The organism is Nostoc sp. 'Peltigera membranacea cyanobiont' 213, from assembly GCF_002245975.1.
Taxonomy (GTDB): Bacteria; Cyanobacteriota; Cyanobacteriia; order Cyanobacteriales; family Nostocaceae; genus Nostoc.
The window spans coordinates 1-57,671 of record NZ_NOLI01000021.1; the positions used below are offsets into that span (position 1 = coordinate 1).

The 57,671-nt window shown below is 41.2% G+C and carries 53 protein-coding genes and 2 pseudogenes (1 of these 55 running past the window's edge); 25 read left to right on the top strand and 30 right to left on the bottom strand.

Translation table 11 applies throughout. The features are described 5' to 3' along the window. The first annotated feature begins 92 nt into the window (after positions 1–92). Positions 93–986 carry a LysM peptidoglycan-binding domain-containing M23 family metallopeptidase gene (locus CDG77_RS08795; protein ID WP_094329019.1) on the top strand — a complete coding sequence of 298 codons (894 nt, stop codon included), beginning with the start codon at positions 93–95 and terminating at the stop codon, positions 984–986. Positions 987–1,062: 76 nt separating this feature from the next. On the opposite strand, the gene CDG77_RS08800 is transcribed toward CDG77_RS08795, so the two are convergent. Then, a complete protein-coding gene (locus CDG77_RS08800; protein WP_094329020.1) occupies positions 1,063–2,100 on the bottom strand; it encodes an isochorismatase in 1,038 nt (345 codons plus the stop codon). Positions 2,101–2,310: 210 nt separating this feature from the next. On the opposite strand from CDG77_RS08800, the gene CDG77_RS08805 reads away from it, so the two are divergent. After that, a complete protein-coding gene (locus CDG77_RS08805; protein WP_094329021.1) occupies positions 2,311–2,886 on the top strand; it encodes an SMI1/KNR4 family protein in 576 nt (191 codons plus the stop codon). A 163-nt stretch (positions 2,887–3,049) separates the two neighbouring features. Here the strand turns inward: CDG77_RS08805 and CDG77_RS08810 are convergent, their stop codons facing one another. Both CDG77_RS08810 and CDG77_RS08815 read right to left on the bottom strand, forming a co-directional pair. Next, complete coding sequence (locus tag CDG77_RS08810) at positions 3,050–3,310, bottom strand: type II toxin-antitoxin system RelE family toxin (RefSeq protein WP_094329022.1); 261 nt, start codon at positions 3,308–3,310, stop codon at positions 3,050–3,052. Further along, positions 3,307–3,504, bottom strand: coding sequence for a DUF2281 domain-containing protein (locus CDG77_RS08815; RefSeq protein WP_094329023.1), 198 nt, complete (start codon positions 3,502–3,504; stop codon positions 3,307–3,309). Before CDG77_RS08815 ends, CDG77_RS08810 begins: the two co-directional genes overlap by 4 nt. Positions 3,505–3,846: 342 nt before the next feature. On the opposite strand from CDG77_RS08815, the gene ispG reads away from it, so the two are divergent. Together ispG and ctpC are read left to right on the top strand one after the other, a co-directional pair. Then, on the top strand, positions 3,847–5,073 hold the full coding sequence (gene ispG / locus CDG77_RS08820) for a (E)-4-hydroxy-3-methylbut-2-enyl-diphosphate synthase (RefSeq protein WP_094329024.1): 1,227 nt from the start codon (positions 3,847–3,849) through the stop codon (positions 5,071–5,073). A 250-nt stretch (positions 5,074–5,323) separates the two neighbouring features. Continuing rightward, on the top strand, positions 5,324–6,607 hold the full coding sequence (ctpC, locus tag CDG77_RS08825; protein WP_094329025.1) for a carboxyl-terminal processing protease CtpC: 1,284 nt from the start codon (positions 5,324–5,326) through the stop codon (positions 6,605–6,607). 57 nt (positions 6,608–6,664) lie between these two features. On the opposite strand, the gene CDG77_RS08830 is transcribed toward ctpC, so the two are convergent. After that, positions 6,665–6,859: a DDE transposase family protein gene (locus CDG77_RS08830; RefSeq protein WP_094329026.1), complete on the bottom strand. Its 195-nt coding sequence runs from the start codon at positions 6,857–6,859 to the stop codon at positions 6,665–6,667. A gap of 323 nt (positions 6,860–7,182) precedes the next feature. Here CDG77_RS08830 and CDG77_RS08835 point away from each other — a divergent pair, with 323 nt between their 5' ends. Next, positions 7,183–8,022: a DNA/RNA non-specific endonuclease gene (locus CDG77_RS08835; protein WP_094329027.1), complete on the top strand. Its 840-nt coding sequence runs from the start codon at positions 7,183–7,185 to the stop codon at positions 8,020–8,022. 80 nt (positions 8,023–8,102) lie between these two features. Here CDG77_RS08835 and CDG77_RS08840 read toward each other — a convergent pair whose 3' ends face one another. Beyond that, positions 8,103–8,495, bottom strand: coding sequence for a nuclease A inhibitor family protein (locus CDG77_RS08840; protein WP_181154305.1), 393 nt, complete (start codon positions 8,493–8,495; stop codon positions 8,103–8,105). A 200-nt stretch (positions 8,496–8,695) separates the two neighbouring features. Between CDG77_RS08840 and CDG77_RS37410 the strand changes: the two are divergent. Continuing rightward, positions 8,696–8,800, top strand: a pseudogene (locus tag CDG77_RS37410) (DUF4058 family protein); the annotation flags it as partial. A gap of 82 nt (positions 8,801–8,882) precedes the next feature. Here CDG77_RS37410 and CDG77_RS37415 read toward each other — a convergent pair. Genes CDG77_RS37415 through CDG77_RS08850 form a run of 3 tightly spaced genes read right to left on the bottom strand, consistent with a single transcriptional unit; the run spans position 8,883 to position 10,502 of the window. Beyond that, the gene (locus tag CDG77_RS37415) at positions 8,883–9,026 is read right to left on the bottom strand and encodes a hypothetical protein (protein ID WP_223269747.1); all 144 of its coding nucleotides are present in this window, start codon (positions 9,024–9,026) and stop codon (positions 8,883–8,885) included. A gap of 19 nt (positions 9,027–9,045) precedes the next feature. Continuing rightward, positions 9,046–9,933, bottom strand: coding sequence for a DUF3153 domain-containing protein (locus CDG77_RS08845; RefSeq protein WP_094329029.1), 888 nt, complete (start codon positions 9,931–9,933; stop codon positions 9,046–9,048). Between the two features lie 26 nt (positions 9,934–9,959). Further along, complete coding sequence (locus CDG77_RS08850) at positions 9,960–10,502, bottom strand: tetratricopeptide repeat protein (protein ID WP_094329030.1); 543 nt, start codon at positions 10,500–10,502, stop codon at positions 9,960–9,962. Positions 10,503–10,672: 170 nt separating this feature from the next. Between CDG77_RS08850 and CDG77_RS08855 the strand changes: the two genes are divergently transcribed. Continuing rightward, the gene (locus CDG77_RS08855; RefSeq protein ID WP_094329031.1) at positions 10,673–11,095 is read left to right on the top strand and encodes a hypothetical protein; all 423 of its coding nucleotides are present in this window, start codon (positions 10,673–10,675) and stop codon (positions 11,093–11,095) included. A gap of 48 nt (positions 11,096–11,143) precedes the next feature. On the opposite strand, the gene argB is transcribed toward CDG77_RS08855, so the two are convergent. Beyond that, positions 11,144–12,040, bottom strand: coding sequence for an acetylglutamate kinase (gene argB / locus CDG77_RS08860; protein ID WP_094329032.1), 897 nt, complete (start codon positions 12,038–12,040; stop codon positions 11,144–11,146). An 84-nt stretch (positions 12,041–12,124) separates the two neighbouring features. Next, positions 12,125–12,688: a shikimate kinase gene (locus CDG77_RS08865; protein WP_094329033.1), complete on the bottom strand. Its 564-nt coding sequence runs from the start codon at positions 12,686–12,688 to the stop codon at positions 12,125–12,127. An 813-nt stretch (positions 12,689–13,501) separates the two neighbouring features. Here CDG77_RS08865 and CDG77_RS08870 point away from each other — a divergent pair. Next, complete coding sequence (locus CDG77_RS08870) at positions 13,502–13,696, top strand: hypothetical protein (RefSeq protein ID WP_094329034.1); 195 nt, start codon at positions 13,502–13,504, stop codon at positions 13,694–13,696. A gap of 20 nt (positions 13,697–13,716) precedes the next feature. Here the strand turns inward: CDG77_RS08870 and CDG77_RS08875 are convergent, their stop codons facing one another. The 3 genes from CDG77_RS08875 to CDG77_RS08885 form a co-directional block, all read right to left on the bottom strand. Next, positions 13,717–14,415 carry a hypothetical protein gene (locus CDG77_RS08875; RefSeq protein ID WP_094329035.1) on the bottom strand — a complete coding sequence of 233 codons (699 nt, stop codon included), beginning with the start codon at positions 14,413–14,415 and terminating at the stop codon, positions 13,717–13,719. Between the two features lie 173 nt (positions 14,416–14,588). Beyond that, on the bottom strand, positions 14,589–15,209 hold the full coding sequence (locus CDG77_RS08880; RefSeq protein ID WP_094329036.1) for a flavin prenyltransferase UbiX: 621 nt from the start codon (positions 15,207–15,209) through the stop codon (positions 14,589–14,591). Between the two features lie 17 nt (positions 15,210–15,226). After that, positions 15,227–17,581: a ribonuclease R family protein gene (locus CDG77_RS08885; protein WP_094329037.1), complete on the bottom strand. Its 2,355-nt coding sequence runs from the start codon at positions 17,579–17,581 to the stop codon at positions 15,227–15,229. A 1,029-nt stretch (positions 17,582–18,610) separates the two neighbouring features. On the opposite strand from CDG77_RS08885, the gene CDG77_RS08900 reads away from it, so the two are divergent. After that, positions 18,611–19,498 (top strand): hypothetical protein, encoded by an 888-nt coding sequence (locus CDG77_RS08900; RefSeq protein ID WP_094329040.1) that lies wholly within the window; start codon positions 18,611–18,613, stop codon positions 19,496–19,498. An 80-nt stretch (positions 19,499–19,578) separates the two neighbouring features. Next, positions 19,579–20,565, top strand: coding sequence for a hypothetical protein (locus CDG77_RS37420; protein WP_223269748.1), 987 nt, complete (start codon positions 19,579–19,581; stop codon positions 20,563–20,565). Positions 20,566–20,618: 53 nt separating this feature from the next. Here the strand turns inward: CDG77_RS37420 and clpP are convergent, their stop codons facing one another. Further along, on the bottom strand, positions 20,619–21,227 hold the full coding sequence (gene clpP, locus CDG77_RS08910; RefSeq protein WP_094329041.1) for an ATP-dependent Clp endopeptidase proteolytic subunit ClpP: 609 nt from the start codon (positions 21,225–21,227) through the stop codon (positions 20,619–20,621). 447 nt (positions 21,228–21,674) lie between these two features. On the opposite strand from clpP, the gene CDG77_RS36350 reads away from it, so the two are divergent. Together CDG77_RS36350 and CDG77_RS08915 are read left to right on the top strand one after the other, a co-directional pair. Then, positions 21,675–21,857 (top strand): hypothetical protein, encoded by a 183-nt coding sequence (locus CDG77_RS36350; RefSeq protein WP_143855385.1) that lies wholly within the window; start codon positions 21,675–21,677, stop codon positions 21,855–21,857. Positions 21,858–22,025: 168 nt separating this feature from the next. Next, complete coding sequence (locus CDG77_RS08915; RefSeq protein WP_094329042.1) at positions 22,026–24,083, top strand: thioredoxin domain-containing protein; 2,058 nt, start codon at positions 22,026–22,028, stop codon at positions 24,081–24,083. Positions 24,084–24,230: 147 nt separating this feature from the next. On the opposite strand, the gene CDG77_RS08920 is transcribed toward CDG77_RS08915, so the two are convergent. From CDG77_RS08920 to CDG77_RS39065, 3 genes and pseudogenes are all read right to left on the bottom strand, one after another. Continuing rightward, a complete protein-coding gene (locus CDG77_RS08920; RefSeq protein ID WP_094329043.1) occupies positions 24,231–24,482 on the bottom strand; it encodes a hypothetical protein in 252 nt (83 codons plus the stop codon). A gap of 86 nt (positions 24,483–24,568) precedes the next feature. Continuing rightward, on the bottom strand, positions 24,569–25,642 hold the full coding sequence (locus CDG77_RS08925) for a glycosyltransferase family 4 protein (RefSeq protein ID WP_094329044.1): 1,074 nt from the start codon (positions 25,640–25,642) through the stop codon (positions 24,569–24,571). 521 nt (positions 25,643–26,163) lie between these two features. Beyond that, a pseudogene (locus CDG77_RS39065) lies at positions 26,164–26,337 on the bottom strand (transposase family protein); the annotation flags it as partial. On the opposite strand from CDG77_RS39065, the gene CDG77_RS08935 reads away from it, so the two are divergent. Then, positions 26,309–26,905, top strand: a complete 597-nt coding sequence (locus CDG77_RS08935; protein ID WP_262985144.1) for a molybdenum cofactor guanylyltransferase — start codon at positions 26,309–26,311, stop codon at positions 26,903–26,905. The pseudogene CDG77_RS39065 and the gene CDG77_RS08935 overlap by 29 nt on opposite strands. A 94-nt stretch (positions 26,906–26,999) precedes the next feature. Here the strand turns inward: CDG77_RS08935 and CDG77_RS08940 are convergent, their stop codons facing one another. Further along, positions 27,000–28,499 carry a family 10 glycosylhydrolase gene (locus CDG77_RS08940; RefSeq protein ID WP_094329047.1) on the bottom strand — a complete coding sequence of 500 codons (1,500 nt, stop codon included), beginning with the start codon at positions 28,497–28,499 and terminating at the stop codon, positions 27,000–27,002. Between the two features lie 447 nt (positions 28,500–28,946). Here CDG77_RS08940 and CDG77_RS08945 point away from each other — a divergent pair, with 447 nt between their 5' ends. Continuing rightward, positions 28,947–29,882, top strand: a complete 936-nt coding sequence (locus CDG77_RS08945; RefSeq protein WP_094329048.1) for an ABC transporter substrate-binding protein — start codon at positions 28,947–28,949, stop codon at positions 29,880–29,882. Positions 29,883–29,999: 117 nt separating this feature from the next. Next, a complete protein-coding gene (locus CDG77_RS08950) occupies positions 30,000–30,578 on the top strand; it encodes a hypothetical protein (RefSeq protein ID WP_094329049.1) in 579 nt (192 codons plus the stop codon). Positions 30,579–30,961: 383 nt separating this feature from the next. Here CDG77_RS08950 and CDG77_RS08955 read toward each other — a convergent pair whose 3' ends face one another. From CDG77_RS08955 to CDG77_RS08970, 4 genes are all read right to left on the bottom strand, one after another. Beyond that, on the bottom strand, positions 30,962–31,930 hold the full coding sequence (locus CDG77_RS08955; protein WP_094329050.1) for an FTR1 family iron permease: 969 nt from the start codon (positions 31,928–31,930) through the stop codon (positions 30,962–30,964). Between the two features lie 140 nt (positions 31,931–32,070). Continuing rightward, complete coding sequence (locus tag CDG77_RS08960; protein WP_094329051.1) at positions 32,071–32,505, bottom strand: ferritin-like domain-containing protein; 435 nt, start codon at positions 32,503–32,505, stop codon at positions 32,071–32,073. Positions 32,506–32,660: 155 nt separating this feature from the next. Then, positions 32,661–33,692: a ComEA family DNA-binding protein gene (locus CDG77_RS08965; RefSeq protein ID WP_094329052.1), complete on the bottom strand. Its 1,032-nt coding sequence runs from the start codon at positions 33,690–33,692 to the stop codon at positions 32,661–32,663. Between the two features lie 166 nt (positions 33,693–33,858). Continuing rightward, positions 33,859–34,884 (bottom strand): multicopper oxidase domain-containing protein, encoded by a 1,026-nt coding sequence (locus CDG77_RS08970; RefSeq protein ID WP_094329053.1) that lies wholly within the window; start codon positions 34,882–34,884, stop codon positions 33,859–33,861. A gap of 318 nt (positions 34,885–35,202) precedes the next feature. Between CDG77_RS08970 and CDG77_RS08975 the strand changes: the two genes are divergently transcribed. The 4 genes from CDG77_RS08975 to CDG77_RS08990 all read left to right on the top strand — a co-directional run bounded on the left by CDG77_RS08975 (position 35,203) and on the right by CDG77_RS08990 (position 40,542). Further along, positions 35,203–37,140, top strand: coding sequence for an ArnT family glycosyltransferase (locus CDG77_RS08975; protein WP_094329054.1), 1,938 nt, complete (start codon positions 35,203–35,205; stop codon positions 37,138–37,140). A gap of 48 nt (positions 37,141–37,188) precedes the next feature. Beyond that, positions 37,189–38,331, top strand: coding sequence for a 7,8-didemethyl-8-hydroxy-5-deazariboflavin synthase subunit CofH (gene cofH, locus CDG77_RS08980; protein ID WP_094329055.1), 1,143 nt, complete (start codon positions 37,189–37,191; stop codon positions 38,329–38,331). Between the two features lie 222 nt (positions 38,332–38,553). Then, the gene (locus CDG77_RS08985) at positions 38,554–39,228 is read left to right on the top strand and encodes a response regulator transcription factor (RefSeq protein ID WP_094329056.1); all 675 of its coding nucleotides are present in this window, start codon (positions 38,554–38,556) and stop codon (positions 39,226–39,228) included. An 81-nt stretch (positions 39,229–39,309) separates the two neighbouring features. Next, on the top strand, positions 39,310–40,542 hold the full coding sequence (locus CDG77_RS08990; protein ID WP_094329057.1) for a sensor histidine kinase: 1,233 nt from the start codon (positions 39,310–39,312) through the stop codon (positions 40,540–40,542). A 14-nt stretch (positions 40,543–40,556) separates the two neighbouring features. Here the strand turns inward: CDG77_RS08990 and CDG77_RS08995 are convergent, their stop codons facing one another. Next, complete coding sequence (locus CDG77_RS08995; protein WP_094329058.1) at positions 40,557–41,027, bottom strand: PepSY domain-containing protein; 471 nt, start codon at positions 41,025–41,027, stop codon at positions 40,557–40,559. A gap of 474 nt (positions 41,028–41,501) precedes the next feature. On the opposite strand from CDG77_RS08995, the gene CDG77_RS09000 reads away from it, so the two are divergent. From CDG77_RS09000 to psb27, 3 genes are all read left to right on the top strand, one after another. Continuing rightward, positions 41,502–42,347 (top strand): COG4705 family protein, encoded by an 846-nt coding sequence (locus tag CDG77_RS09000; RefSeq protein ID WP_223269750.1) that lies wholly within the window; start codon positions 41,502–41,504, stop codon positions 42,345–42,347. A gap of 22 nt (positions 42,348–42,369) precedes the next feature. Next, complete coding sequence (locus CDG77_RS09005; RefSeq protein ID WP_094329059.1) at positions 42,370–43,068, top strand: phosphatase PAP2 family protein; 699 nt, start codon at positions 42,370–42,372, stop codon at positions 43,066–43,068. Positions 43,069–43,248: 180 nt separating this feature from the next. Continuing rightward, positions 43,249–43,653: a photosystem II protein Psb27 gene (gene psb27 / locus CDG77_RS09010; RefSeq protein ID WP_181154303.1), complete on the top strand. Its 405-nt coding sequence runs from the start codon at positions 43,249–43,251 to the stop codon at positions 43,651–43,653. Positions 43,654–43,798: 145 nt separating this feature from the next. Here psb27 and polA read toward each other — a convergent pair whose 3' ends face one another. After that, the gene (gene polA, locus CDG77_RS09015) at positions 43,799–46,735 is read right to left on the bottom strand and encodes a DNA polymerase I (RefSeq protein ID WP_094329061.1); all 2,937 of its coding nucleotides are present in this window, start codon (positions 46,733–46,735) and stop codon (positions 43,799–43,801) included. 553 nt (positions 46,736–47,288) lie between these two features. On the opposite strand from polA, the gene CDG77_RS09020 reads away from it, so the two are divergent. Both CDG77_RS09020 and CDG77_RS09025 read left to right on the top strand, forming a co-directional pair. Then, positions 47,289–47,987: a choice-of-anchor E domain-containing protein gene (locus tag CDG77_RS09020; protein ID WP_094329085.1), complete on the top strand. Its 699-nt coding sequence runs from the start codon at positions 47,289–47,291 to the stop codon at positions 47,985–47,987. Between the two features lie 277 nt (positions 47,988–48,264). Next, entirely contained in the window at positions 48,265–49,134 is an 870-nt protein-coding gene (locus CDG77_RS09025; RefSeq protein ID WP_094329062.1) for a Cof-type HAD-IIB family hydrolase, read from the top strand. 180 nt (positions 49,135–49,314) lie between these two features. Here CDG77_RS09025 and CDG77_RS09030 read toward each other — a convergent pair whose 3' ends face one another. Beyond that, positions 49,315–50,034: a DALR anticodon-binding domain-containing protein gene (locus CDG77_RS09030; RefSeq protein WP_308737829.1), complete on the bottom strand. Its 720-nt coding sequence runs from the start codon at positions 50,032–50,034 to the stop codon at positions 49,315–49,317. A gap of 520 nt (positions 50,035–50,554) precedes the next feature. Here CDG77_RS09030 and CDG77_RS09035 point away from each other — a divergent pair. Beyond that, entirely contained in the window at positions 50,555–51,274 is a 720-nt protein-coding gene (locus CDG77_RS09035) for a Crp/Fnr family transcriptional regulator (protein ID WP_012412419.1), read from the top strand. Between the two features lie 54 nt (positions 51,275–51,328). Here CDG77_RS09035 and CDG77_RS09040 read toward each other — a convergent pair whose 3' ends face one another. The 5 genes from CDG77_RS09040 to CDG77_RS09060 all read right to left on the bottom strand — a co-directional run. Continuing rightward, positions 51,329–52,381 carry a PstS family phosphate ABC transporter substrate-binding protein gene (locus tag CDG77_RS09040; protein ID WP_094329064.1) on the bottom strand — a complete coding sequence of 351 codons (1,053 nt, stop codon included), beginning with the start codon at positions 52,379–52,381 and terminating at the stop codon, positions 51,329–51,331. A gap of 284 nt (positions 52,382–52,665) precedes the next feature. Then, a complete protein-coding gene (locus CDG77_RS09045) occupies positions 52,666–54,063 on the bottom strand; it encodes an ABC transporter substrate-binding protein (RefSeq protein ID WP_094329065.1) in 1,398 nt (465 codons plus the stop codon). Positions 54,064–54,115: 52 nt separating this feature from the next. After that, positions 54,116–55,159: a substrate-binding domain-containing protein gene (locus tag CDG77_RS09050; protein ID WP_094329066.1), complete on the bottom strand. Its 1,044-nt coding sequence runs from the start codon at positions 55,157–55,159 to the stop codon at positions 54,116–54,118. Positions 55,160–55,185: 26 nt separating this feature from the next. Beyond that, positions 55,186–56,583, bottom strand: a complete 1,398-nt coding sequence (locus CDG77_RS09055) for a serine/threonine-protein kinase (RefSeq protein ID WP_094329067.1) — start codon at positions 56,581–56,583, stop codon at positions 55,186–55,188. 299 nt (positions 56,584–56,882) lie between these two features. Further along, positions 56,883–57,671 carry the 3' portion of a LysR family transcriptional regulator gene (locus CDG77_RS09060; RefSeq protein ID WP_094329068.1) on the bottom strand. It continues 225 nt past the right edge of the window, so only the last 789 of its 1,014 coding nucleotides appear in the window; its start codon lies beyond the right edge, outside the window; it ends in the stop codon at positions 56,883–56,885.

A 57,671-nucleotide genomic window follows, 5' to 3' on the forward strand; every position in this document is an offset into this window, starting at 1 on the left:
GTCCCCAGTCCCCAGTCCCCTGCTTTCTCATCTCCCCACTTCTCGCACTCTCCATCTAAAATCTAAAGTTAATGCGCTATTGACTTGTATACATGACTTTACCCTTTCGTCAACTTTTTCTCTGTAGCTTAGTTAGCGCCTTGGGCCTAGTAAGCATACTGCCAAACTTGAACAGTGCTAATGCTGCTGTAGGTGGTTGCCCGATTCCAGCCCTATCTCGCTTCCAACGCCATAAAGTTGTCCGTGGCGAAACTTTAGAGAGTATAGCGCAGCGCTACAATCTCATTCCTACAACTATTATTGGCATGAATCCAGCTTTGCAGAACGGTGCAATCGCAGCCGTTGGTAGTGTGCTTCAAATTCCTCCCTACAATGGGATTGTAGTTGAAGTACCTCGTGGTGAAACTTGGCGACAAGTGGCAGCACAATACAAAGTTCGTGCTGATAGCCTTTTTGAGGTGAATGGCTGCCAACAAAACCCCAGAATTGTGTTTGTTCCGGGGGTAAATTGGTCGCCCAATGGTGTTATAACTAAAGCCCCTTTACTCAATGATGCCAGTACGCCAAACCGTGCATCTCTGTCTGGATATCCTTTAGCACAAGTAGCAACTCTGGGATTAGCTTACGGGTGGCAAATTAATCCTGCGACAGGTGAAGTTTTCTTCCATAGCGGTGTTGACTTATTAGCACCAGTTGGTAGCAATGTGTTAGCGATCGCGCCTGGAACTGTAGCCTTTGCTAATGACCAAGGCTCTTATGGTAAGTTAGTCATCATTAACCACAGTGGCGGACTTCAAAGCCGCTACGCCCAGCTTGACAGCATCAAAGTTACTGTCGGTCAGCAAATAAAAAAAGGAGACTTACTAGGAACAGTAGGTACCAGTGGAAAACCAAGTTCCACTCAACCGCATCTCCATTTTGAAGTGCGTTCTAGCTCATCTCTAGGTTGGGTAGCAGAAGATCCAAAGGGTTATTTGAAGAAATGAGGTTTGTTTTTAAACGCAGAGGAACGCAAAGGAAATCTCTGCGAAACCTTTGCGAAACCTTTGCGAAACCTTTGCGTTAAAAAAAGAATGCTATATTTTCGCTAGATTTAACGATGTGCATTCCTGCCTCTGCAAACCTTTTAAATGCTGCTTCTGCCTGTTCTGTGTAGTCCACAACACCAGGGACAACAACGGGGGAAGTGGAATCTTCTAACAGATAGATTTTTTGAGCAAGGGTGGTATCTACCTGTTTAATTTCTGTTAATAAATCGTCAATTGTCCAAGCAACGCAATGACTTTTAGCTTGACCGCCAATAATTACTGCATCATATTCTAAAAGTTGTTTAATCAGGCGCGTGTTCTTTTGAGCAAGTGGACGTTGTTCAAAATCTTCTAACACCTCTGGACGTAAGATGGAGTAGTTTTCGGTTAAAGGATTTTCACCTTTGATTTCAAATTGCGTTTGACTCTGACGCGCAATGCCGTGGAAAAATATCGCTTCTTCTACCGATGGAACTAAAGCATGACCAATACCACCCAACATAGAATGATAAGGCCAAACAGTGAGGGGATATTTCCCATCTTGACTAAGTTTTTTAAGGTAATGGTAAGCGTGTTTTTCTAATAATTCATAATCCCCATTAGTAACACTGTTAGCAACTGCTGGGTTAACTTTCCAAATACCTTGTTCAATATCTGCTGGGGTAATGCTAGTCGCGGCTGGAGTGGGATGTTCTCCCGCAGCGTTCACCCAAAAGATCGGATGGAAAATTTGCGTTGCTGTGTGGGTATCTAGAGTAGGTACAATTTTTGTAATTACTCCCAAGTTACGATAAATAAACTCACATAACCTGACGTTATCATCCACCGCCGCATTACCGGATTTTCCACCTACAAATAATTCAAATCCGGGGATGCAGAATGTGTTCTGGACATCAATTAATAGTAAGCAAATGCTGGTTTTATCTAAAGATGCAGGTTTGATGTCGTGTTGTTTTGCCCAGATTTCAGCTTCGGCGGCACGTTCTTGGTAAGGTACGCGCCAGACTTTGCCCACTTCTTCAGGGTTAAAGTGTGGGGGAATTGGTAATTGGGGTGTTATTTGGGTGTTCATAATTACAACCGCTTTTATTCTGTAATAACATCTACAATTTCAATCCTCAAATTTTCTCAAGTCTAAACTTAATAGTATATTTGTATTGCAAAAACCTAAATTTAGCGATCGCTGTCATCCAAACTTCGCAACATCGCCAATCGTCGATCTAACCACTCATCTGTAAACCAACCATAAGGGAAAATATTTATATTCAAGGCAGCTACAAGTATGCAGGAAATTTGGACAAGAATAGAATTCTGGCTCAAAGCTAATACTCCACAAGTTCTTGATACATTGAACCCTGGAGCATCAGAAAGTCAGATAAAGGCAGTAGAAGACGCTCTGCTGATACAGTTTCCTAATGATGTCAAGAGTTCTTACCGTATCCATAATGGACAATCAGGCTACGATTATGGGCTGATTAATGGACGAGAATTTCTATCTCTTGAACGTATTCAAGATGAATGGCAAGTTTGGAAGGAACTTCTAGATGGAGGTAATTTCGATGGTTGTGAAAGTCAGCCAGAACCAGGAATAGGAATTGGTACAGATTGGTGGAGTCCGTTATGGATACCACTAACCTATGACGGTGCTGGCAATCACGATTGTCTAGACTTAGCTCCTGCTAAAGGTGGCAAAGTTGGACAAATTATTCAGATGTGGCACGATGACGGCAAGAGAAAACTCGTCGCTTCAAGTTTTCACAACTGGCTAGAGGAATATGCCACTGGTTTAGAATCTGGTCAATATGTTTTCCATGAATACGGAGGTATAGTCAAAGCGGATAGTATCTGGTGTCTGTAAATCTAGGAGCAACGCAGCTTAGTCTGGTTAAAGCGATCGCACTCTGGGTAGTTACAAAGGCGATACCTGTGGCGGGCTGCGCCAACGCAGTTGCATCGTGTATGAGAATGCGAAAGCGGTAAGGCGTTTTTGCACATTTGGGATGCTCCCGATTTTTAGCTGTTCACAATCTATAAACATCACTACGATGCTTTACTTTGACCACTGTGACTAATAAGAAACCATCTTGTATTTCGTAAATAATTCGATATTTTCCCAATCTGACTCTATATAAATTATCAGAACCTTCTAATTTTTTCACACCATCAGGACGAGGCTCAAAAGCAAGTTCTTCCAATTTAGCAACTATTTTTTGTTGAACATCATAGGGTAATTTTTTTATCTGTCTTTTTGCAGCCGGAGCAATTTCTACTTCGTAACTCACAAACCTAATTCCCTTTTGAGTTCACCTAAGGAAATCGTACCAACCTCTTGTGCTTCTCTTAATGCAGCTTTTGCATCTTCTAAATCTTCTTTATCTTCTTTGGCTTTCAAAAAAAGTAAAAAGTCCAGAACCTCATATATAATTTCTTCTGGTACATTTTCTATCTCTTCAATTATTTTCTGTTTGGCATTCATAAATTCCGCTTTATGCTGGTTGACTCTATTATAAAATGATGGTTATTGAAGTCTTGCTAACTCAAGTAAGAAATTGGGATCGCACTCTGCTTAGTCACAAAAGCAACAATAAAAAAGCGTAGACGCGTAGCGGCTTGTCGTTAGACATCGCACTCTGGGTAGTTACAAAGGCGATCGCTCCTTACCATTCACAAGAGAAAAGCGATCGCTCTTGATCTGTTGTGCTGTGTTATTGATTTTTTTCTACCTAATCACCAAAAGAGCCACCACCTGTGGCAATCTGGGAAACAGAGATTTATTAAATCTGATATTTTACCCACAGCAAATTTACCTAATCAGGTTATGCAAACTCTGCCCATAGTAGACACTTCAAATACTACATCCAGCCAACCTACCTTTGATACAACTATCAAGCGGCGCAAAACCCGTCCTGTAAAGGTGGGAAATATCACCATTGGCGGTGGCTACCCCGTTGTAGTGCAGTCAATGATTAACGAAGACACCCTTGATATTGATGGTTCCGTGGCTGGTATTCGTCGTCTGCACGAAATTGGCTGCGAAATTGTCCGCGTCACAGTGCCGAGTATGGCTCATGCTAAAGCTTTAGCAGAAATTAAACAAAAATTAATAAAAACTTACCAAGATGTGCCAGTTGTGGCTGATGTCCATCATAATGGGCTGAAAATCGCTGTGGAAGTCGCCAAGCACATAGAAAAAGTGCGAATTAATCCAGGCTTGTATGTATTTGAAAAGCCAAACATCAATCGAACTGAATATACTAAAAACGAATTTGACGAAATTGGCGATAAAATCCGTGAAACCTTAGAACCTCTAGTAGTTTCTTTGCGCGACCAAGGTAAATCGATGCGAATTGGGGTAAATCACGGTTCCCTGGCCGAAAGAATGCTATTTACCTACGGTGACACCCCAGAAGGAATGGTGGAATCTGCCATAGAATTCATTCGCATCTGTGAATCCTTGGATTTCCGCAACTTGGTAATTTCGATGAAAGCTTCACGAGTACCTGTGATGCTAGCCGCCTATCGCCTTATCGCCAAGCGAATGGATGAACTGGGTATGGATTATCCGCTACATTTAGGCGTTACCGAAGCCGGTGATGGCGAATACGGGCGAATTAAATCTACGGCTGGTATTGCTACCTTACTTGCTGATGGCATTGGCGATACAATTCGCGTCTCACTAACAGAAGCACCAGAAAAAGAGATTCCCGTCTGCTACAGCATTCTTCAAGCTTTGGGATTGCGAAAAACGATGGTGGAATACGTAGCTTGTCCTTCTTGTGGACGCACTTTGTTTAACCTAGAAGAAGTTCTGCACAAAGTTCGGGAAGCCACTAAACATCTAACTGGGTTGGACATCGCAGTTATGGGTTGTATTGTCAACGGCCCCGGTGAAATGGCAGATGCCGACTATGGTTATGTTGGCAAAACACCTGGTTACATTTCCTTGTATCGTGGTCGAGAAGAAATTAAAAAAGTCCCAGAAGACAGAGGTGTGGAGGAATTAATTAACCTCATTAAGGCAGATGAACGCTGGGTAGAACCTTAAGGGGAGCAGGGGGCAGGGAGAGAAAGAATAACTAAATTAATACCCAATCCCCATTACCCCTTATCCCCAGAGGGGGCCCCACCTTCCCCAATCCCCAATTCTTAAAACTTTTGTGTTGATTAACAACTAATGTCGCCAGATTGTCAAGTATTTTGTTTAAATTAAGAATGCATACTCAGTCTGTACAGTAGTAGCCTGTGTTAGATTGAGCATACTGACTATATATTTTCCCTCTGACGCAGCTGTCATTATGGTGATTACAAAAAGTAGGCTTGTTTTGGGTGCTACGGCAGTGACACTCTCCACGATCGCAGTTACTAGCCTTGGCATTCACTCGCGAGGTCAGGCTTTATTTAAAGCAAGTCCCAAAGAATTAGTAGATGAAGTTTGGCAAATTGTTCAACGCCAATATGTAGACGGTACTTTTAATCAGGTAGATTGGCAGGCTGTTCGTAAGGAGTATTTAAGCAAGTCCTACAGTAATCAGCAGGAAGCATATAAGTCCATTCGGGAAATGCTGAAAAAGCTACAAGATCCATACACCCGATTTATGGACCCAGAGGAATTTAAGAGTATGCAAGTGGATACCTCTGGAGAACTTACAGGAATCGGGATCACGATTAGTCAGGATGAAAAAACCAAGCAATTGGTTGTAATTGCGCCAATCGAAGACACACCAGCATTTAAAGCTGGTGTTTTGGCAAAAGATGTCATCCTCAAAATCAACGACAAAAGTACCAAGGGGATGGATACGAATCAAGCAGTATCCCTAATTCGAGGTGAAGCAGGAACGCAAGTCAGCCTAACGATTCAGCGCGACGGTCAGACAAAACAATTTAATATCAAACGGGCGCGGATTGAAATTCATCCAGTTAAATATTCCCAAAAGTCAACTCCAGCAGGTAATCTTGGCTACATTCGCTTGAACCAGTTCAGCGCTAATGCTGGTAAAGAAATGCAAATTGCTATCAAGGATTTAGAAAGCAAAAAGGTAGCTGGATATATTCTGGATCTCCGTGGTAATCCGGGTGGCTTACTGTTCTCCAGTGTAGACATTGCCCGAATGTGGATAAATAAAGGTAAGATTGTCTCCACCGTTGAACGCCAAGGAGAGGCAGAAAAAGAAGAGGCGAATGGACGCGCCTTGACGAATAAACCTTTGGTGGTGCTGGTAGATAAAGGTTCAGCCAGTGCGAGTGAAATCCTTTCAGGAGCTTTGAAGGATAACAAGCGTGCTACTTTGGTTGGAACTCAAACCTTTGGTAAGGGATTAGTGCAATCGGTACGTCCCTTGGAAGATGGCTCAGGATTGGCGGTAACAATTGCTCATTACTATACCCCCAACGGTACAGATATTAATCATAAAGGCATTAATCCAGATGTGAAGGTAGAGTTGACCAAAGAGCAGATGCAGGAATTATGGCTGCACGGGCGCGACAAACTTGCTACCCTAGCAGACCCACAATTCGCGAAAGCAGTGGAAGTAATAGGTAAAAAGATTGCTGCAAAGGGCACACCCACAGCAGAAAAATGAACTGTTAAGAATAAATTTAGGAGTAGAGACGCGGTTAATCGCGTCTCTACTCCTACCTTAAACTGGTTGGCACTTTCCAGCCCTAATAAGTCCGACACGCCGAGCGATCGCTTCTCCTTCGGAACTAAAAGGCCCCCACTGTTCTATACTTTCTAGAATCTCTAGATTCTCGTCCGCAACTTTGTCGCTGGGGACGATTTCGCAATTACCAGCAGAATGTTTGACAATATACCAAGTTTGTGATTCATTCATGCTTGAAATAAAATATTTGTTTTTTTTACAGTAAAAATTTTACGACATAGAGAAAAGATTTTTGCACCTAGGCGATCGCACCAGAGTTAATTGCTAAGGATAAGTTGGATGAGATGTTTGAATCTTGGTGTAGAGATGTAAAAGTTCGAGCCATCGCGCATTAAAAAAGTAGATTTTCGATTCGTAACTCTTGCTAAATAAAGATTTCCGGTATTCTGTCACAACATACGTACCATTAAAAAATCTTTATTTTTGTATCACTGAATGCTTGATATTGAAACGAAGAACTTGGACACTGCTTTTGTAATCAAAAGTACAAAAACGTGAAAAAAACCAAGATTTTCAAGTTTCTACTGCCATTTGTGACGGTGGTTTTATTTATAATTGGGCTGGCACAGATTGTACCAGCGCAGTCATCAGTAAGCGTTCACCTAACACTTGGCAACCCCAGCAGCGCTGGAACTTCTAACCAAAATAACTACTTGTTGGTAAAACCACAATATGTAATTGGTTACAACTGCGGAATCGGTAGACCAAATTGGGTGTCTTGGCAGTTGAATAGTAGTTGGTTAGGTAGTACATCAAGACAAGATACTTTTCGGGCTGATACAACACTTCCTTCTGGGTGTTATCAAGTTCAATCTACCGATTTTAGTGGAAGTGGGTTCGATCGCGGCCACATGACACCTAGTGCCGATCGGACTAATAGCGTTACAAATAATTCTGCCACCTTTTTAATGAGCAATATGATTGCTCAAGCCCCAGATAACAATCAGGGAATTTGGGCAACCCTAGAGGATTATGCCAGAACTTTAGTAGGACAGGGTAAAGAACTCTACATCATTTCTGGTGGATATGGAATGGGCGGTACTGGTTCTAATGGAACGTTCTATACAATAGCTAATGGAAAGGTTCAAGTCCCTAACAGAACCTGGAAAATTATTGTTGTATTAGATACTCCAGGTTCTGGTCTGGCTGGAGTGACAACCAGCACGAGAGTCATTGCTGTCAATATTCCCAACACCCAAGGGGTACGAACAGCGAATTGGAGAAACTATCGGGTTAGCGTTGACTCATTAGAATCCCTAACTGGATACAATTTTCTCTCACAAGTTTCAACATCTATTCAGTCTGTAATAGAAGCACGAGTCGATAATTTATAAGTTGGATAATTTAAAAAACGAGAAAGCCTAGTGGCATAGATGACTAGGCTTTTATTTTCAATAAATTCTCAATGCGCTTACTAGGTTTCAACCAGTTTTGTTACTACTCCAGCTAAGTCACCGTCTTTAGTTTCTCCTATGATATAAGCGTCAATATTTATTTGTCCAACACGATAAACGCTGATGTTCCTAAGATTATCTTTAAGCGTTTGGACAAGTGTTTGAAATTTTTTAACATCTTTTTTCTGTAATTCATTGTGCCACTCTTGCTCAAATGCACAATTACGAAAGAGATAATCTAAGTCTACTACTTCTACTGGCAAGTATTGAGAGCCTGTTAGCTGTAATATCTTCTCCTGTGTTGCAGGTGCAGCACCTTCCCACTGAACAACCTCGAAAGGGTAATCCGACTCGCTCATCATTAACAAGCCACTACTAGCTTCCTTCAGTTTTTCGCCAATCTCACCGCTCATAGTCATCAGTTTCTAGCAACGCTCATACTGTATCATTCAGCCAGTAGCAAGGTGGGAAGCCGAAAGAGAGAGATATTAACTATTGTATTTCTAGTGGAAGAAAGCAACGCTGAAGCGATCGCACCTTACTAAAAATATCCAAATCATATAATTTGAATTATGTCAACTAAAATTCGCAAGCAGATTTATGTCGATTAATTATTGCGATCGCAGATTTAATTGCTCCTCAACTCCGACCAAAATATCGAGTAGCGGTTGATAAACGAGTATATCAAATAGACAATACTACACTCGTGATATCATGTCCGCATAAGTTAGTTATGCTAACCACAGTCATTACACCCCTCCCCGCAAGCGGGGAGGGGTTGGGGGTGGGGTTATTCGGGTTTAATAAGCAATCAAGCGGACATGATATGAAGCAGTTCCGCCGCTTGCGATCGCTAATTTTTCTAAATGTGCTAATACTGTATAGCCAATTGCACAAAGTCGATCTAAAAAAGCCGATGGAGAATACATCGGCTTAACTGGCAATATTGAACAGATGAATAGTCTACTGTTCTTGAATAGCTGCTATTTTGGGAGGAAACTGAATTCTGGGATCTGGCATGAAATTGTATCTCAAGTACAATCCTCCCCAGACAAACAGGATAATTAACAACGCACCAATACCAAGAGGACTGGGAAGCCAGAAAACCGCTTCTATGTGGTTAAGTTGACCAGGCTGGAGTTTCCACAGCAGTTGATTGCCATTTTTTTCTGGTTCAATGGCAGTTTCAGTTAGTTGAATATTTTTGGCTCCCCAAGGAGTCTTCAAGCTAAATTCCAAGTCGAGAATTGAACCAGCATTAGCCAGAACATTACCTTTGCTGGCAATTAGAGACAGCGATCGCAAATCCAAATCATAAATCAATCGATTTCGGACTAAAAGTAAAAAATAATTCTGTTCCAAAAGGACATTTGATTCGATTTTCGGCAGTTCTGAGTCAGATTTGCTCTGCACAGACTCAGAAGTTTGATTTGCGCGGGGGTTAAAAAATTCGTTGAACTTCTCTTGCAATTCCGTACCACTACTAAAAGGGATTGTAACGATGATTTCTTCTTGGGAAACTCGCTGCGTTTTACCTTCTAATTGACGGGCGCGGCGTTCTATACTGTTTAACCATTCGTATACAGAATCGCCACTAAAACTGGTTAGCCGTTCTCCTAACTTAATATGCTGTACTAGTTCGCCACTATTTGAATTATCAAAGTTCAGCCCCACATCGTACTTAACACAGCCAGTCAGTAACAGTGATGTTAACAGCACTAGCCACAGAATAGGATTTCGCCTGGGAAAGACGTGCTTTATCCGATTTCGACCATTCAGTGTGAATACAAAACTAAATGGTCTGATGAACCACAAGAAAATCTTTCCGAAAATTGAAGAAGTTGAAACCATAAATTTTCCCAAAAGTCAACATGGTATCAGCCAGGGGTTCCTGAAAAATTCAACCAAACCAAGTACGAGATGGTTAAACCAATGGCAATTAGCGCCACCCAGATAAAGCGATTATCTCTGGTATTGACCTGACTGAGGTCAACAAATTCTGGCTCCGTAGGTTTAGGCTTCTGCTGCACAGAAGATTTAGTAGGTTTAACAGGTACAGAAATTTTGAGTTCATTATCAGGTAGTTTGCCCAAATCGGGGATTTGGGTCATCCATTCACTGGGTCTTTTCAGCTTTGGTGCTTTTAAGATGTAAAGCATCTGTCGCGCTTGTTTGCTGGTTTCAAGATATGGATGGCGTTTGAGTCTTTCGCAAAGAGCGATCGCATCATCCGTGCGTCCAGCCGCTTCATAAGCTGTCACCAAAGAAATTTCTACTTCACCACCAAGGCGAGAATTTCGAGCTAAAAGGGCGCTGGCCTTTTCTAAATTTTCTACGGCTTCACGGTATCGCCCATTTTCAAAGGCAATTTTTCCCGTCTGGTAGAAGGTTTTAGCAATTTCTAAACTTTCTGCACTCACGTCTTATACAAAAATTAGCACTGTTTTAATTTTGCCAACACCAGCAATCTTTTTGGAATCTTTTCAAAGACTGACAATCTGAAATTGGATAAACTTCTAAAATTTTAACTATGTAGCTGCAACTATTTTCTGATTAAAAATTTTGGTATCAAATGTAGGCGAGCAAAATTATGTTGAAAATCAAGCATTCGCAACTGAATTGGCTCCTAGCAGGTATGACTTTAGCAGTCATGGGCGTAAGTATTGCTCCAGCCTCCGCCCAGCGTGCGATCGTGATTGATGGTGCTTATGGAGTTAGGCGATTGCCTACTGTCGGTTCCTTTATTTATGGTAGTCCGATTCCTACACCTATGCCTGTAGATCCAACAATGGGACTAATACCACAACGGACTAATTACCCTAATTATTCCTATCCCCAGATAAGGCAGAATGTGAGAAATTCCCCGCCGATTAATCCAGCAATTAGAGACTCAACTCTAGTTAATCCGGTGATTATCAATAATTCATGGCAGCGTACACCATTTAACGGCGGGCGATGTCTGACGACAAGTTGCTCCGCACCTTCGCGGGTTATTATTACTTATCCTTGGTAGAGTCGGGAGTGTGGAGCAGGAAAACGGAAAACTCCTCACTCTTAACTTCTATGATGTGAACTGCGAACCGAGAATCATCGTCCCAATCCCAACATCAGTAAAGATTTCTAGCAATAGGGCGTGAGGAATGCGACCATCAATTATATGTGCTGCACGGACTCCTTGAGCAAGCGATCGCACACAACAACTGACTTTAGGAATCATCCCACCACTGACTATACCATTAGCAATCAACTCGCGGGCTTCGCGGATATCTACTTTCGGGATCAAAGTAGATTGGTCTTTGTAATCTTTTAAAATTCCACTAGTGTCGGTCAATAAAATTAACTTTTCTGCTCCTAATGCAGCAGCGATTTCTCCCGCTACGGTATCGGCATTAATGTTATAAGCTTGCCCTGTCTCGTCTGCGGCGACGCTGGACACTACCGGAATATAGCCATTGCTAGCGAGGGTTTCTAAAATCTTGATGTTAACATTGCTGACTTCTCCCACAAAACCGATGCCTTCTTGACCTTGAGGACGGGCTGTAAATAGATTACCGTCTTTACCGCAAAGCCCTACAGCTAATCCACCAGCTTGGTTAATCAAGGCGACAATTTCTTTGTTAACTCGACCAACTAAAACCATTTCCACCACATCCATTGTGGCGGCATCAGTGACTCGCAGACCATTTTTAAACTGTGGTTCGATGCCCAGCTTATCTAACCAACTGTTAATTTCTGGGCCACCGCCGTGAACTACGATTGGCCGCAAGCCGACGCAGGATAAGAATACAATGTCGCGCATCACTTTGTCTTTGAGTGTGCTATCTTTCATTGCTGCGCCACCATATTTAACAACAACAGTGCGACCGGCGAATTGTTGAATATAAGGTAGTGCTTCGCTTAATACACGTACACGAGTGGCTTCAGTTTGCCTGATGTATTCAGAATCGTTGACCGTCATGAGGAGCCGCCGTTGAGAGTTAAAAGCTATTTCAGTCAGTGTAGAAGACTTTGTAACCTGTAACAATAAGCCTTATGAAGATATTTAATCTTCCCCATTAATGAAATGAGAAACAGGTTTTTTCAGTACGCTAGGAATTACCTCAATTATTCTGTTGGCAATGTCTTCGGGTGTTTCTCCCTCTTGCACGGTGATGTGCAAATCGGCTTGAGAGTAAAGTGGTGTTCGTTGTTCGAGGAGCGATCGCAATTTCCCCTTGGGGTCAGCATCTTGCAACAGTGGTCTGGTGGTATCTTCAGCTAAACGGCTGTAAATGAGTTCAACTGGCACATCTAGCCACACTATCAAACCGTGGTGTAAGTAACCCCAATTTTCTCGCCGCAGGACAATTCCCCCACCCGTCGCTATGGTCAACTTTGTAAAAGCACAAACTTGTGAAAGCACATCACTTTCTACCTGGCGGAACCCCGCTTCACCAACTTCTGCAAATAACTGACTGACAGATTTACTGGTTGCTTTAGCAATGACACCATCGATATCTATAAACCCATAACCCAGATGCTTTGCCAGTAAGGGCCCTACTGTTGTCTTACCAACGCCCATCATCCCAATTAAGTATAGGTTGACTCCTTGTAATAAGCTCCTCACCAGTTGTCTTCGCTCCAATTATTAGTTCTGAGTTCTGAGTCACAGTTTCCAATTATAAACTCAACGACTCATCCGTGCGTATTCAAGCGATACCTGGGTTGGGCTGCGCTAATGCACTTGATTGATTCTCCAATACTGACATTAGTAATTTCCGCAGGAATATAACCACAAAAGAAACCTCCGATAAATTTATTTTCAACAAATTCATCTTCTATTTAAGATCGATTAACTACTGTTGTTAATGTCTTTAAAACAACTCAAGCAATATTAAACTAATATTTGATTTTTCAAAAAACTCAGTACAACAAAAAGAGCCTTGTTTCCGTTGCCTCTTGCCTTCGATCGCTAAATTAATTCAGAAATAAAAGCGGATTCATACAGATTTAACAAATATTCCGTGAAATTACTATAAAGAATCAACGATGATTTTTTTAGGGATGTAGCAAATATCCTCATGTAACCTGGTAATTGCCGTATATTAATCGCGATGCTTAACGAAAAAATTAATATAGCTTGTTTGAAACTTTATCGAAACAATTCCTGTCTATCTAAATAATCCGAATTTTCACTCTGGTGGATAATTTTAAGTATACACAATACTGTGTTTTTAATAGCACGGCATCATTAGTCTAAAAATCTAGTTATAACTAGCTATTTCAATTAAATGGTTTCGATAGAGGTGTAAATAATGACTGATATGAAGCGATCGCTCGACAAATATTTGTAAATAAAGAAGTTTTGACACAAAAACTACTGCATATTTCACCCCAATAAGCCTGAATGAATAAATATATGATGAATGAGGTGTCAACCATGAATCGAATTCGTGACGTTGTACAAACAGCTTTAGCAACTGGCTATTTGACAGTGGAAGCTGAAAATCAACTACGACAACTGTTGACTACCCGATATGACTTGGAAGATTTTAATGCTTTCATGACTTTGCAGGAAGCTGCCATGACTGGTAAAGTCAAGCAGGAGTCTAGAGAGCGGTGTGGCATCAAGTAGAGACGTAGACTCGCTACGTCTTAACGACGGGAGCGTTTATCATCATCCTCAAAATCCTCATCATCATCAAAAAATTCCCAATCATCATCATCGGCTTGATTGGTAGTCGGCGGCTGATAAGGGGGAATGATTACGCGGTAATCGGCATCATAAACCGATTCAGTTTTTCCCGCAGCCGTATTTTTAGGCTCGCGGTAGCTATAGGAGTAAACTGAACCAGACTGAGAACTGCTTTTGGCTTCTGATTGACGTTCGTAAGTCTTAGAGTCTGTAGCAGGCTGAGGTTGAGGATTACGAGTAGGCGCTTCCTCTGATTTTTCATCAAAGTTCCAATCATCATCTCTACTGCCATTTGTCTCCCAATCATCAAATACCTCGTCGCTAGACTCTTCTTTCTTACTAGCTGGTGGAGGATTGGCAGGGCGAGATGTAAATTCTTCTCTTTGGGTTGCCTTTGCACGCGATGAAGTTGTGCGTCGGCGTTCAGGTGTTTGGCGTTGTCCTGCCACAAAATAATTGGATAAGTTAAACAAGGTAGCAATCAATATAGATGTGAAAGCACCTGTGGCAGTACTGAACAAAATCCATATCGCTAGTGGTAATGGTTGAGTTCGCACGCCCAAAAATACTAGCGATAGGGCAGGTGAGAAATTTTGGACTAACAACAGTGTTAGTCCTCCCAGTACTGCCACCAATAGAATTAAGCGAATTACAGCCATAGCAATTTTGTCAGTTGTCAGTTGTCAGTGCTTAGTTGTCAGCGGTCAGTTGTCAGTCATCAGCCTGATTACTCTTCACTAATTACTGTTCGCTGACTACTGACACTATCAGCCATCTCTATCATTACCCTTTTAGGACTATTGTGAAATTTTCGATGAGTCCACTGGGGGCATTAGCGACGACCTTCCCACCTCTGAATCGGGATGCAGTCAATATCTAGTTGATCTAAAGCACGGGCAACGACAAAATCAACTAAATCCTCGATGGTTTGGGGATTATGATACCAGGCGGGAATAGCGGGGACAATTCTCACTCCAACTTCAGCTAAAGAGGTTAAGTTACGCAGGTGGATGAGGCTAAAAGGCGTTTCCCGAGGGACAATGACCAACTTTCGCCCTTCTTTAAGTTGGACATCTGCTGCCCGTTCTAGTAAATCGGAACTCAAGCCAACCGCCAGCTTTGCTACTGTGCTCATGCTGCATGGAATAATTATCATCCCTTGAGTCGCAAAGGAACCACTAGCAATCCCGGCTCCAACGTCACCCCAGGGATGGCAGCGGAGTTTACCTGAAAGGGCAACTCCAGCTTGCTCTCGCCAAAATTGTTCTTGCCCGGTTGGTTCTGGTGGCATCCGAATTTCCTGTTCTGACTGCCAAACCATGTAAGTAGATTTAGAGGCAACCAATTCAATACTATAATCGGCTTCTAGCAAAAATTTGATCGCGCGAACAGCGTAAATCAGACCAGATGCGCCCGATACGCCTAAAATTAGGGGCTTAGTGTTATTTGACACGGGGATTTTAGTTGATTTTACTCGTCTTCCGAGTAAGGATCTAGGTCATCAGGCTCCATATCACTTGGTAAGTAAAGGTCTGAAAGCTCTTCATTAGAACCATTGCCAATTGAACTTTTGGGTACACCATCGCTGCCGACAGTTACCAAATCAATTTGCTGACGGTAGTAATCGACACTCTTAACTTGGACGGCGACGCGATCGCCTAGTCTATAAGAAGCGCGATTTTTACGCCCAAATAGTGCCTGTTGTCTGGCGCGATATTCATACCAATCGTCTTTGAGAGAACTGACGTGTACCAATCCTTCAACCCGCAAAGGTACACCAGGATTACTGCTGGACTCTACTTCGGCGGCTGGGACTTCAATTTCCACAAAGAAACCATAGGATTGAACGCCGGTAATCACACCTTGAAATACCTGACCAATGCGTTGCTTCATTAGTTGGGCTTTTTGCAGTCCAGCTAAATCGGCTTCGGCTTCTTGGACTTCTTTTTCTCGGTCGTTGAGTTGAACAATTACCCTAGTCAAATCGCTTTGCAGTTCTTGTTGCAATTCTGGGGGTAAAACGTTCCAGTTAATTTCCTCGTGGCTGGAGGAGTGGCGGAGGTTAACCCGCTCTCTGACACGGGTATTGCGGCGATCGCGTCCGTTTTCGAGTAGGGTGTAATACACTCTCTGCATCAGCAAATCTGGGTAACGCCGCAAAGGGGCACTAAAGTGGACATATTGCGGTAGTGCCAGACCAAAGTGAGATCCTTTAGTAGTGCTGTATGCCGACGGCTTGAGAGTATCTTGCAATAAGTAAGTAAGAACTTGCTCAGAGGGAGATTCCGCAAAAGCTGTGGTCAAATGCTGATAATCTAAAGGTTGGATATCAACTTCTGGATCTAGCGTCAGGTCAACGCCTAAATTGACTGCCAATTTCAGCATTTCCTGAACATCTTCGACATCGGGTGTGCCTTGGACTCTCCAGATAGCGGGAACACCAAGAGCATTTAAGTGAGTTGCTACCAGTTGATTAACTAACAGTACCAACTCCGTGAGTAGCGATCGCACTGGTAAGTCATTCACCACCACAGCGCCAAGAATCCCTTCATCATAGTAAGCGTTTTGGCTGGGCGGCAGATTCAATTGGAGGCTACCACGAGTCAATCGTACCTGTTTGACGGCTATTTGCAAGGCTTGCAGGTCTTGCAGGATTTGAGAAACCTGTGATGATTTATCTTGTGCAACACCAGTGAGAATTGCTTGGGCTTCTTCGGTACTCAGTGCTGTCTCTACATTAATTACACTGGGTTGAATTTCCCACTCCAACACTTCTCCAGATTTGGGATCGATGGTAATTAAAAAAGAGATAGTTAAGCGATCGCTTCCAGGGACTAAAGAACAACGCTCTGTCACAATTGGGGGCAAAATTGGCAGCACTAATTCTCCCAGATATACTGATTTACCCCGTTTGAGTGCTTCTCTATCTAGGGCTTCATCTGGTTGGACATAGTGAGAAACATCGGTGATATGAACGCCCAAAAGCCAATTTCCGGCTAAGTTTTTTTCTAAACTAAAAGCGTTTTCTATAACTTTAGTGTCACCATTTACCCCTTCAATGGTGAGAGTAAATAAATTACGCAAATCCAGCCGATTTTTCAGGTCTGCTTTGAGTAGTTTTTTGGGTAACTTAGCGGCGGCTTCGAGAACATGATCGGGAAAAGTCCGGGAAAGGTCGTGTTTGCACGTAACTAAATCTATATCAGCAGCAGCTTCGGCATCGCTACCGAGGATTTGTACCACTCGACCAAGGGGAGGATATTGTGCCAACGGGTAACGCAAAACTTCCACATGAACCAGGTGATCGATCGCTTCTTCTAACTTTGCCTCGTTAGGTTGGATCTTCAGTTCAAACAGCAATCGGTCATCTAAAGGCACAGCCCTAAAACCAGTTTCCACCTGCTTGATTCGTGCCAATAACGTGTGGTTAGAGCGTTCGAGAATCAGCTTCACCTCCCCTTCGGGAGAGCGGCGGCGGCTGCCTTCTTTAAGAACTCTAACCAAAACGCGATCGCCATTCCAAGCATTACTCAAATGACTTTCGCGGATGTAAATATCCTCGGCTCCTTCCACATCTTGAATAGCAAAGCAAAAGCCTTTACTAGAACAACGGAGTTTTGCCTCGATTATTCCCTCTTCTGAAATGCGGCGATACTTGCCCCGTTCCTTCACTAAAATACTGATTTTTTCCAGAACATCTAAGGCAATGTGAAGTTTTTGTAAACTTTTTTCATCTTCACAGCCAAGTTTCTTTTCTAAAACCTTCCGAGCTACCAATTTATCATCAGTGAAATTGGCAAGGAGTGTAGCGATTGAAAATTCCATGCAGTGAACCGACCTTTGGTCAAAACATCATTTTTTGTTTAATCTGGTTCATTCCTGTAATACCCTCACGGCTTACAGAAACAAGCTGGAAACGAATTGCCCAGAACCAAGGCTTCCTAAGTTTCAAGTAAAGGAAGCCCAACCTAGCAAGAGTAGGAAACTACTCCGGCAGTTCCAGGCGAAAGAAGCCTACCCACAAACAGTTCTGGGCATCTACGAACTTCTCACTGCACGATGCTCTCAGAATTCACCTACGTTCAAGTCTCTTCACCTAACCAAACTTAAGATTGCACGCCTAATTTTAAGATTTAGCCCCACTAGTTAATTACGCGACGGGTTTTTGAGAAGCTGGGTTTAGAGAATCCATACTGCCCAAAAGCGCTATGCAGGGGAGCCACTGCGGTGAGGCAGCCCCCGTCTTGGCGGTTCCCGTCGATAGCGCAGCGTTAGCGAGTCTTCTCCCAAGGGGAGACGCTAAGAGCGAACGAGGGTCTGGGGGACTGCCGAACCCGAAGGGTCTTGGGGTTTCCCCAAGTGGAGGAGGCAGTGCGGTCTTGGGGTCTCCCCAAATGGAGCAGCTGCCGTCAAGTCGCGTGGAAACTACAGGTGTTTGATTGTCTAGAGTGAAGGTAATTTTACGCCATTAGAATCTGATTTTTAACTAGGAGGAACTGCCGGTTAACCCAATTTTCCCACATGTAGAATCGGTAACAATTAGGTGAGCAGCTTAATAAGCAGTGAGGGCGAACCTTATCTCCATTATTGTAGATTTAGAGCGCATTTCCAGAAAATAGTTCTAGATGTCGAGTTGGGTAATCAGTATAGCATTGCAGGCAAGACTACCCAGACAAGTTAGCACTAGCCAAAAGTTTCGTCAAAAAACAGCTACTGCTACAATTGGGACACGGGACAAAGCATTAAAAGGGACTGGGGATTGGGTATTAGGGATTAGGATTAAAATAATAATTCCTTCCCAGTCCCTAGTCCCCAATCCCAAGTCCCCAAAAGATTTAAATTGGTAGCAGTATTATGTTGGCTCAATTCCAGAGCTTGTATCCCAAGGGCAGTCTGATTTCTGAATTAGTGCAAATTTTTCAAGGAAAATATATTGTTCGGGCAAGCGTGCAAATAGAAGGCGTAACCCGTGCGACGGGTATGGCAGCAGCAGAAACGGTAGAAGCAGCAGAAGACCAGGCCAGAACTAGGGCCTTGATAGTTTTGGGTATTACAAATGCCCCACCCGAATCAGTGGCATTTATCTCAAATCCAATTTCCCCGGAGCAGCTAAATCCCTCGTTGAGTACCAAAGGTGGATTGAGTGAGCCTGCTGCCTATTCTTCTGCAAAAGATGGGGATTTTGTTGGTAGTCAATGGCCAGTAGTCAGCGACAAAGAAATATCTATTCCGCCCTCCAAAGTCCGCAAAATCAAACCAGAAGTAGCAACAACCAGCAACGAACAGTATGAGTACAGCAATGCTGCACCTCTACTAAGCGATACCTATAGCCAGGATTTAGGTCAAAACTTTTCTGTAACTGCCAACCGGGAGCTAGAATTCGATCCTCCAGTTGAAAAATTAGAAATAACTTTTGATAACCAGGTGGAAAATCAAACATTTCCCCCAATTTCTGCCAATAATGTCACACCATTTACACCTCGGAGTTACAGCCCTCAAGAGGATGTAGCCACCCCATCTGTGACAGCAAAGAGAAAGAAGAAAGCTGAACCCGTGGATTTATCAGATGTCATTGCTAAAACAGATGTCGAACTTCAGCGTTTAGGCTGGACACCAGAACAGGGACGGGAACATCTGATTGAAACCTACGGTAAGCGGGGGCGTACTTTGCTAAGTGAAGAAGAATTACACGGATTCCTCCAATTCCTCCAATCTCAGCCTGACCCAATAGCGGGATTTTGATTTGTCATTAGTTATTGGTCATTAGTCATTAGTGAGTACTAATGACTAATAACGTAGGCTATTGAAACAGTAATGAAGCAATGGAATCTGTAAATTTTGCTCAATTAATAGCTCAAATAGATGTTGAGATGCAGCGACTAGGCTGGACGATAGACCAGGGACGGGAGTATCTCAAAAAAACTTATGGGAAGCGATCGCGTTTTTTACTGACACAAATAGAATTACTAGACTTCCTTCAATACCTTGAATCTCAACCATTAGAAGAAGTTGTGACTGCCAAAATTAATCTTGAAATCGAACAGTTATGTTGGACACAAGACCAGGGACAAATTAATGCTGAAATCCAACGGTTATGTTGGATGAAAGAGAAAGAAGAGAAGGAACAGAAGTCTGTCATAAAAACTTCTAGCAAGCAAAGTACGAATTTGCTTAACCAATCTGAAGTAGAAGTAATTTTTCAAACAGATGTTGAAATGCGGCGACTAGGCTGGACACCAGAACAGGGACGGGAACATCTCAAAAAAACCTATGGGAAGCGCGGGCGTACTTTACTGACAGAAATAGAATTACTAGACTTCCTTCAATACCTTGCATCTCTACCTACACCAGTATTAGACGAAGCTCTGATTGCCAAAATTAATCTTGAAATCGAACGATTATGTTGGACAGAAAAAGAGGGACAAGGACATCTCAAAAGAAATTATGGGAAGCGATCGCTTACTTTACTGACACAAGTAGAATTACTAGACTTCTTCGAATACCTTGTATCTCTACCTACAATAGAATCCTTCACGGATTTTGATGCGGAATATGAAGAGTTCCAAGATTTCCCTACATACTCAAAAAAATCAGACAAGGTAATTACTAAAACTTCTTCTGAGGATTTATCTCAGGTATTAGCTAAGACTGATGTCGAAATACAGCGTTTAGGTTGGACACCAGAACAGGGGCGGGAATATCTGATTAAAACTTATGGGAAGCGAGGGCGTACTTTGTTAACTGAAGAAGAATTACACCAATTCCTCCAATATCTCCAATCTCAGCCAGACCCAATAGTGGGATTTTGATTAGTCATTAGTCTTTTGCTAATGACTAATGACTAATGACTAATGACTAATGACTAAACAACAGCAACTGCTGGACGACTACCAGCAGCGTGGCGGTCAATCACTTGGTCAATCAAACCGTATTCTCTGGCTTCCTCTGGTGACATGAAAAAGTCACGTTCAGTATCTTCAGCAATGCGCTCAATTGGTTGACCTGTATGGTCAGCTAAATAGTCATTTAGCCGCTTCTTATGGTACAAAATTTCCCGCGCCTGAATTTCAATATCAGTCGCCTGTCCTTGAGCGCCACCGAGAGGTTGATGAATCATAATCCGAGAATGGGGTAAACTCATCCGTTTACCCTTAGCACCAGCGCTGAGGAGGAAAGCGCCCATACTCGCCGCCAATCCGGTACAAATTGTACAGACATCAGGGCGAATGTGCTTCATAGTGTCAAAAATGCCCATACCAGCCGTCACTGAACCACCGGGAGAATTGATGTACATATAAATGTCCTTCTCCGGGTCTTCAGCATCCAAATACAGCAGTTGGGCAACAATCAAGTTAGCAATGTTGTTGTCAACTTGTTGTCCCAAAAAGATGATGCGCTCACGCAACAGCCGTGAGTAGATGTCAAAGGCGCGTTCACCTCGACCCGATTGTTCAATAACGATAGGAATCATGGAAGCGTATTTGTGGCTACTTTAAATACATTTTATCGGTGACAGCACGAAACTGGGGTTTATCTCTACTGTTTTCAAGCAGATAACTTAAACTTCTATCGTTTTACCTTACCCAAAAAGAGTACAAAAGATGATTTTGCAATAGATTTGACCTCTAAGGGCACTTTTTAGTAGCAAAAGGTGTCTAAGAGAATATCCCGGTAGGGAAGAACAAATCAAAAAACTCCAATTATCGCCAACCTCTTAATCTCGGCATTTGCTGGACAATTTTGGCGATGTACTCATTAAACCGATAACCGAAATCTAACTTGCTTAGGGACTTGTGTTAGCTTTCAGTAACATTTTAAACATTTTTTTAGGATTTTCCTCAGCAATTATCAAGTTATTTTGTTAGATTCGGTAAATCGATAGTACGAGGTGTATTCAGAATAACCAGTCCTAATTGAAATGCTATCCACTCACAAGAGACGTGCCATGCTGGAAAAACTTATACAAGCCGCCATCATCACCTTCTTGCTCCACCTGATAGCAGGACTTAGCCCAAATACCTTAATTCAGTCAAAGACAGCATCACCTGTGCGAGAAGCACCACCAAATATTGTTAGCTTGCTATTGCGATCTTTTCAGTAAAAATATTTCACAACTTACACAGGTGTTGGCGATATCAAAGATATGCACTACTACCTTCTACCCAAGGGGTAACTCGCTTGCAGGATTTCTTGCATATATAGCTGTCTAGGCTAATACTCCTGGGAACAAGTTAGACTGAGCAAAGAAAGCAACTATTTGCATTTGATCGTGACTAATCGCCTTGCTGAAGCTAAGAGCCTCTATCTCCGCAAACACGCCGAAAACCCAATTGATTGGTGGCCTTGGTGTGACGAAGCACTTGCAACTGCAAGGGCGCAAAATAAACCGATTTTTCTCTCCATTGGTTACTCTAGTTGCCACTGGTGTACTGTCATGGAAGGCGAAGCTTTTTCTGATATTGCGATCGCCCACTTCATGAATGCTAATTATCTTCCCATCAAAGTAGACAGGGAAGAAAGACCTGACCTTGATAGCATCTATATGCAAGCTTTGCAGATGATGAGCGGTCAAGGGGGTTGGCCTTTAAATATTTTTCTTTCTCCAGAAGATTTAGTGCCGTTTTATGCTGGGACTTATTTTCCTGTAGACCCGCGCTATGGTCGTCCGGGATTTTTGCAGGTGTTGCAAGCTCTTCGCCGTTATTACGACACCGAAAAAGCAGAATTACAGCAACGCAAAGCCCTAATTGTTGAGTCTCTGCTAACGTCTGCGGTGTTACAGTCCGGTACAACAACTGAGCTTGAAGACCGGGAATTACTCCGCCAAGGTTGGGAAACTAGCACAGGTGTAATTACTCCTAATAAATCTGGTAATAGTTTTCCGATGATCCCCTACACAGAATTAGCACTGCGGGGAACTCGATTTAATTTTGAATCTCGCTACGATGGCAAGCAAGTTTGTACCCAGCGAGGACTAGACTTAGCGCTGGGAGGCATTTATGACCATGTAGCTGGTGGTTTTCACCGCTATACTGTTGACCCAACTTGGACAGTACCGCATTTTGAAAAGATGCTCTACGACAATGGACAAATTGTCGAGTATCTAGGAAATTTATGGAGTGCAGGAATCCAAGAACCAGCATTTGAAAGAGCGATCGCTGGTACTGTACAATGGCTAAAGCGGGAAATGACCGCACCGGAAGGTTACTTCTATGCTTCTCAAGATGCCGATAGCTTCACTGAATCCACGGCTGTAGAACCAGAAGAAGGAGCTTTTTATGTTTGGAGTTACAGCGAAGTACAACAACTGTTAACACCTGAAGAATTAACGGAATTACAAGAAGAATTTACTGTTACCCCTAACGGCAACTTTGAAGGACGCAATGTTTTACAAAGAAGGAATTCAGGCAAACTGAGTGAAACACTAGAAACCGCACTGAGTAAGCTGTTTACCGTTCGCTATGGTGTTAGTTCTGAGTCCTTAAAAACTTTTCCCCCGGCTCGTAACAACCAGGAAGCAAAAACCACTAACTGGCCAGGTCGCATTCCCTCGGTGACAGATACAAAGATGATTGTCGCCTGGAATAGCTTGATGATTTCTGGCCTAGCTAAGGCTGCTGGCGTTTTCCAAGAACCACTATACCTGGAATTAGCAGCACGAGCGGCGAATTTTATCTTGGAAAATCAGTTTGTCGATGGGCGTTTTCAGCGACTCAATTACCAAGGCGAACCAACAGTTTTAGCTCAATCTGAAGATTACGCCTTGTTTATTAAAGCTCTGCTAGATTTACAAGCTTCCAACCCTGAGCATCAGCAATGGTTAGAAAAAGCGATCGCTATCCAAGATGAATTTAACGAATTTCTCTGGAGTGTGGAATTAGGTGGTTACAATAACACATCAAGCGATTCTAGTCAATATTTAATTGTCAGAGAGCGGAGTTACACGGATAATGCGACACCATCAGCGAATGGAATTGCGATCGCTAATCTTGTGCGTCTCGCTCTACTCACCGATAATTTAGATTATTTGGATTTAGCGGAACTTGGTTTAAAAGCTTTTAAGAGTGTAATGCATCGCGCTCCCCAAGCTTGTCCTAGTTTGTTTACAGCTTTGGATTGGTATCGTAATTCTACTTTGATTCGCAGCACCACTGAGCAAATAAACTCGCTGATCCCCAAGTTTCTACCAGCATCTGTGTTTGCCATAACATCTGATTTACCAGAGGGAAGCGTTGGGTTAGTTTGCCAAGGTTTGAAGTGTCTCGCACCAGCAGAAAGTGTAGAACATTTATTACAGCAAGTAGAGAAAAGTCAGGTGAGGGCGTGAAATAGTTTTATTTCTTGCAACTAGGATGTTACTGACCCAGTATAGTGATGAGCCTAAACAGACCAAGGATTAACGATTACAACTCCTGTCCCAGCAAAATCTTTTTCGTTATGGGGTTAAAAACTGCGAGCTAATTTCTACCCAGATTTAGATATACCTTACTAGCCCTGAACTACCTGTGCTGGGATTACAACACAGGTAGTTGGAGCTTCTGGGTTGGTTTACAAAGGCAACCCCAATGGCAGCAATATTTTTACTACCATTGAAATCGGCATCACCACTCCAACAACAAGCTTGATTTACACACTTAAAACGCTTGAGATTTTCCCGTTTGGCAGACAGTATATACCTCTTTTCGCAATCAATTGGCGCAAAGATGGAAGGTGGTTGAAAATTCACTCTGGGTTTCCATCTGTGGATTCGTACCCTTGCAAGAGTGCCATTCAAGTCCATCAGAAGCAATCATCGATAGTCAAAGCGTAAAGTTAATTAAATTGTGATAATGAATTATAAATATCGACTAAACGAATCCAGAAATTTTTAATATCCAAGGGCTCGACATTTTTTCTAGCAGTACTGCCTAGAGAAAGTCGTAAAGTCTCATCTTCAATCAACAATTCCATCGCTGATGATAACTGTTGAATGTTTCCTGGGGTAACTAGCAGGCCATTTTGATTTGAAATCACTAGTTCAGGAATACCTCCAACAGGGGTTGCAATCACAGGCAAACTCCAACCCATAGCTTCCACAATTGCCAGAGGCAGACCCTCGTTGTAAGAAGGCAAAATAAACACATCTGATTGTGACAACAGTTCATCCCGTTTTTCAGAATTAATCCAACCCAAAAAAACTACCTGGTCTGCAACGTTGAGACTAGCAGCCAACTGCTGCGCTTTTTCGATTTCACCATCTCCTGCCACAATTAGCCGACTATATTTTCTTTGATCGTCGGACAGGTTAGCAAATGCCTTAATTAAATCAAATGTCCCTTTGCGCTGACCGACTCGCCCACAACAGACCAAATTGATTTGAGTCCGATTTTTGCGGTCAGGAATCTGTGTAGGTAATTCGGAGGGGTTAGGCAAGATAATAACATTCTTGGGATTTAAACCTAGATTCGACGTATAGTAATCTTGCCAACTTTCTGAAAGAACAATAAACCCTTGGCAGCGCTGAAATATCTTACTTAAAACTTGCTGTGCTAGTTGAGGAAGCTTAGCGTAAGTTAGATGAAATCCAGAGCCATTAGTATGCATCAAGACAGGTTTATCAAAAATAGAGGCAACAATGCAACAAATCGCTTTTCGCAGAAGGCTACCACCACCGGAAATGTGAATGTGTAAAACATCTATTTTTTGACTTGATAATTTCCATAAAAGTTGAGCTATAGCTTTCCCAAAAACAATTACTCTGTGGGTAAGTGAGCCTTCATCATGGGTGTTTATGTGCTGTATTTGGATATCAGGAAGACTATGCTTAATTATCAGGTTTTCAAGTGTTGCTATTCCTCCATTTTGTTCTAAATTAGGCCCTAGCATTAATACCTGTAGTTGGTTCATTGACGTTAACCTCTATGTTTTTTAGATAAAAACTCAGGTCTAAGAGGTTGTTTGAAAAGTGTTGGGCGAATATAATTATCTACTACACAAAGCATATTCCGTGTAGGCGGACTAAGGAAAAATCAAGGATTTTAACCCAAAACGGTCGGTAAAATCTCCTGTACCCGCGACTTCTAGTTGCCCAGACGAGTAACAATTTAGACTTTTCAAACATCCTCTAAACTCAAGGAATTGAAAATTCCACTTGTTGAGAATCTCTAATTAATGATTGAACAGCTTGCTCAAAGAAGTCAATCTAGGAAGCAGGTGGGTATAAATAATTTTTCATTGGCATAATACACAACAGAAAATGGTTCTATCTTAGTTTATCTTTCTTCCTTGAAAATATGCCTGAAACTTTTGGGCGTTGATTTGTACAAATACTGATGCAATAGTATCATATGACGGAGTGCTATTCGCTAATTATAAAAATGTTTTTAACTAAGTTTGAGGGTTTAAGTCCCCAGGTTAACCCACTCCTACTTTGCACAACCGTATGTCTCTATCGCAATCCAATCATCTGCTACACAAATTACAGCACATACGGTAATAGCTATGATATTGATTAACTTGTGTCGTTTCGTGCTACCTATTAGTGGATCTTCCATTTGTACAAAGTAATTGACTATTGACTCGTGTAGCCGATTAAGCGCCATTGTTTTAGCGGGCGGTAAGAGTTCTCGTATGGGTCAGGATAAAGCCTTGATTCTCATTCAAGGGATGCTGTTGTTGCAACGAGTTTGTGCGATCGCTCAAAGCTGTGCTGATACTGTTTATATAATCACTCCTTGGCCAGAACGTTATCAAGATTTGCTTTTACCTCGTTGCCAATTTATCCGAGAAGTACCTTTATCTGGAGAATCTTTAGCCCAGGGACCTTTAGTTGGTTTTGCCCAAGGACTAGCCGAAGTGCAAACAGAATGGGTGCTTTTACTAGCTTGCGATTTGCCGAGATTGCGGGTTGAGGTGTTGCAAGAATGGGTAACTAGACTTGATAGCGTGGGGGATAATGCGATCGCAGCTTTAGCCGAGCATCCTAAAGGCTGGGAACCTCTGTGTGGTTTCTATCGCCGTCGCTGTTTGCCACAACTTTTAGAGTTTATCAATCAAGGGGGGCGATCGTTTCAGCAATGGCTGCGGCAATATCCGGTAGAACTTTTGCCCTTATCAGAACCAGAAATGCTGTTTAACTGTAATACACCAGAGGACTTGGCTTTAAGTTAATTGAAAAAGATACAGAATTCAGAATAAATTTAGTGGGGAATATAGGATATGAGGAAAATTTTTCTTCTGAATTCTGACTCCTGAATTCTGTTATTTAGCGAATGCGACAAAATTTGCGATCGTTATCATTCTCAGGGTATTGCCAAGAATAGGCAAAATGGCTAACTCCCTTCAGTTGCGGGGCAAATTTGCGAAGTGCCTGCATTTGCACTTCTAAGGATGGACGATTACTTACCGATTCTCCCCATTTGCCGGCTAAAGCTGGAATCACTTTAGTACCCGGTTTTGCCATACTCAAAACCCGTTGCACTTGCGCCACTATACAACTGACATTACCGCAATTTCCATAAGACATGGGATGCCACTCTAATGTAGTGGGAAACCGATCCCAAGGTTGCAAGCGAGAATCATATCCTTGTCCTACAGTTTGGTTGCCATCAGGGAAAAACACTACTCCTGTGGAAACACCTTGCTGTTTGGCTGGGTAACTGGCTATGTTGACAAAATCTAGAATTCCTTGCATGGCGTGGGCAACTGCTAGCTGCCACAATTCCCATTGCAAAAGTGGTTGTCTGTCTGTTGGAGACAGAATTGATTTTTGCGCTGTTGGCGGAATGCGTCCTTGCCAAAGTGGTTCCCCTTCCTGGGGATAAAGTTGATCGATTTGGGCGATATCTCCGGCGGTGACATATCCCTTGCTCAAATAGCGACGAATTAAGTCTAGCCCTTTATAATTCAGTGCCCGTTTAAATAAAGCTTCTTGGGTTGCGGGACTAAATAGCCATAAATCTGAAACTTTGGTGGCGATGGAATCACTTCCTGCTTGCCGGGGATAGCGCACGTAGTCGAATAGCAAACCATCTGGACGACGGCGCAAAACTTCTTTTACTAATTGGTAATAGTCGCTTTTTGCTTGCGAGTTGTAGGGGTCGATAAATACTTGAGAGCCATTATCTACGACATATAGGCTGGTTTGACCTTTACCATTGCGAGCGATCGCACTTTCTCTATCTCGGCGCTGGGCGTAAGTATAGCCGAAATTGTTAGTAAACATCCAGGCATAGACCTTCAAACCGCGTTGCCGACCTTTTTTAATTGCTGTAGCAAGTATATCTACGTTTTCTGTCCCTGGAGTGCGAATTATAGAAGGCCAAACCGTCGGGTTAGCTTTTGCTGGCAATAATACCTGCCCATCATAAAATACTTCCAAATTGACTTGGTTATAGCCACGGTTGACAATTCGATCCATAATCTGATCGATTATTCCTGGCTGAATATCACAGGGATACAAGCGCAACCAGACAGCTTGGATTTGTGGCCAAGTCCGAGTGCGGCACTCCTGTAAATCCTGTGCCTGTTTTTTTAGTAAGTTTTGGTAGCGGGTTTGGGCATCTTGATTGCCTTTGAGCGCTGATAACCGTAAGTTTTCTTTTTCTTTCGCCGCCGATGATGATAACTGACAATATTGGGTTGCTTGCGCCCTTGCTGGTTCGTTTCCAAAGTTGGGGAGCAACGAACTAGTAGTGAAAACAACAGCGAATAGATGCCGCCAAAATAATGTCGATCTTGCAACGTTCAAAGGATGGTTAGACATACCTACCAGTAGATGGACACAATAATCATCGACCCCAATTCAGATAATTGTGGGCAACGTGTATCGAATTATATAGTTAAGCAGTAAGAGTTTTAAAACCTATTTTTTCTAGACTGCCAAAGCCCTGTTTGTGTTGCTGCATTATTTATATAAAGACATAAACCCATACATAGCAGTAAAAAACATCTTAATCCAAAGCAAGTTTGGTTTACTATTGAGTAGATTTCGCCTCTACCTTAGTTAGTGAAAATCTGCCAAGGCAATATTTTTTTTAAACAAGAATAACCTGATTTTTATCTCTTGTCATTAGCCATATCTTTTCATTCTCAGGCTTTCTGCTCCCACTTGGTACTTTATCGCTATATTACTAAAATCTACATTTGCGATTTTTGAATGTGGTGCTGAGTATACTTCTTATGCAATTCTTACCCCAGAAGGAATTTTAATATGTATCGTCGTTGGCTCTTATCTGCTTTAGCACTTTTGATGAGTATAGTTTTAGCCGCTTGCACGACTGCAACCACTCAGCAACCACAAATAAAAGTCACAAACACTACTGAGATAACAAACACAAATTCTCAACAACTACCAAAAGGATCGGTAAAAAGAGTTGTTGCTCTTTCTTCTCTTTCTGCTGACATTATCTCTCGACTTAATTCAACAAAAATTGTCGGTATCACTGGTAGTAAATTATTTAAGAATGACTCAAGATTCAAAGATATTCCCCGTGTTAGCGAAGGACAAAACCCACCAAATTTAGAAAAAGTGGTAGCACTAAAACCCGATTTAGTTATTGGTGCAGAAGGTTTTTCTAGCATCCCAATTCAAAAACTTCAGCAGCTAGGAATTCAGACTTTGCTCACTAAGGTAAATAACTGGGAATCTCTAGAAGAACTTACAAAAACCCTTGCTAAATCTATTGACACCGATCCTCAGCCTTTGTTAAATCGTTACAAAACTTTCTTACCAGAAAAGCCGACTCAGGGTTTTTCTACTCTAGCTCTGGTTAGTCGCCAACCAATTTTAGCACCGAATAAAAATAGTTGGGCGGGGGATTTGTTAGCGAAATTCCAGGCGAAAAATATTGCCGCAGATTTACAAGGGAAAAGTTCAATTGGTGGCTATGTAACGCTTTCGGCTGAGAAAGTTTTAGAAGCAAATCCAGAGGTGATAATTTTGGTTAATCCCCCGCAAGGAAATTCAGAAGCAGCACTTTTAGATTCGCTAAAAAAAGAATCTTTTTGGCAGCAATTACAAGCAACTAAAAATAACCGAGTCTATATATTTGATTATTTTGGTTTGGTGAATCCAGGTAGTATAGATGCAATTGAAAAAGCTTGTCAGCAGCTTAAGCAAGTGTTGTTTGCACCACAGGGTACTTAGCTTAATAATGGGAGAACGTCGCAGTAAATCAAGGATACATTTTGCTGAGGTGATGACAATAGCGATGGCTTCGTCCTATAATTAAGCAGTATTACTTATAAATGCCTGTATTTAAAAATGCAGATAGCTAAACTTATCAAAAACTTTTGGCGATGGATTCGTTGGTTCTTTATAAGTAGACTTGATAGACCTTCAGACAACTTAGTTGCTATTGTAGTTAGTCTAATACCACTCATTTTGAACTGGGATTTAAGTTGGTCAAGCAAAATTGTTTTCGAGTTTGACCTATTCAACAAAATTACCACACTATATTTTTATATCGTACCTTTATTGCTATTTATCAATAGCTTCTTCTTCAAAGAAGACTTGCTAAAGTTTTTTAGTATTCTAGTAGCAGGATTTTTTGGCTGTTTCATTTTTTTTGTATTTCTCCTACAATTAGCTATAGGTAATCATATTAACCTTGTTGAGCGAGTAGAATGTCCAAATGGTAAGGTTTTTAGTGTTTATGAGAATTTGGAACCAAGTTTTATTACTTCTGATGATGCTATTTGCAGATTTGAATTACAACAAGATAAAATTTTTCTAGGATTTATAATAAACCGCAAGGAAGTTGGTGAAAAAGAGTGTCAAGTTAACACTAGAGAACCAGTTTTCCAAAAGCGTCTTATAGATGTAGATGTATGTACTCGATAATAAAACAAGCTGAATTATACAATTAATGCGATCGCTTTAGCATTAGAGGTTGTTTGAAAAGTAATTTGACTGTGATTTTAGGCACTTGTCGATCCCCCCTAACCCCCCTTAAAAAGGGGGAATCGAAATCAAAGTCCCCCTTTTTAAGGGGGATTTAGGGGGATCTAGAACTTTTGATACCTATAGACTTTTCAAACAGCCTTTTAAAATCAAAAAACCTACAGCAAAGCATCTTTGTAGTTTTTTTGCTAAAAAATCATTAACCAATTCATTTTTCAAGCATTATTTACAAGTTTAATAAATTAGTGTTTGAGTCGCAATATCTAACTCAAACACTAGGGGATTAATCAAGATTTTTTTGTCCGGGGCAACTAATTGTACTTTTAATCTTTTGCAGAACTAATCGGTTTTTGAGCAAAGGGGATATTTTTTTTACCTTCAGGAGAAGCACCTCCAAGGCTGCGGAAATACAGTCCTCCAATTGTTAGTAAAAAGGTCACATATCCCACTGCTTGCACAAGATAGAGATTGTCTCTATAACCAAATAAAGATTTGAGAATAATGCCAGGAAACTGTTCGTCAGGCAAGATTGTGGAAGTATTTGCAACCATTGGCCCCAAAATACAGGAATGGACTTTAGTAAAGCGTTCGTAATAGAAACAAAGGCTTGCTGTGGCACGACTGCTAAGAGCAAGGTTAGCTACAGCGTCGTCAAAATGTTTCAAGCCTGAAACTACTAACCCAGCGACAATCAACACTAATAAAACGCCCATTACCTGGAAAAACTGGCGGATGTTAATTTTGACACCCCATTTAAATAGCAGCACCCCAATGGCAGTTGCCCCTACTAAACCACCAATAGCACCCAATGCTGGCATTAATCCCTGTTGGAAATTAGCGGCAACGAACAGAACAGTTTCAAAGCCTTCGCGGACAACAGCAACTAAAATTAGAGTAAAAACACCCCAACCAGCATTTGAGTTTTGTGTCAGCGCTTCTGTTACTGCCCCTTCAACTGTAGCTTTCATGAATCTGGCTTGTTTGGTCATCCAGATTAGCATCCAACTGAGCATTGCGATCGCTAACACGCTAAACACACCTTCTAAGGCTGGCTCAACTACGGAGGTGTATTGAGGATTCGCGGCTCCCAGTATTTGAATTAGCCAACTGAATAGCACACCTATTAAGGCACTAACGACAATGCCAACGCCGATACCAGCATATACCCAAGAGTTAAGTCGAGATTGTTTAGCTTTTTTCAGCAAAGCTAGCACAATACCAACAACAAGGGCCGCTTCCACTCCTTCTCGGAGTGTGATTACAAAAGTAGGTAGAGCAGTCGTAAAATTCATCTTTTGTCCTTTGTCTTTTGTCTTTTGTCATTAGTCAGTTGTCCTTTGTCATTAGTCAGTTGTCTTTCGTCTTTTAAATTTTTTTTGACTAATGACTAATGACCAATGACTAATGACCAATGACTAATGACTAATGACTATTAACCAAAATCGCGGAGCATCTTTTTCAGTTCGAGATTATGCATCTCTTCTTGACCAATCATACCGCGAGCGAATTCTTCAAGATAAATACTAGCATTGGTGACAGTTTCGAGCAGATTTTTATACAGCTCCAATGCCTTTTTTTCGTGGGATAAGCTTTCTTCCAAGATATCCTTGACTTTATGCTGGTAAGTTTCTTCCATTGGGGCAATTTTCAATGAGGGATGCCCATCTAAACCGGTAAGAATTTCTCCTACTTGTTCGGCATGAAGTAAAGATTCGCTTGCCTGTGCTTTGAAAAAAGCCACAATTGGAATACGGTTAGGACCAGTCACCATCAAAGAATAATGGGTATAGCGCACTACCCCTGCTAGTTCAAATTCCATGATGGCGTTCAGCAGGTCAATGGTCTTTTTCTGGTCTAGTTCTTGCATCAGTTGTTAGTTCAAGTAATGAATGGAGGGCAACTAGTTAGGAGTTTGTAATTCATAATGGGCTACGCTAACGTAACTTTTAATTCGTAACTCCTAACGATTTCATCATTTTAAACTTATTACCATCTGCTTTCCATTAAAAGAAAGTGTTATCGTTATGCTTTGGTATTAGATTTGTCAACCACTTTTTGAGAGTTTTCCTCAATGGTTTTCACCAGCTTGGTAACATCATTAGGTATTTTGACTGCTTTCGCTGGTGGGATGGCGGAGGGCCAAACTTTTATAAGTTCAGCGAAACTAGCATCGATCGCTTTATGCGCTTCGGGATCTGCTTGAGCTACTTGACTAGAAATCCCTTTGTATAAATCATTGGCGTAAAACACAAAACCACGGGAGTCTTGATACTCAATTGGGGCGGTTATTTTACCATTTGCGATCGCAGCGCCATATTCAGAGTTAGCTGAATCTAATAGTTCGTTAATTACCTGTAGTACAAATCCTGGTTTTGAGCGTTGAGCTTCTGGCAAAGCTGCGATCGCGGAATCAACTGATTGCATTGAAGAAGCAAAATTAGTTTTAACTTTACTATCCTTAGGACTGGATTTCACTAAATCTTGCAAACTCACCAATGTTGTCTTAAATTCTTTGACTTTCCGCTCATTAAGTTGATCTTCTACATCCACATAAATTTCCTCAACTGGATGTCCAATATGAGGCTCTGCCTGTTTCGGCTGATTTTGATCTAGCAGTTCTTTTGCTACTAAAAGATGCCCTTTCATTAAGCCCAACTTACTCATGTAGTCAACATCTTTTGCTTCACCTGTGAGTACTACTTCTTGAACACCAACCTGGTCTTTAATTTGGTCGAACTGCTCTTGAGTAATTACTTTTTTAGTAACTAAATCTTCTGGATTGCCATAAGGACGATTTGCCTGGATTTTATTAGATAAAGCTGGAACACCTAGTTTGGCTTCAAGCTTATCTAATTCTGACAATATAGCCGTGTTAATATTAATTTTTTCTTTGCTAGCGTGACCGCTATGACCGTTACTACTTACTGCTTCTGTGGTTGGAGTACTAGCAACTGGTGCTGATGGATTTTCTGCTGTTGGTGTACTGCTACAGGAACTCAAGGTAATTATTGCCGCAGTCGCAAAAGTCAAACAGATATAACGAAGTCTTATCATCTTTGCTCCTCACACAACTAAAAAAGTATTAATTGAAACATTTCAAACTATCACTAAAAGCTAGTTTGTTTGACATCTTGTCATAGACTTTACTTTGACATATAATGACAACTCTTATCAACTAATTGCTCTAAAATTTTAAGAAATAAACTATAAGTTATCTAGATTAAGATTTTTCAACAGGTTTTTGAGAGTTGCTATCAGCAATTACTTCAAATTGGCCCATGCAACCATTTTCTGCGATCGCATCTTGATGGGGATGGAACATATACTTACCTGGATAGCGAAAAGCGAATTCCAAGATGTGCCTTTCTGCTACACCCATCGTAATCACATCACTTTTCTCGCTAGGAGTCATACTCATACCATAACGATAGACATCAAAGAAGTTGGCATGGAGATGAAACGTTACTGCCGGATCGTATTCAATGATGTTGAGAACATATAGCCGAATCAACTGATCTTTGTAAATGGGAATGGGATGATGCATGTAATGATGGGGTACACCGTTGAAAGCGTAATAATCGTTATGACTATCATCATTCACGTCATATCCACTCATCACTAGTACAATCTCATCAGCCGGGGGACGCGGAGTCGGTGGATCGATGATAAACATGCCATACAGTCCCTTAGCAATGTGACGGGTGACTGGTTCAATATGACAGTGGTACAGGTGTACGCCATAAGGTTCAGCATCAAATTCATAAATAGTGGCACTACCATTCCTGATTGGGCGAACACCATCCATTTCTGCTGGATGAACGCCATGAAAATGCAAAGAATGAGAATGTCCCGCATTATTAAGAAATAGTACCCGAATGCGATCGCCCTGTTTTGCCCGTAGCGTTGGCCCTGGTATGCGACCGTTTAAATCCCAGATATTGTAAGAGACAGCACTATTAAGCTTGATTATGGAAGTACCCGCAGTTAACTGAAATTCCCGGATAGTCCGCCCATTTTCCTGCTTTACCGTCCCATAATCAAAATCCCTTAAAATCTTCATCGGGTTAGTAGCATCGTCTGGTGCTGACCTATCGAGTGGTGGCACTTTAACAATCGACTTACTTTGTAGATTTAGCATCTGCCAAAGTCCGGCAGCACCAGTTATTCCAGCACCGGCTAGGCCCAGTTTCAATAATAGACGGCGGCTCCAAGGCTTTCCGTTACCTAGAGCAAAGTTGTGGGGCATGACATTTCGTTACGGTTAGCACCAAAAATGAATTGCAAATCTTTTGCAATTGCTTTTAGATATTAGAGCAATTAGTAATTATTGTCAATAATTTTTTAGTGCTTCAAAACTACTAAGTAAATTGTTAAGTTGAGTTCAAGCGAGAATCAGTTGTAGAAAACTCTATGGAAATTTATAAATTTTAAGTGTATTTATTGTCTGGTATATGTATAGATAGTATTCAGAAATAAAACCGGATTGCTATAGCTGTCAAGCATTGATTAAATTCGACCAGGAAATCATTCTAGTTGTTAAATATTCAAAACAACAGTTGGTATTATGTCTATATTTTTGCCTCTCATTTGTTTAATTGCTATTTTTTTGTTAATTAATAAAAGTCGTAACCATTGGCGTGAATCTCTAATATTGACATCTACTTACTGGGGAATTCTCATTATTGCAATCACAGAATTTTTGAATATTTTTAAATTAATTAACTTTGGCAGTGTATTAATAACTTGGGTATTTATATGTATCATATTAATTTATATATGCTTTCGGTTAAATTACCAAAACCCTAAGATTTTAGAGCAGAATAAATCTTCTAACCTAAAAATTCAAATTCCATCCCCGATAAATTTATTATTTGGTATAGGTTTCGTTGTCACAACTGTTGGATTAATTGCTATCATCGCACCCCCAAATAACTGGGATTCTATGGACTATCACATGAGTCGTGTTGCTCATTGGATACAAAATCATAGCATTGCTCATTATCCAACAAATTATACTCCACAGCTATATCAAAACCCTTGGTCAGAGTTCGTTATTTTGCATTTTCAAATTTTGAGTGGTGGTGACTACTTCGCTAACTTAGTTCAATGGTTTAGTATGATTGGCTGTATTATTGCAGTTTCATTAATTGCAAAAAAACTTGGAGCAGATGTACGAGGTCAGGTTTTCTCTGCTGTTGTGACTGCAACAATTCCTATGGGAATCTTACAAGCTTCAAGTACTCAAAATGATTACGTACTTTCATTTTGGGTAGTTTGTCTTGCTTACTATTTGCTATCAGCTATCCAAGCAGAAAAAAGTGATATATTAATGAACTCATTCAAAATTGGTAGCAGTATAGGACTAGCCATTTTGAGCAAAGGAACTGCTTATTTTTATATTTTCCCCTTTTTGATTTGGTTTAGTTTATTCCAGATTAAACGTTTCCGTTGGAAAGTATGGAAACCAGCTTTGATAGTAGGAAGTATATCTTTATTACTTAATATTGGTCACTATTTACGCAATTATAATTTATTCGCTTCGCCACTTGGGGAACCAGGTAATTATAGCAATGAAGTATATGGTATTAATATACTTTTTTCTAATGTTCTCAGAAATATTGCTTTACATATAGGTACACCAGTTGGTTTATGGAATGGAATAGCAAATAGATTAATTCAAATTATCCATATATTTATTGGTGTCGATGTAAACGATCCTCGGATAACTTTCTCAAAAACATTTTTTGTCCCAGGAGGCTGGTCAACAATTGGAATATCTGGTAATGAAAATAGTGCTGGTAATTTAGTACATTTAGTATTGATAATAATATGTATGACAATTTTTATGACTCGAAAAGAGATTCGGAAACAAAGATACCTTTTTGATTATTTGATTGCAGCAATATCTACATTTATTATATTTTGCTACTTTGTAAAATGGCAAGCTTGGAATAGTCGTCTACATCTACCTTTTTTTGTACTATTATCCCCATTCTTAGGGATTGTTTTATCTAAACTGAAAAAGCAAAAAACAGCAATTATCATAGTAATATTTTTGCTGATATCATCATTACCTTGGGTATTTCTTAACAGGTTTAGACCTATTATTGATAGCAACAATATATTCCAAGTGAGTAGAATTGAGCAGTATTTTACTAATAGAGCATACTTGAAAACTACTTATACAGGAGCAGTTGAGTTTTTAAATTCAAAGAAATGCTCGAATATTGGGTTATCAATGGGAAATGACCCTTGGGAATATCCTTTCTGGGTACTTTGGCGGCAAAATAATCAAGAAATTGTTAAAATTCAACATATTAATGTAACTAATATTTCGGCAGTCTTAGAAAAAGAGGATTATTATAAAGATTTTGAACCGTGTGGAATTATTTCGATGGAAACAAAAAAAAGTAAGCACAGTAAATATCAAAAAATTAATTTTAAAGGTAAAACTTATCTTCGAGCATGGGATTCTCCAGACCTGGGTATATTTATTAAGTAGAATTTTATTTTTTACAAGATTGTAAAATTAAGATTTACTGAGAAAATAATGCTAACGAAAATTTCTGTTGAAAAAATTCTTGAGCGGGCCTTGATGGGGTACGACTTATCTCCCGAAGAGGGAGTGGTTTTGTTACAACAAACTGAGCCAGAAGCGATCGCAGCAATCCGTGCTACATCCGACACACTCCGTCACACCCAAGCAGGCGATACAGTTACATACATAATTAACAGAAATATCAATTTTACTAATATTTGTGAGCAGCACTGTAGTTTTTGTGCTTTCCGTCGAGATGATGGTGATGTCGGTGCATACTGGTTAGATTCGGCGCAAATTTTAGAAAAAGCGACAGATGCAGTGCAACGAGGGGCGACGGAAATCTGTATGCAGGGTGGGTTAAATCCACAAGCGCTGATAAATGGTAAATCTTTGCCCTACTATCTCAAGGTAGTAGAAACCATCAAACAGGAATTTCCGCAGATTCATCTCCATGCTTTTTCTCCCCAAGAAGTGGAATTTATCGCCAGACTTGATGGACTTGAATATGCTGATGTGATTATTGCTTTGCGCGATGCTGGCGTTGGCTCAATGCCGGGAACAGCAGCTGAAGTGTTAGACGATGAAGTAAGGCGGATATTGTGTCCAGAGAAGATTAATACAGCGACTTGGCTAGAAATTGTCAGCACCGCTCATAAATTAGGCTTACATACCACTAGCACCATGTTATCTGGGCATATTGAAACCCACGAACAGCAAATTGGACATTTAGAAAAATTGCGATCGCTCCAAAAAACTGCCATCGATCGGGGATATCCTGCAAAGATCACAGAGTTTATTTTATTACCTTTCGTTGGGCAAGAAGCCCCCAAACCCTTACGTCGCCGTGTCGGACGCGATCAACCCGTTTTAAATGATGCACTGCTGCTAGGCGCTGTAGCGCGGATTTACTTAGGTAATTGGATTCCTAATCATCAGCAGAGTTGGGTAAAACTGGGGCTTGCAGGTGCAACCGAAGCCTTAGTTTGGGGTTGCAACGATATCGGTGGCACCTTGATGGAGGAGCATATTACCACAATGGCAGGTGCTTTGGGTGGTACATGTATGGAAGTGGAAACTTTAGAAACTGCGATCGCTTCTTTAGGAAGACCTTACCAACAACGTGAGACTCTTTATCAAAAAGTTAAGATTTAAGAGTTGTCCTTTCAAGGTGGATAAAAAATTCCTCTTCCATATCTTTACTCTGTGTTCTCTGCGCGGCAGTCATGGGGGAAACCCCCAAGACCGCGCTGCCTTGCCTCTGTGATTCAATAAATTACTTTTTAATCGCAGAGGCACAGAGAAAAATCGGAGCGTTGCCTTCCGGTGAACTTTTGCTAGTGTTTACAAGCTCTAATAATTTAGAGGTTGAGCATTATGAGAATTTTGATAGTTGAAGATGACGATCGCATTGCCAAGCCATTAGCCGAATTTTTAAGACGACAACATCATATTGTAGATATAACAACCGACGGTTTGACAGCTTGGGAATGGTCGCAATCAGCATTATATGAGCTAATTTTATTAGATTTAATGCTGCCTAAATTAGATGGAATTACTCTATGTAAGCGTTTACGCACCGCTTCATTTAATGTTCTGATTTTAATGTTGACGGCACGAGATACAACAGGCGATAAAATTATCGGACTCGATGCTGGTGCTGATGATTACTTAGTTAAACCATTTGAATTAAAAGAGTTAGCAGCACGCATCAGGGCTTTAGCTAGAAGAACTCCAGAGATTCGTCCCCAGATTTTAATCCACGGTGATTTACAACTAGATCCAGCAACTCAACAGGTTACTTATGCCGAAAATATCATATCATTAACTCCCAAAGAATATATGATATTAGAATATTTTTTGAAACATCAAAATCAAGTTGTCACTCGTTCGGTGATTTTTGATAAATTGTGGGACTTTGATAAATCTTCGGGAGAAGGAAGTATTAAAACTCATATTACAAATTTGCGGAATAAACTTAGAGCATCTGGAAGTTCAGAAGACCTGATTGAAAATATCTATGGCATAGGTTATCGTCTAGGAAAAAAGTAAAATAATTCGTAATTCGTAATTCGTAATTCGTAATTCGTAGCCAGAGACGGGCAAGATGCCCATCCTACAAGATTAGATAATGTGTTTCAAAGAATCAGATATCGTTTATTGTTGTCTTACTTAGGGGTGTTCGCATCGCTGCTGGGAATATTCGCGATCGCAGTCCGATTTGCATTCACTCGCAGCTTAACTGAACAAATCACAGATAAACTCACAGCCATAGGGAAAGGTGCGGCTGCAAATGTGGAGTTTGAAAAAGGTCGCCTGACGATTGAAAGTGACTTTCGTCCACAAGACTTAATTGCTTATCATGAAGCATTACAGTGGTTTGATATTCAGGGAAATTTAATTACCCAACAAGGAAAAACTGTTTTAACTTTACCTTTTTTACCAAATAAAATAGTACAAATTCAGAAAGGTAAAGTTCCTATCCAAGTAGTGACTGTACCAATTATTGCTAGCGATAATGGTGAGCTAGTTGGATATGTAAGGGTAAGCCAATCTTTGGAAGAATTTAATGAAACCCTTGAAAAACTGGACTGGGGATTAGGCGGTGGCATTATTATAACTTTGGTTCTGAGTAGTATTGGCGGAATTTTGTTAACTCGTCAAGCAATGCAACCTATTGAAGAGAGTTTTGAAAAGCTTAAACAGTTTACTGCTGATGCTTCACACGAACTACGTAGTCCGTTAATGGCGATCAAAATTAATGCTGAGTTACCGCTAGAATATCCAGAAGAAATAGGACCAAAAGATGCAGAGAAGTTTCAGGCGATCGCCAACGCTACTAACCAGATGACTCGCCTTACAGAAGACTTATTGATGCTAGCACGCACTGATAGAGTTTCCCCTCAAAATAGGGATACTCTCAATTTAACGTCAATGTTAGAGAACCTAATCCAACTATATAAACCTCAAGCTGAAGCTAAACAAATTAACTTGAAAATTCAATTAATTCCTAATCTTCAACTAATAGGTAATTCAATTCAATTAACGAGACTGTTTACTAATTTAGTTGAAAATGCACTCCATTACACACCATCAGAAGGCGTAGTTGAAATTAAAACCAGTCGTGTAGGTTCCCATCTTTATGTCAACCTACAAGATACAGGTGTCGGAATTGCACCAGAGCATATCGACAAAGTTTTTGAGCGTTTTTGGCGAGCAGATCAGTCTCGTTCTTATTGGTCAGGTGGTTCTGGTTTAGGGCTAGCGATCGCTCAAGCTATTGCCAAAAATCACGGTGGATTGATTAGTGTTACAAGTCAATTAGGAGTTGGTAGTTGTTTTACTGTGCGTTTACCAACTCCATAAATTCAATTCCCTACTTATTTATCATCATTAGTTTCTTTAACTTGAATACTACTCTTGGGACGAGTAGCTTCATTCTTCTCATCTTGTTGGTTAGCATTCTCAGCGTAGATAACTTTGCCATTACCAGCATCTACCTTAACATCTTGCTGACCAATTTCTACCGAATAAACTAAGTTGCCATCTTCATTTTCAAGTTTAACACTTTTCGCTTTACCTCCCACAGATGCTTCAACAGTTTGCTGTGCTTGTTGTGCTGTAATTTTAGCTAACGGTTGCAGTTTTGCTGCTTCTTGCTGTTCTTCTGCATCGTCATTTTTTTCACCATCTCCATCACTAGCTTCAGCAATTTGGATAGTACTATGATGTTGACGTGCAATTGCTACAAAAGATTGTGGTTGTTTTGCAAATACCACTCTCGACAATCCAGCGAATCCCAAAGTACCAATACAAGCTGCTGTCAAAATGAGTTTTGTTGAAGTTCTCATACTTGAAAAATCCCTTGAATTCTAGGTTTGTATCTTCACAGTAAGTAATAAAAGTCAAGAAGTAGTCAAGAATGTTTTTAATTCAATATCAAACATTGAAATATTTCAGCTATTTTTAGCATCTCTATTCTGAGAAAATTATATTTTCAATCAAATCTTGACTATTTCTTGACTTTTGCTGTGTAAAGTAAAATCACTCAATAATTTATGACAACACAGCTAACTTTCATCTGTTGTTATAAGTAGAACGACTTGAAAAAAAAACTATGTAATGTAACTTTAGCGAAAATCAGTTCGTAGTAAGGACTTTAGTCCTGATTTGAGAACTAAAGTTCTCACTACAAACCTTTAATTATTTACCCTGTTCTACTTACCAATTCAATTAATGATTGCAACACATCCTTGGATCAACTCAAGACGCGATGAATCGCGTCTCTACAAATAGTCTATTTGTCGCATTGTTTTTTCAAATTGGTGTTACTTGGTAATTTGCGATGCCTGTGGGAAGCGATCGCAACAACAGTCAGCATTCTCTACGATGACTTACTATTTTTTATCGTCAAAAAAATGAATAAAGTTGCAAAAGTCACGATTTTCTTCTGGATTATGAAGATCATCGCTACGACACTCGGCGAAACAGCTGGTGACTTCATCTCAATGTCTCTTGGACTGGGGTATTACGTAGCCTTTGCCATAACCTTCGCTATTCTGGCTATTCTCCTGTTTTTTCAAATTCAATCAGACAGATATCGTCCAGCGCTTTATTGGACAGCCATTATCGCTACAACCACAGCCGGAACGGAAGTTTCAGACCTGATGGATCGATCTCTTGGGCTTGGCTATGCACTGGGATCGCTTATCCTGGTAGCTGGTCTTTTAAGCGTTCTTAGCATCTGGTACTATCGCGATCGCGATCTGAGCGTTTATCCGATTATGAGGAAAGATGCAGAGACTACCTACTGGCTGGCTGTGGTGTTCTCCAACAGTTTGGGAACAGCCTTTGGTGACTTTCTCACAAGCAACTTGGGACTAAGCTATATCCAAGGCGCATTGGTGACAGCTACAGTCATTGGTGTTGTCATTGCCCTTCACTTCGTAACAAAGTTGAGCGATATCCTCCTATTCTGGCTCGCGTTTATCTTTACACGTCCCTTCGGAGCCACCTTCGGAGATTTTCTGACCAAACCAGTCAAAAATGGCGGTCTATCACTGCCAAGGGAATATGCTTCTGCGATCGCCTTTATCCTGCTGGCAGTTGTCCTATTCTTTTCCGTGCGAAAGGAGAAAAAAGTGCCTCACCCAATTGAGCGATCCGTTTAAGCATAATGAATAAAATCAAAGTATGCTCCGACAAATTTCTAATTTCTGGTTGCTTCATATACACCCTCGTTTGGCTCCCTTAATTGCCACAATTGGTATTGTCGGACTTGCTAGTTGTCTGCTAATACTTTTTGTTTTAGCAAAAATAGCTGAAGAGGTTTTAGAGCGAGATGCTTTTAGATTTGATACTACTTTCCTGTTATGGCTACATCAGTTTGCCAATCCAAATTTAGATAATTTAATGCTGTTTATTACAAATCTTGGTAATCCTACTACAGTGGTCATCGTTGTCGGCGTTAATCTATTATTACTTTGGTGGCGGCGTTATCGAGAAGAAGCAAAATTTTTTATCCTTGCTTGCCTGGGAGGATTCATTTTAAATACAGGACTAAAGTTATTTTTTTCTAAACCTCGCCCTGAACTATGGCATCGCCTGATTTCTGAAAAATCTTTTAGTTTTCCTAGCGGACATGCACTAGGTTCAATGGTGCTTTATGGTTTTATTGCTCACGAATTGGCAACTCACTATCCTCGTTTTGCCAAATTTATTTACAGTTTGACAGTTATATTAATTGCTGCAATTGGTATTAGCCGCTTATATTTAGGAGTCCATTGGCCCACAGACATAATTGCAGGTTATGGAGTCGGCTTTTTGTGGCTGATGATATGTATTACAATGCTGAGATTGCAGAAATTAAAGCAGGGAAACTTAGTTAATTAAATCCTCTCAACCTCTAATCCCATAACTCTAAGTACAACATTTCATTGATTCGTAGCGAATTCTCTGCGTGCCTCTGCGCTTACCTCCGCGCTCCTCTGCGTTGAAAATTTCACCCTCAATTGATCCCCAAGTTACCAATCCAAGATAGGATAGACGTTGATTTACGTATTCTTTTAATTAATGCATATGAAGCGCTATTGGTCGCGTTTGCTTGCGCTGGTTTTGGTTGTAGCTATTGGCTTAATGGGCTGTTCTGGCAGTCCAGATAGTTTGACTGGGGATTATCGCCAAGACACCTTAGCTGTGGTCAATGTTATGAGACAAGCTCTGAATCTATCACAAGATTCATCAGACAAAACAGCAGTTCAAGCAGAAGCGCGTCAGAAAATTAATGACTTTTCGGCTCGCTATCAGCGAGTTAACTCTGTTTCTGGACTTAGCTCCTTTACAACTATGCGGACAGCCCTTAATTCCCTGGCTGGACACTACAGTTCTTACCCAAATCGTCCCGTACCCGAAAAACTCAAAAATCGTTTAGAGAAGGAATTACAGCAGATTGAAGCAGCGCTGAAGCGTGGCGGCTAACTCTTGCCCAGGCGAATGGAATTCGTGGCTATACAGACAAAACCCACCTCCGTGGGTTTCAAATTCCTGGAGTCTGCGTGGTGCGAGAAGCGCAGCGCAAGTGTAATCTGCGGACTTTGTTAGTGTAGCCGCGATTTCCGATCGCTTACTTTGTATCCATCCAATTTTCACCAACACGCACCTCTACCAGCAATGGCACACTCAACTCGACTGCATTTTCCATCACCGACTTAATTTGCAGTTGTAATTCATCCCACTCATCAGGGGGAATTTCAAACACTAATTCATCGTGTACTTGCAACAACAAACGCGCCTGATAGTTCTTCAAAACCTCATGCAATCTTACCATTGCAATTTTGATAATATCAGCGTTTGAACCTTGAATTGGTGCATTAGCAGCCGAGCGTAGTAAACCCGCATCATAAGGGCCCAAATTCTTCAATTTACTCAGATCGATATCTTCTGGGTTACTGCCTTTTAATTTGCGTAAACTGTTATTAGTAAAATCAAAATAACGACGACGACCGAGAATAGTTTCTACATAACCAAGAGCGATCGCTTCTTTTTTTACTTGCTCCAAATATCCAAAAACTTTAGGATATCGTTCATTAAACCGCTTAATGAACTCGTTAGCAATGTTCTTATCTATCCCAGTTGAGCGCGAAAACCTGAGAGAACCCATTCCATAAATCACGCCAAAATTGATAGTTTTTGCCATCCCTCGTTCTTCTGAGGTGATATTTTCTTTTTCAAATACTAACCGCGCGGTAACAGTGTGAACATCTTCATTTTGTTGATATGCTTGCACTAATATCGGCTCTTGACTCAAATGAGCCAAAATTCGTAGTTCAATTTGTGAGTAATCAGCAGCCACCATTAACCACCCAGATTCTGGCAAAAATGCCTTCCGAATTTGGCGACTAAAAGCTGTGCGAATGGGGATATTTTGTAAATTCGGATTAGAAGAAGATAATCTACCAGTTGATGTTGCTGCTTGATTAAAATCAGTATGCACTCGCTGCGTATCTGGACGCACCAATACAGGTAAGGCATCAACATAAGTAGATTTTAATTTAGATAAGGTGCGATATTCAATAATCGCCTCAACAAAACCACTGTTATCATCTTCTTGGAGTCTTTCTAGTGTTGCTGCGTCTGTAGAAAAGCCTGTTTGAATTTTTCGAGAATGTCTGGTACTTAACCCCAACTTTTCAAACAAGATTTGGCTCAATTGTTTAGGAGAACCTAAGTTAAAATTTTCTCCAGCTATTTCAGTCGCTTCCTCTTTTAACCTAGCTAACTCAGTTTCTAAATGCTGTGAAAGTTCTTTTAAATAAGCTGAATTAATGCGGACACCCGTGTATTCCATTTGAGCCAAAACTGCTTCTAGCGGCTGTTCCACTTCCACCAATAGCTTAGACAAAGTTGGAATTTGATCCAGTTCCTCACGCAATTTCGCCACTAACCCAAAAGTAGAATAAGCATCCATACCGCAGTAATCTGCAACGGCTGGAATATTTATATCAGCGATGGTTTTACCTTTAGGAACTAAATCTAAGTAACTTTTTGCTATCAATCCCAAATATCGCTGGCCTAAATCCATCAAATTATGACTTGAGTCTGGATTTAGAATGTAACTTGCCAGCATGGGATCAAACACTACTCCCGCTAAATTAATCCCTTGACACTTTAAAACTAAGCGGTCAAATTTGGCATTCTGTAAAGCTTTGGGATAATCAGCACTTTCGAGAATTGGGCGTAATGCTTCTAGCACCAAATCTTTATGCAAATTTTCCCCAGTTTTATGCCCCATAGGAATATAGGCTACTTCATCCGGTTGCGTTCCCCAACAACAACCAATTCCTACTAACTCAGCATCTCTTGGTTCTAAAGAGGTAGTTTCAGTATCCCAAGCAACGGGAATCTCTGGGTTAGTGAATGTTTGCAAAAGTTTCACTAACTCAGTTAGTTTTGCTTCAGTGTTGATGATGCGTGGTGTAATCGGAGAAATAGATTTTAGTGCAACTGCTGCTGTATCACTAGCACTAAAAAACCACAAATCATTATCTTCATCATCCTTCAATTCGGAGTGAAGATTAATTGCGTCTGTTTTAGCTTCTTGCTTTTCTTCAAATTGTCCACCAAAACGTTGCTGTAGGTCGTTAATCCTACCTAAAAAAGACTTGAACTCTAATTTTTCTAAAATGGGGGATAAGACGTTTATATCAAAACCTTTTAATTTGCAATCTTCTAAATTAATTTCTAAAGGAACATCTAAAACTATGGTTGCCAAATAGCGAGATTTATCGGCATCTTCTTTACCACTTGCTAGTTTTTTCTGAGTTGCGCCTTTAATTTCATCTAACGCTGCATAAATATTGTCAAGGGAACCATAGCTATTTAGCAGTTGCACTGCTGTCTTTTCCCCAATTCCCTTGACTCCAGGAATATTATCTGATTTATCACCACAAAGAGCTTTAAAATCGATAATTTGTGAAGGGAAAACACCCATCTTCTCTTTGACTTGTTCTGCTTCAAATTCCGTAATGCTATTTGTAGAGCGTTTTATGGCATCTGGACTAAAATTCAGAACAGTGATTTCTTTGTCAGAGTCGATCAGTTGAAATAAATCGCGATCGCCTGTGAGAATCTTCACCCTATACCCAGCCACAGTTACTCGCTGTGCTAAGGTTCCTAAAACATCATCAGCCTCAAAACCAGGGGCAGTGAAAATTGGTAGATTGAAGCCATTTAGCAACTCATGCAGGTTTGCTAAGTCGGGAATGAAGTCTTCCGGCGTTTCTTTGCGATCGGCTTTATAAGTCTCGTCAGCTTCGTGGCGAAAAGTGGCCTCACCCAAATCAAAAGCGATCGCCATTGCTTGGGGCTGTTGTGTTGCCATTACCTCAAGCAGGCACTTCACAAAACCAAAACATATACTCGTCGGAATCCCTGCTTTAGTACGCAGTCCTCCATCTCGCCCTTTGGCGAAAGCAAAGTATGAACGATAAGCCAGGGAGTGTCCATCTACAAGGATGAACGTGGGGCGTGTTGCAGTTACAGATGTGAAAGTTTCAGACATAGCCCTATTTTAGCCAGAAGCTTTGTCACATAGTTAGCAATTTTAGATGCTAGTTCAACTTGGCTTTAGCAACAATAGCGCAGTTTTTGCGTGCCAATTGCTCCTGCATATAATTTTAGACGAAGTGATGTCTACGCATTTGCAGCTTCAGTACGGAAGCCAAGTAGAACCAAACTTTTGGCAGCAATACCGCCTTAATTAAGTACGTGGGTATCAACATAGTAACCATGTAATAACTAGATCGCCGATTTCTCACCAAAACTTGGGAATCTATCTCCTGAGCGTTTTATGTTTAATTAGATTGACCTAGCTTACTTCTCAAGAACTAACAAACACTAGCTTAATCTTTCGACATAATACTACCACTATCAAAACCCCTTCGCATTAACAAAACTTTATATATACCAATCAAAAAGGATATTTTCCGAAGAGACTTGAACATAAAAACTTCACATAAAGTTACGTGGAATTATCAATCCGACAAGCAAAGTTTCAGAGTTAGAAATAACTTAGTAATCCTGTAATGATTCGTTTGAGAAAAGCATCTTCCATCATGACAACAAAACTATTGAACACTCTCGCTGCTGCTACAACTTTGGCAGGGATTGTTGCAACATCTGGAGTAGCTAACGCAGCTTCTCTCTCTTACACCAGTTCCACTAATTACGATTTTACAGATATCATTGATGCACCTTTAAGCGTCCAGCAATTTAACTCATCTCTAGGCACACTCCAGGGTGTAACGATAGAATTTACTGGCAATATACTTGGAAATGCAGGTTTGGAAAATAAAAATACAACCGCACGTCAAGCCACAGTAAATCTTAGCAGTCAATTGAACTTACAACTAGATAATCAGTCTCTATTGGCGCTCAATCCTGAATATTCTTACAATTACCAACTTGCTAAATATGACGGCACCACTGATTATGGTGGCACATCTGGAAAGACTGTTTCTAACTTAACTGCCACACAATCTGCTACCCAGTCTTTCACTAATACCCAATTTTTGCAGTCTTTTATTGGCAATGGCAACGTAGACTTCCTGTTCTCCGCTCTAGCCACCTCAGCAGTTACAGGATCGGGCAACATGAGATCCTATATTGATACTTATGCTAAAGCAGGTATCAAAGTAACTTATGACTACCAATCAGTACCTGAACCCTCTGCCACACTTGGAGTTGGTTTAATTGCTGGGCTTTGTTTGTTGTCACAACGTAAAAAAAGCTGGCTGAAGGTTTCCAATTCATAGACTTTTTTGAATAGGTGGATTTTTCCCATCCTATCTATACAGTCAGGCTCTCTAATTTAAATGAAAAACCCCGATTTTTTCGAGAATCGGGATTTTTTATGGCGATTATTAGCCAGAATTTTGAAAAATTTTCAAAAGATACCATAGCTAAAATTGTGTGATTCAACATCCTCACGGTAGGCATATTGGGTTGACTAGAGAACCCAATTTTGTCTACTACTCCCCACTAGTCGCTAGAGCCTGTTAACCTCTTACTGGAACTTAAATCTAGGAAATTATGCAGAAAGCATCTGCCACACATCTGGTATCTACTAATCATCAGGCTGCTGCAAAAGACATTAAACTACTAGTTTTGGATATAGATGGCACGATCGCAGGACATTCTAACACCGTCAGCGCAGGTGTAAAGCAAGCTATTGTGGCAACGCAAGCACGAGGAATTCCAGTGGCGATCGCTACAGGTAGAATGTATCGTTCAGCTTTGCGCTTTCACCAAGAAATTGGTTCTACATTACCATTAATGGCTTATCAGGGAGCCTGGATTCAAGACCCGATCGCTCAAAAACTTCATCGCCATTGGGCTGTTTCTAGGGAAATGGCCCACCAGCTACTCGACTATTTTGAACAGCCTGAGTTGCGATCGCTCCTATCTGTCCACTTTTACATCAACGATCAACTATACGTCCGTGAGTTGACTAGAGAAACCCAAATTTATGCAGAACGTTCTGGTATTACCCCAATTCCCGTTGGTGATTTGCGCCAAACCTTAGCAAATGAACCAACAAAAATTCTCGCTTTGTCTGATGACGTAGATTTAATCGATCGGTTATTGGGGAATTTGCGCCGCCAATATACACCTGCTGAACTTTATCTCACAACATCTGTTGCTACCTTTTTTGAAGCAACTAACGCCTCTGTGAATAAAGGAACTGCTGTACGTTACCTAGCCGAAGAATTGCTAGGATTACAGATAGCCAATGTTATGGCGATTGGTGATAACTTCAATGATGTAGAAATGCTAGAGTCTGTTGGACTTGGTGTAGCTATGGGCAACGCACCAGAAGGAGTACAAGCGATCGCTAAGTGGGTAGCTCCTAGTGTAGAGGAAGACGGAGCAGCAGTAGCAATTGAAAAGTTTTTGCTGTAATGAGGATACTCTTCCGAGCCTGAAGCATATAAATCAGAAAGGACACCAACGACTGGCCGTGTTTCGTCTCGGTGTCCTAGCTGGTTCGCTCCTCACACACCTGCTAATGTAGCTGAGGTGATGCATTGAGTCAATAGCTATTATAAAAGTTTTTATTTTTGCCTAAGCGACATTACCGATTTATAACTCTAAGGGCGCAAAAACACCCAATTTTTCCTCTAGCACATGTCTTAATACTGACTGAGTAGCCATAAGTAATCCGAGTCTGGCTTGAGCTAGTTCTGGTGATGTAATTTTTACCTCACCCCAAATCCGGCAATTACACCAAAAATTTTCAAAAGCTTGGCTCAAATTCAGCGCAACTTTTTCCCACTTTACAGAACCGCTAATATCAGGGCACTCTATGTTGTCTACTACTTGTATTAACTCGCCAATCAGACGACGCTCATCTGGATGATTTAGTCCTAGTGTTCGATCGCAGTTTAGCCAAGGTAGAGGGTTCGGAGAGATAACATCCCAAAAAGCTGGACTAGTATTTGGAACTGGTTCTCTAAGTTTTATCAATCCCTCTCGGTGAGCCAGCAACACTAGCGAACAGCAACGTGCATGGGCGTGCTGAACAGCAAACAATGAATTGGGGATTGGGGATTGAAAAGAGGCAGAGGTGCGGAGTGCAGGGGGCAGAAGGGAAAACTCTTCTTCCTTGCTCCTTGCTCCCTGCCCCCTGCTCCCTTGCTCCCCATCTTCTCCTAGACTCCCGACTGCAAGACTTTGTAACCAAGTAGCTAAGGTCGAGTGAGTCAATTCAAAATGTATCCAACCAGGAGGAACTATTTGGATGGTAAAAACGTCACCACAAATCCTCAAGAAATCAGATGCGATCGCATTGGCAAGCTCCATAGTTTTCCAATTCTGAGATTTTGACAATCGCAAAGCCACACTTGAGATATATAAAATTTTATTCTTATCTCTATCTTTATATAGATAATCTTTTTTATCTTTTATGCATATAAATTCTGTTTTGTAAGTATCAATGCTTAGTAACTTTATTATATAACTGTATAATAGCTGTTTTATTGACGTATATTTGATAACTGGCGATCTATAATGCACGTAATATTATTTAAATTATCGTGTAAGATATATTTGTTAATTTTCTGTCATCTATCTTGGGGTATAAATTTAATTTAGATGAAGAAAAATGAGAGAAGGATAAAATTTGATGAATAATCGATGAATAGTAAGTAAACTTTACTACCATCATTGTACAGTAGGAAGTATAACAAAAGAGTAGAGAGTAATTTGCTTTCTATTCTTTGGATTGGCTGGCGCTGTTAGGCGTTAAGCCTCGCCAACACAAAGACACTCCTTGCACCTTTTGATCACGTCTTTGTCTTCAGCCAAACGCTCTTTGTTACCTATGCAATCTCCATCCTCCTTTTCTGAGGCATCACGGCCTTTTTTAACTTGGCAACGAATTCTTGACTGGGCTCAAGAACACTATCGATGCCGTACCTTTAGCAAAGATGAGCGTATTCCAGCCCGGCCTGGATTGCTATATTTGGTGCAAAGGGGTGCGATCCGCATGGTAGGAACCGCCCAAGTTAGTGCGACAGCTAGTCAGCTAACGTCTCGAAGAATCAACAGAACCCCAGAAGAAGCGTTCTTGGGTTTTGTGGGAGCGGGACAGCCATTTGAAATTGTTGCTCAGTCGCCATTCACACTCCAGGCTTACGCCCATGTTGACCAAACTGCGGTGCTGTGGATGTACTGGCACGATCTAGACAATTGGCCTCACTTCCGTCGTGAAGTTATGGATGCCTTTAGGTATCAGCACCAGCGTAAGCTGCTGTGGCTGAGTGCCTTGGGACAACGCCGCACAATTGACCGACTCTTAGGATTTCTCACATTGTTAATTGAGGAATATGGAGAGCCAGCAATGAGCGACACCGATCCTGATGTGATTCGCGGCTATTGTCTGCCCTTTCCCCTTACTCATGCCCAAATTGGTAGCGCGATTGGTTCGACCCGTGTCACCGTCACCCGCTTGATGGGTAAGCTGCGTCAACGCGGCTTAATCCTCACTCAAGGGGATAATCTAATTTGCTTGCCAGCAGAATCGATTAATAGAGCTGGTTAAAGCACAGTTCAGAGCGGCGATTTCCGCCACTCTGCCTAATTGCTATCGCTCTTGTCAGCGAATTTTGACAAACCCAGCTTGACTAATCAGTTCCTGTCCCTGCTCAGTCAGCAGTAAGTTGGCGTAAGCGACACCTGCTTGCTGCTCAGTCTGACTATTTTGTTTGACCACCACAAACAGATTGCGGGTAATCGGGTATTTTCCTGATTGGAAAGCATCAATGTTCAATTTGTTCCGTTTACCAGGACATTCCGACGGGAGGACAGAAGGTTCTTGGTATGGAGGAATATATTGTCCTTGCGTCCGCCCCAACGGCAAGGCTTTGATTGAGCATTGAGGAATCACCTCTGGGGCAGAAGCGTAGTAGATGCTACCATAACTAGCAGCCAATTTTTGCAAGGCTTGGGTGGTTGTGGAGATAAATTCCACATTGGAGCTGAAAGCTTGACCACCCAAGATGTCTTGGACAAAAAGTTCTACAGTACCGCCATCAGCAATGCGGCGGGAATAGGGCTTAATCGGGATATTGGGGCCACCCACCTGGCTCCAATTATTGATTTTACCTGTGTAAATTGACTTTAATTGGTCTACCGTCAGTCCTGCGATGTTGAGGTTAGGATTAACTGCGACTGCTAAACCATCAATAGCCACAGGAATTTGTTTCAAACTGAATCCGCGCTGCTGGGCACGGCTTAGTTCCCGATCTAGAACTGGTCGGGAGGACTGGGCAAATGCTAGTTGACCGTCTATCAGTGACTGGATACCAGTGCCAGAACCAGGAGATGTATTGCTGGGTTCGACATAACGCAGGCGAAGTTCTGGTCGCGCCGCTTGAATTGCTGGATCGACTACCAATCGAATCGGTGCCCAAGATGTACTGCCTCCGTAATTGAATAATCCTGTAGGAACATCTTTTACTGAGGTAAAAGTATTGCTAGTAGGTTGTTCTGATTTGACTTGGGGAGTTTTGGTGCTACCAGAATTGATTGTATTTAGCTCAACACCAGACTTTCTACTAAACCACCAAAAACCGCCAGCTATTAGCCCGGCCGTGATTAGGATGGATAAAACAAGAATAGGTATTTCATTTTTTTGTTTTTGGGACATAGTTACCCGCGTGTCCATTCAATATAAGTACTTGACTTGATAGGTGCTTGCTACTTGAGATTGTATTGGGAGGACGGGTGTTTTGTTCGCGAATTATGACAAATCCTAACTTCTGATTAATTTAGGGTTTGAGGTATAATAAATTTCCTTTAAATTATCTGTTACTTCTCTATAAGTGCATAAATTGCTAGTTGACACTAAGATTTTTCCCTATGAAGCTCAATTTCTCATCTTGAGAGCTTTTTTAGGTTAACTATTGGTTAATTTTTAATTTTTATTGCTAATTATCGGACTGGTTCAAAGTCATAACCAGTGCCAGAGCGAGAACCAGGAACAATTTTTACAAGTTGGACTGGCGCATTGCGATCGCCTGATGCTAAAAACCGAATTGTACCAGAAGCACCGGTGGCAGAAAAGTCAGAAGACGCTAGTGCTTGTTGGACTCCAGACCTCGTAGGATTGAGTTTTAATGCAGTAATTAAAGCTACAGTGGCATCATAGCTAAGGGCGCTTCGCCAACTTACATCAGCGCCCCATAACTGTCGAGATTTTTGGGGAAAATCTGATTTGCGATCGCCATCAATATGCCAGGAAACTGCCAATACCATTCCCACAGCTTGCTCTCTGCCAATTTCTAAAGTTTTGGCGGTGTAAACATCATCTCCTGCCAGTAGAGTTAATCGTTTCTGGTTAATTTGAACGACTTGTAGGGCTTTATCGAGAGTTTGAGTGTTAGCAGCCAACATCAAGACTTCTGCACCTTGCTTAGTTGCCTGCTCTACGCTTTTAGCCGCACTAAAATCTGCCTTGGATAAGTCAAATTCGCTGGATACTTGTCCACCTTCTAAGGAAACAGATGAAACAAACTCCGACTTTAAAGACTGGCTATAGTTACTCTGAGAATTAAAGAAAACCACAGCATTTTTTTTCTGCAAGGTTCTCACCATATAGTTAGCTAAACTTCTCGCAGCCATAAAATCACTCGGAACCGTGCGAAAAACGTAGCGGCTAAAGTTAGAAATTTTGACAGATGTGCTGGTAGGGGAAATTGCTACAAGTTGTCCAGAATTATAAATAGTACCTGCGGCCAAGGTGGAATCGCTAGTATTCGGCCCAACTACACCTAATACTTCTGAATTAGTGACTAGGCTGGAAGCGATTTGCTTGGCTATTTCTGGATTGTCGTCGTCGTTAGCTATTCCTACTCTCAACGGCACTCCTTTGACTCCTCCAGAGCTATTAACTTGATTTTGGGCTTGGGCGATGCCACGTAAAATTTCTAAAGCAGCATTGGGGTCAGTGCCAAAAGGTACAGAAGCCACGATGGTATAGCTCTTGGATCTGATGCGGGCATTGTTAAGAAAAATTAGTGTTTCTGGATCGTTAGGGTTGAGTTTTAGGGCATCTCTGAAATTGGCGATCGCCTTATCGTAACTTTTAGCAGCGATCGCCTGTACTCCTTCTTTTTTTTCAGCAGAAACAGCACCTGGAGTCAAAGTTTTGTCCCCAAAACTAATCCGATCTTGTAGAGATAGATTGTTAGCTGGTTCCGAACCTGGAGCGATCGTATTACCAATTTTGGCTCCAAAACCATTAGTAAACCACCACGCACCACCGCCAACTATTCCAACTGTCAGCAACAGAGCTAAGGCTAAAATTTTGGTTTCATTCTTCTGTGACATGAAAAAATTTGAATAAAATAAAAATGTTTGTTATTTAATTATTTGGCTAAGTTCATTTAATTCTGACAAATCCAGTCTTTTCGATTAATTCTTGACTCTGAGGTGTCAGCAGCCAATTTGCATAAGCAACGCCAGCTTCCTGATCTGTTTGACCATTCTGTTTAACAATTACAAATAAGTTGCGGGTAATTGCATAGTCTCCACTACGAAACGCTTGACTATTCAATTGATTACGTTTGTTGGGACATTGAGATGGAGGTACAAACGGTTCTTGGTAAGGAGGCACCAATTGACTGCTTGTGCGCCCCAGTGGTAGGGATTTAATAATACATTGAGGTACCACTTCTGGGGCAGAAGCATAGTAAATTCCCCCAGGATTTGCAGCTACTTTTCGTACTGCTTCAGTTGTCGTGTCAACATAACTTACATTGTTACCAAAATTTTCTTTATTTAGAACATTTTCGAGAAAGAATTCTACTGTACCCCCGGCTTCTTTGCTACGGGAGTAAGCTTTAATTGGTAAATTTGGGCCACCCGCCTGTTGCCAATTAGTAATTTTACCAGTGTAGATGTCTTTGAGTTGAGCCACAGTTAAACCAGGTATGTTGAGATTGTGGTTAACTGCGATCGCAATTCCATCAATCGCCACTGGAATTTCTTTTAAACTAAATCCTTTTTGTTTCGCTTCGGCATTTTCTTCAGCCTTTACTGAACGAGAAGATTGAGAAAAAGCTAGTTGATTGTCTATTAACATCCGCAGTCCAGTTCCAGATCCTGCTTTACCTGATGGCGGCTGAGTATAGCGTAAAATAAACCGGGGACACTGGCTTTCTAGTACAGAGTCTACATCTTTACGGATGGGTGCCCAGGTTGTGCTACCACCATAATTGAATGTCCCTTCTGGGAGGTTGGGCACGTTACATTTACTGGCAAACTTGTTTACGGAGTTATCTGTGTTACCAGTCCCCGAAGGTTTAGCGACAGTTCCATTTAGTTGCGCCCACCGTTCCATAAAAAACCATAAACCACTAAAGATTAAACCAATGGTGATGACAACGGCTAAGAAAAGGCTAAGTGTTTCGTTTTTTTGAGACATAGGTGGCTGTTAGCACCAAAAGTTTTTTAAAGGATGAGAGATAATAGTTTATAAATAAGTCGAAATATGGCTGTTAGTGAAATGGCAACTAAAGCTGCTGCAACTGATAAAATGATCACTCCCTGAATGCCAAGCCCCCCTTGTAAAAAGGGGAGAAAAAAAATAAGCGTAAAAGTAATTGTTGGAATAATTAATAAGTCGAACTTTTCAATCCACCGCCTGGTTTGGGCAAATATCAGTATCCCCAAAATCACACATCCAACAATAAAAGTAGGTATTGGTGATTGTACTAGACTAAAGAGGGCGATCGCTATCAATGACCCCTGAAATCCACTAAATGCTGCCCCACCCAATAATTCCACTGTAGAAAACGCTGGTTGAGTTGGTGAACGGTTGGAGACGGCGGGATTAGAACCTTGAGATGGCTGTGGTGGGAGGGTTGCAGAGGGCGAATTAAGCTGTGTAGCAGCTAGAGGCTGTGAATGAAGTGCATTTAGAACTTCCTGTGCCGACTGGAAGCGCTGATTAGCAGCAGGTAGCAGCATCTTATCTAAAATGCCAGCAAGGTGAGGATTGACGCTAACTTGCTCGTGCCATTTCCACTGGTTGCTGTAAGCATCAAATAGTTGAATAGCTTCCTGATTTGTCAACAAAGTAATAAGAGTTACAGCTAAAGCATATAAATCCGTAGATGGGAATACTTGACCCCCAGCCATCTGCTCAGGCGGTGCAAATCCCATAGAATAAATTCCTGTCGAAGAAGCAGCCCCTAATGCAACGTTTGTCACTTGCTTAACTGCGCCAAAATCTAGTAAAAAAAGTTTACCATCACGACGGCGCATAATGTTAGAAGGTTTAATATCTCTGTGGATAATGTTTCGATCGTGGACAAACCTTAGTACCTTGAGGATTTCTTGCAGTACTTCTAACACTTGCTGTTCAGAAAATTTACCCTGTTGAGCTAATTCTTCTTCTAAGTTTTGCCCATCAATATATTCTTGTACTAAATAAAAAAATTGGTCTTCTTGACCTGCTTGCGAACTATTAACTATCACTGGAAAGAAGGCAAACAAGTCGGGGATTTGCTCGTGATCGTTACCAAGTTGTGCTAAAACATCTGCCTCTCTCTCAAACATTATCTGTGCTTGTTGCAGTTGAGCTAAGGTTAAATTTCCTGCTGGTTGAAACTGCTTAACGACGCATTCACGCATTCCAGGGATTCGCCGATCGCGTGCCAAAAACGCAGCTCCAAACCCGCCCCTTCCCAGCAACTTTGTAGGTACATATCGACCATCTAGCAGCAGTGGCATCCCACAGGTAGTACAGTACTTTTGCTGCGTTGTTTTCAGGTTCGTAATATTATCTAGATCCACAAAATAGTTTCGTGGCTGCGGGCAACGTGGACGAGTACAGTAAACTTCCATTTTAGTGATTAGTCATTAGTCAAAATAATTCGTAATTGATAATACCCGCCATTCACTTAGCGTCTCGTAGAGAAGGCGAGAAACAAGCTACATCATTCGTAATTAATTAATTTTGCCTACAGATAAACTAGATTAATTGATGATTTTCCTTTATATACAACCCCTAGCTTTCCTGCGGTATGCTGCGCGAACAGCTATCAGGTCAGGATGACGAATTATGGCGCAGCCTTACCGTAGAGGATTACAAACTATTTAGTCATTAGTCATTTACAAAAAAACAAAGGACAAATGACGAGGTTTTAGTCTTCGCCGGAGGAGGCGGGCATAGCTATATCCAACGTAGCGATCGCTATGCTTTTTTGTGTAAATGTTAAGACATCTTGACTCCATCCAGGGTTAGCAAACTGGGGCAAAATTTCTTTACTAAAAGCTTCTGCGGCCTTGGATCTATAGCGATTGGGATTAAAAATCAGCCACAGTGTCCGTTTGACAACGACACCTTCAATAGGGGTACGATGGAGAACACCCATTTGTAACTCTTTAGCGATCGCACTTGTTGAAACAAAAGCAGCCCCTAAACCAGATTGCACGGCATTTTTAATTGCTTCAATGGAATTTAGTTCCATTTCAACCTTAAAACGTCTGGTATCAATTTCACAACGTCCTAACACTTGGTCAATTACTTTGCGGATAGTCGATTGGGAATCTAGGGCAATGAATTGTAATTTATATAGGTCTTCTTTTTGGATTGTTTCAAGTTTGGCAAAGGGATGAAAGACAGGTAAAATCAGCGCTAATTCGTCTTCAGCGTAAGAAAGAACTTCTAAAGATTCTGACAGTTCGCCAGGAATTTCACCGCCAATAATCGCCAGATCGACTTGTCCGTTAGCGACACTCCAAGCAGTTCGCCGGGTAGAGTGGACGTGTAGTTGTACAGCCACATCTGGATATTTTTGTCGGAACATACCGATCATTTTGGGTAACAGATAAGTGCCGGTGGTTTGAGAAGCACCGACAATCAACGTACCACCTTGGAGATTTTGTAAATCCTCAATGGCGCGGCAGGTTTCCTGACACAGACTAAGGAT

Coding starts and splice junctions, on each gene's coding strand:
- CDG77_RS09040 (WP_094329064.1), bottom strand. CDS start 52,381: ATGTCCCAAAAACAAAAAAATGAAATACCTATTCTTGTTTTATCCATC.
- CDG77_RS08855 (WP_094329031.1), top strand. CDS start 10,673: ATGTTGAAAATCAAGCATTCGCAACTGAATTGGCTCCTAGCAGGTATG.
- CDG77_RS08845 (WP_094329029.1), bottom strand. CDS start 9,933: ATGGTTTCAACTTCTTCAATTTTCGGAAAGATTTTCTTGTGGTTCATC.
- polA (WP_094329061.1), bottom strand. CDS start 46,735: ATGTCTGAAACTTTCACATCTGTAACTGCAACACGCCCCACGTTCATC.
- CDG77_RS08945 (WP_094329048.1), top strand. CDS start 28,947: ATGTATCGTCGTTGGCTCTTATCTGCTTTAGCACTTTTGATGAGTATA.
- CDG77_RS09035 (WP_012412419.1), top strand. CDS start 50,555: ATGCAATCTCCATCCTCCTTTTCTGAGGCATCACGGCCTTTTTTAACT.
- cofH (WP_094329055.1), top strand. CDS start 37,189: ATGCTAACGAAAATTTCTGTTGAAAAAATTCTTGAGCGGGCCTTGATG.
- CDG77_RS08955 (WP_094329050.1), bottom strand. CDS start 31,930: ATGAATTTTACGACTGCTCTACCTACTTTTGTAATCACACTCCGAGAA.
- CDG77_RS08970 (WP_094329053.1), bottom strand. CDS start 34,884: ATGCCCCACAACTTTGCTCTAGGTAACGGAAAGCCTTGGAGCCGCCGT.
- CDG77_RS08925 (WP_094329044.1), bottom strand. CDS start 25,642: ATGAACCAACTACAGGTATTAATGCTAGGGCCTAATTTAGAACAAAAT.
- CDG77_RS08960 (WP_094329051.1), bottom strand. CDS start 32,505: ATGCAAGAACTAGACCAGAAAAAGACCATTGACCTGCTGAACGCCATC.
- CDG77_RS09025 (WP_094329062.1), top strand. CDS start 48,265: ATGCAGAAAGCATCTGCCACACATCTGGTATCTACTAATCATCAGGCT.
- CDG77_RS08840 (WP_181154305.1), bottom strand. CDS start 8,495: ATGAGCGGTGAGATTGGCGAAAAACTGAAGGAAGCTAGTAGTGGCTTG.
- CDG77_RS08940 (WP_094329047.1), bottom strand. CDS start 28,499: ATGTCTAACCATCCTTTGAACGTTGCAAGATCGACATTATTTTGGCGG.
- CDG77_RS08885 (WP_094329037.1), bottom strand. CDS start 17,581: ATGGAATTTTCAATCGCTACACTCCTTGCCAATTTCACTGATGATAAA.
- CDG77_RS09055 (WP_094329067.1), bottom strand. CDS start 56,583: ATGGAAGTTTACTGTACTCGTCCACGTTGCCCGCAGCCACGAAACTAT.
- CDG77_RS08805 (WP_094329021.1), top strand. CDS start 2,311: ATGCAGGAAATTTGGACAAGAATAGAATTCTGGCTCAAAGCTAATACT.
- CDG77_RS09030 (WP_308737829.1), bottom strand. CDS start 50,034: ATGGAGCTTGCCAATGCGATCGCATCTGATTTCTTGAGGATTTGTGGT.
- CDG77_RS08975 (WP_094329054.1), top strand. CDS start 35,203: ATGTCTATATTTTTGCCTCTCATTTGTTTAATTGCTATTTTTTTGTTA.
- CDG77_RS08875 (WP_094329035.1), bottom strand. CDS start 14,415: ATGGCTGTAATTCGCTTAATTCTATTGGTGGCAGTACTGGGAGGACTA.
- CDG77_RS08815 (WP_094329023.1), bottom strand. CDS start 3,504: ATGAATGCCAAACAGAAAATAATTGAAGAGATAGAAAATGTACCAGAA.
- CDG77_RS08795 (WP_094329019.1), top strand. CDS start 93: ATGACTTTACCCTTTCGTCAACTTTTTCTCTGTAGCTTAGTTAGCGCC.
- CDG77_RS09020 (WP_094329085.1), top strand. CDS start 47,289: ATGACAACAAAACTATTGAACACTCTCGCTGCTGCTACAACTTTGGCA.
- CDG77_RS08870 (WP_094329034.1), top strand. CDS start 13,502: ATGAATCGAATTCGTGACGTTGTACAAACAGCTTTAGCAACTGGCTAT.
- psb27 (WP_181154303.1), top strand. CDS start 43,249: ATGCATATGAAGCGCTATTGGTCGCGTTTGCTTGCGCTGGTTTTGGTT.
- CDG77_RS08830 (WP_094329026.1), bottom strand. CDS start 6,859: ATGAATGAATCACAAACTTGGTATATTGTCAAACATTCTGCTGGTAAT.
- clpP (WP_094329041.1), bottom strand. CDS start 21,227: ATGATTCCTATCGTTATTGAACAATCGGGTCGAGGTGAACGCGCCTTT.
- CDG77_RS08900 (WP_094329040.1), top strand. CDS start 18,611: ATGTTGGCTCAATTCCAGAGCTTGTATCCCAAGGGCAGTCTGATTTCT.
- ctpC (WP_094329025.1), top strand. CDS start 5,324: ATGGTGATTACAAAAAGTAGGCTTGTTTTGGGTGCTACGGCAGTGACA.
- CDG77_RS09050 (WP_094329066.1), bottom strand. CDS start 55,159: ATGTCTCAAAAAAACGAAACACTTAGCCTTTTCTTAGCCGTTGTCATC.
- CDG77_RS37420 (WP_223269748.1), top strand. CDS start 19,579: ATGGAATCTGTAAATTTTGCTCAATTAATAGCTCAAATAGATGTTGAG.
- CDG77_RS08950 (WP_094329049.1), top strand. CDS start 30,000: ATGCAGATAGCTAAACTTATCAAAAACTTTTGGCGATGGATTCGTTGG.
- CDG77_RS08800 (WP_094329020.1), bottom strand. CDS start 2,100: ATGAACACCCAAATAACACCCCAATTACCAATTCCCCCACACTTTAAC.
- CDG77_RS08995 (WP_094329058.1), bottom strand. CDS start 41,027: ATGAGAACTTCAACAAAACTCATTTTGACAGCAGCTTGTATTGGTACT.
- CDG77_RS09045 (WP_094329065.1), bottom strand. CDS start 54,063: ATGTCACAGAAGAATGAAACCAAAATTTTAGCCTTAGCTCTGTTGCTG.
- argB (WP_094329032.1), bottom strand. CDS start 12,040: ATGACGGTCAACGATTCTGAATACATCAGGCAAACTGAAGCCACTCGT.
- CDG77_RS08965 (WP_094329052.1), bottom strand. CDS start 33,692: ATGATAAGACTTCGTTATATCTGTTTGACTTTTGCGACTGCGGCAATA.
- CDG77_RS09005 (WP_094329059.1), top strand. CDS start 42,370: ATGCTCCGACAAATTTCTAATTTCTGGTTGCTTCATATACACCCTCGT.
- ispG (WP_094329024.1), top strand. CDS start 3,847: ATGCAAACTCTGCCCATAGTAGACACTTCAAATACTACATCCAGCCAA.
- CDG77_RS08985 (WP_094329056.1), top strand. CDS start 38,554: ATGAGAATTTTGATAGTTGAAGATGACGATCGCATTGCCAAGCCATTA.
- CDG77_RS36350 (WP_143855385.1), top strand. CDS start 21,675: ATGCTATCCACTCACAAGAGACGTGCCATGCTGGAAAAACTTATACAA.